The organism is Dactylosporangium sp. NPDC005555, assembly GCF_040605635.1.
Lineage (GTDB): Bacteria > Actinomycetota > Actinomycetes > Mycobacteriales > Micromonosporaceae > Dactylosporangium.
The window spans coordinates 115,343-156,302 of the sequence record NZ_JBEXDG010000022.1 but is presented as its reverse complement, the minus strand read 5'-3'; the positions used below and the strand labels follow the sequence as shown (position 1 = coordinate 156,302).

Genomic DNA, 40,960 nt, shown 5'->3' with positions numbered 1-40,960 from the left:
CCTTTGAGCATCCAGACGCAGAGCGGGAGGGTGAAGGTGGTGAAGGACAGGATCAGCGCGAGGTAGGAGTTGATCAGTCCGACCTGGCTGAAGACCAGGTACAGGGTGATGAGCAGCAACGCCTGCGGGAACATCTGGCTCGCGAGGACGAGGTACATCAGCGACCGGCGGCCCCGGTAGCGGAACTTCGCGAACGAGTAGCCCGTGTAGGCCGCCACGATCACCGTCAGCACCGCGGTCAGGCTCGACACGATGAGACTGTTGCCGAGGTACCGCAGCAGGACGGGATTGTCGGCCAGCCCGATGAAGTGCTCGAATGTGACGTGCTCCGGGAAGAGCCGCGGCGGGAACCGGAACACCTCGTGCGTGGGGGTCAGCGCGGTGACGAGCACCCAGTAGACCGGGCCGAACGCGAAGATCCCGATGAGTGCGACCGTCGTAGCCGCTTTTTTCATAATTTTTCGCCTCGTTCCGTGACACGGACGTAGACGACGGTCAGGCCGAGGATCAGCACCAGCCACAGGGCGCCGAGCGCGCTCGCGGTGCCCAGGTCGAAGGCCTTGAACGCGGTGTCGTAGACGGCGACGGCGAACGTCGTGGTCGAGCCGGCCGGGCCGCCGTGGGTGAGGACGTAGATCATGTCGAAGTGCTGCAGGTTCCAGATCACTTCCAGCAGCACGACGATGCCGAGGATGCCGCGCAGGTGCGGCAGCGTCACGTGCCGGAACCGGCTGACCGAGCCGGCCCCGTCGAGCGCGGCGGCCTCGTGCAGCGCGTGCGGCACCGTCTGCAGCCCGGCGAGCAGCATGACCATGATCCAGGGGAAGCTCGCCCAGGTCTTCGCGACGATGACCGACGCCATCGCCGTGCCAGGACCACCGAGCCAGACGACCGGCTCGTCGATCAGGTGCAGCTGCACGAGGAGGCCGTTGAGCAGCCCGTAGTTGGCGTTGAAGATCCACAGCCAGACGAACGACACGACGACCCCGGGGATCACCCACGGCATCAGGAACAGCCCGCGCAGCACCGCCCGGCCGGGCAGTTTGGTGTTGAGCGCCAGGGCGAGGGCGAAGCCGACCACGACCGGCGCGATCGTCGCCCCGACGGTGAAGACCACCGTGTTGCGCAGCGTCGGCCAGAACTGCCGGTCGAACACCGCCTCGAAGTTGGCCAGGCCGACGAACTTCCGGCCCGGCAGCACCAGGCTCTGGTCGAACAGGCTGGTGGTGAGCGCAGCGACCAGCGGATAGAGCACCACGGCGCCGAGCAGCGCCATGGCGGGCAGGGTCAGCAGCAGGCCGAACTTCTCGTTGCCCTTCGGACCGGTCATGTCATCACGCTCGGGTGGTCGTCGTCGAGGTCGATGAGCTCGGGGTCGAGCTGCGCCGCGAGCTCCACGCCGAGCTGCCACTCGACGTGGTCGCGGGCGGCCCGCTCGGCGGCGTCGGGATCCCGGCGGCGCAGCGCGCCGAGGATCGCCTCGTGCTCGGTGATGACCTGCCCCCACGCCGGCTCGACACGGACGCCGACGCGGTAGTGCTGCACGCGCAGCAGGGCCAGATCGGTGAGCTCGCGCAGCGTGGCGTAGCGGGTGGCGGTGGCGATGCCGGTGTGGAACCGCCGGTTGAGCGCCGACATCGGGGTGAGCTTGCCGCGCCCGTGCTGGAACTGCATCTGCGCGTGCAGCTCCTCCAGCTCGTCGAGCTCGGCGTCGGTGATGACCGCGGCGGCGACCCTGGCACTGAGCCCTTCGAGCGCACCACGGGCGAGGTAGACGCCGCGCATCTCCCGCAGCGACAGGGGCGCGACCTGCGCACCGGCGTGCGGGTTGGGCTGCACCACGAGCCCCTGCCCGGTGAGCCGCTGGATGGCTTCGCGCAACGGGATCTTGCTGATCCCGAACTGCCGCGACAACGCGTCGATGTTGACCCGCTCGCCCGGCCGCAGCTCGCCACTGAGGATCGCGTCCCGCAGCCGCTCGTAGACGAGGTCCGCCTTGGTCTGAAACCCACCGAGCGGCCTGTCAAACGCATCAGCCATTTCCGCCGCTCCCCTGCTCAGCGTCGACCGTATACGATCGACCATCTACTAGAGAGGAGTGTTGCACGACACATGAACGACTTTCAAGGCCTCTGATGCCGGGATGCGCACCGCCCGGACCGACCAAGTCCGGCAGGCGCTGGAGGGCAGCGACATGGGGGTCCTCGCGGCGTCCGAGGCGACCCGCCCGGCGCAGCCGCACTTCGGTGCGCCGCACCGCGGCAACGGCACGGTGCTTGGGGGGCGACGGGGGCGGGGGTCGTCCACGATGCCGGCGAGGTGCGGGTCGTGGTGGACTCCGCGCGGCAGGCCGGGGGGTCGGCCGTTGCCTGGTTCCGTGAGGACGATCCGCTGCGGGAGCGGGCGATCGCCGAGACCCCTGCCGTCCTGCACTGGGCTGAGCGACACCGTCCCCAGCCGTCCCGCGCAGATCGCCTGGCGGCGGCTACGGGAGAGCACCGAACAGCTCCCAGCGGTCCACGTCGCCGCCCACCGAAGGTCGATATGGCCGGCCGCGCTGCCGCCTGGCCGGAAACGGAAGATGCCCTCCACCTGGGGTGGAGGGCGTCCGCGTTGCCGAGCCGCCTAACGGAATCGAACCGTTGACCTATTCATTACGAGTGAATCGCTCTGCCGACTGAGCTAAGGCGGCAACGATGACCAAGTGTACGGCACGCCCAGGGGGCGCGCGCGAGGGGTTTCCCGAGTAACGTTCGGCCGCGTGATCCCCGACGATCTGCCGGCCGCCCCCGGCGACCTCACGGCGCAGCCCGGCGACCCGATCCTGCCGTTGCCCGAGGCCGGGCCGCCGGTCGCTCAGGTCGGTGACCGGCCCAATGCCCTGGACCCGGACCAGATGGGGTTCACGCCGCGGCGGGCCGTGCCGTGGCTGAGCCCGGTGCTGCTCAGCGGGACGGCGGTGCGGGTCGTGCTGGCCGATCTGTTCGGGGCGTATCTGGACAAGCGCGAGCTGCAGGACTCGATGCCCGACCGGATCATGCGTGAGGCACCCGGATACACGGGCTTCTCCAGTGCGGACACCGCCGACGACTTCCCGGACGGCGAGCTGTGGGTCGACTACTGCGCCGACACGGGCGACGGGTTCAACGCCACCTATTCCGTGGCGTATCTGCTGGCCCAGCCGGAGCTGACGGTCGAGGGGCACGAACTGCCGCGTGGCGAGGTGCTCGTCCTCGGCGGTGACCAGGTCTATCCGACGGCGAGCGGGCAGCAGTACGAGGACCGGTTCAAGGGGCCGTTCCGCGCCGCGCTGCCCGAGCCGCCTTCGGAGGGTCCACCGCCGCGCATGTACGCGGTGCCCGGCAACCACGACTGGTACGACGGTCTGACGGCCTTCCTCCGGCTGTTCGTGCGCGGCGGCGAGGGCAAGATCGGCGGCTGGCAGACCAGGCAGTCCCGGTCCTACTTCGCGATCGAGCTGCCCAACCGGTGGTGGCTCCTCGGCACGGACGTGCAGGCCGGCGCCTACATCGACGATCCGCAGCTGCGGTACTTCAACCGGGTCGCGGCCCGCCTCGGTCCCGGCGACAAGGTCATCATCTGCCCGCCGGCGCCGAGCTGGGTGGAGGCGCAGGAGGACCGCAAGGCCTACGACAGCCTCGACTACTTCGTGCGGACCGTCATCACGCCGACGGGCGCCGACGTGAAGCTGATGCTCTCCGGTGACCTGCATCACTATGCCCGCTACGAGGGTGCCGACCGGCAGCTGATCACCTGCGGGGGCGGCGGCGCGTACCTGTACCCGACGCACGAACTGCCCGCCCGGCTGGAGGTGCCGCCGCGCCGCTCCCTGGTGCGCAACGCCAGCCCGTCGCAGCAGTTCGACTTCAAGGCGGCCTATCCGAGCAGGGCCCGGTCGCGCCGGCTCTCGTTCGGCGTTTTCTGGCGCGTACCGTGGCGCAATCCCATGTTCCTCGGGCTGCTCGGTGTCCTGCAGACCCTGACGATGCTGGCCTTCGTCAACGCCGCCGACCGCGTCATGTCGGGTGCGGAGCAGCGCCTCGTCACGATCCCGGCGTTCCTGATGGTGGCGGTCGACGTGGTCAGCGCGTATTTCCTCGCGATGCCCGGCGTCGCCGGGAAACGCAGACCCAGGCACTGGCTCCTGGGGCTGGGCCACGGCGCCGCGTTCGTCGGCATCGCCGTGCTCGGCACCTGGGCGTGGCTCAACCTGCCGTTCGTCGACCAGGCGTGGCCGTTGCCGCTGCTCATCGCGATCGTCCTGTACTTCCCGCTGTCGTGCGTCGCGGCCGGCGAGCTGTTCGCGCTGTACCTGCTGGTCGCCTCGGCCTTCGGCGTCAACGTCAACGAGCTCTTCGCCGGGCAGGGCATCACCGGCTACAAGGGCTTCCTGCGGATGCGCTTCGGCGCCGACGGCACCCTGACGATCTACCCGATCGGCGTGGACCGCACGGCCCGCCGCTGGAACGCGCAGTCGGCGGGCTCATGGTTCGCCCCGCGCAAGCCGATGCGCCTGCGCTTGATGGAGCCGCCGATCTCGCTCAGGTGAGGTACGCGATCAGGCCCACTTCCTCAGCGGTGGCACCGGGCTGCCCGAGCGCGCGGAGCTCCTCGGCGACGGCGGCCCGGTCCAGCACACCCGCGCGGGCCGCCTGATACCGCACGATCGAGTAGAGGAACACGTCGAGGTTGTCGAACTGGGTGCCGGCCTCGATGACCTCCTCCTCGTGAAACCACACGGCGATCTTGCCGTTGGTCAGCATCACGTAGAGGTTGCCGCCCCCGTCGGCCGCGACCGACCACACGTCGTCGTCGGAGAGCTCGGTCTCGTAGTCGGAGTCGAGGATCTGGCAGTCGTTGCCGGCGAAGTCGAACCCGTACGAGTCCTCGGTCACGTCCACCACCCACGGCATCGTCCCGCTCCGCACCAACCGGTCGAACGCCGCCAGCGCCGTGGCCGCCTCCTGCGGCAGCCTGGCCAGGAACGGCTCCACTGACCTGGTGTCCTCGGCGACCCGCGCCGTCTCCCGATCCGGAAACCACCGCGCGAGGTCACCGGCGAAGTCACGATCGCCGTATCCGGCAAGCTGCTCAACTGACATCCGGCGATCGTAGTGCCGCCTCGTGCACCGCCCTGTGCGGCTACAGGGCGACCCGGGTCGTCGGGGTGCCGGCGCCGGTCGCCCCGGTGGTGGGCTCGGTATACCGCAGCTCGACCAGCTCCGGAGACCAGCGCGCCAGCAGGTCCTGCGCCACACCGAACGCGTCCGCGACCGGCTGCAGCACCCGGACCCCGATCCGCGCGGCCGCTTCGATCACGGCGGCGGACGGCAGCCCTTCCCCGACCGGCTCGCCCCGCATGGTGACCGCCTCGGCCGAGGTCGCCACCCGCGCCACCGCCTCGGCGAGCTCCCCCCGCAGCCCTTCGGACCAGTCAGCGAGCGCGTCGGCATAAGCAGCGGTGGCCCGCAGCCTGCCCGTGATGCTCTCCGGTTCGCCGCCGCCGCCGATGTACGCCGAAAGCGCCCCCCACCGCGCGGCGAAAGCCTCCGCCCCCGACCCCTCCCACACACCACTCAGGTCCGCGGCAAGCCACTCCCTCCGCCGGGCGAACCTGTCCGCATCGCCCCGCAGCTGCGTCGCCGCCACCCGCAGCGGCGCAGGGTCGAGCTTCAACCCGAACTCCAGCGCATCCCCGGGCAACGCCCCGACAGCCCGCGACAACGCCCAGATCGGATCCCCGACCGGCGCGCCGCCCGCAACGAGCACGGCATCGGCCCGGTGCAGCACCTCGATCCCGATCCCGCTCAACCGCTCGAGCGCATCCATCACACGCCCTCCCGCCCGGACCGGCCGGGGCAGCCCTCAACCCTGCCGGCCACGGCGTCGGTGTCGCCGCACAGCGGCTGCCCTCCCGGCACGGCACGAGCACCATGTCGCGACAGCCCGCCGCCGCGGATCCCCGCCCGACCCACAGCACGGCCGGCATGGCGCAACGAGCCGCCGCGCACACCCCGGCTCACGCGATGCGCCGGCCAGACACCGGACTCGGCACCGGACCCAGCGCGGAAGCTCCGGCCCGGCAGGGCGGCGGTTTCGGGCGACAGCTGGGCGGAGCGGGACGGGAGGCGGGCGGCGGAGTGGGGTGGGGAGCAGGCGGCGGGCCCGGGGAGGGTGGCCATCAGGTGCCCTCGTGCTGTTGGTGGTGGCGACGCGCGTCGTCGTCGGTGGTGCGGTAGTTCTGGGCGGCTCGGCGCAGAGACTCGGCGGTTTCGGCGAGCCGGCCGCCGTGGGTGGCGGCTTCTTGGCCGCGCGCGGTCAGGGCGGTGGTCAGGGTGCGGTGCAGGACACGGCCCAGTGCGCCGGGGCCACCTGGGGCGTCGCCGCCGAGGACCCGGGATCCTGGGTCGATGAGAGCTGTCGTGGTGCTCGCCGCGGCCAGCTCGTCGCCGGCGGCGTCGAGGCGGCCGGCCAGGTCGTCGAGTCGCATGTCAGTCCCCCGATGCACTGTCGAAGACGATCCACGGTCAAAGCACTGCACGTCCAACGCGGCCCACGTCCAACGCGATCCACGTCCGACGTGCGGTGTTGTGCAAGGTCAGGCGGGGCTAGGTCAGGGAGCGGTAGTCACCGAAGGTTTCGGCGTGGAGCTTCTTTCGGGCCCAGGCGGCGGCCTCGGTGGCGCCGGTGACGGCTGCCCGGACCGAGCGGGACAGCTCGTCGCCGGTCTGGCCGCGCAGGTGGTCGATCCGCACGTCGCGGATCGTGCCGTCGGCGGTGACCACCACCTCGACCAGGCCGTCAGGAGAGCGCACGCTCACCTCGACGGTCGTGACCGCCTTGTCGAACTCGGCGAGCAGCGCGTCGATGCGGCGGTAGCGCTCCACCGCTTCCTCGATCCACGTCTCGTCGATCTCGCGCCCCATGTCGGCCCCTCCCCCGGGTGACCGTACGGCACCAGCGAGTGACACGAAACCCCGGACCGCGGCCTGTGGATAACTTCAGCCGCGCCAGAGGGCGAGCATCATCGCTTCGACGGCGATGCGGGGTTTGACGTTGGTTTCGATGGCGGTGCGGCACTGCAGGACCGACTCGAGGCGGCGCAGAGTGCTCTCCGGTGCCCACTTCTCGGCGGCGGCGCCGGCGAGCTCGTCGGTGTCGCCGTGGACGGGCTCGACGGCTGCGTCGAAGGTGTGGACCAGCACGTCGCGGTAGAAGCCGGCGAGGTCGACGAGGGCACGGTCGAGGGCGTCGCGCTGGGCTCGGGTGGCGCGGGACTTCTGCCGGCGCTCGAGGTCCTTGAGCTGGCCGGCCGAGCCCCGGGACGCCCCGGCCGCGCCCTTGCCGGTGCCGCCGGCGCCGAGCGCGGTCTCCAGTGCGGATCGCTCGGCCGCGTCGGTCTCCGTGACCGACGCGGCGGCCTCGGCCTCGGCGGCCTCGATGAGTGCGGCGGCGGCGTCGAACGCGGCGCCGATGCCGGTCAGCCGGCGGGGCACGGCGAGGACCGCCTCGCGGCGGGCGCGGGCCTGGGGGTCGCGGGCGAGGCGGCGGGCCCGGCCGACGTGCCCCTGCGCGGCGGCGGCCGCCCACGCGGCGGTCTGCTCGTCGAGGCCGTCGCGGCGGCGCAGCAGGGCGGCGATCGCGTCGGCGGGCGGCTGGCGCAGCGGGACGACCCGGCACCTGGAGCGGATCGTGACGGAGATGTCGTCGGGGTGGGTGCTGGGCGTGCACAGCAGGAAGACGGTGCGTGGCGGTGGCTCCTCGATGGCCTTGAGCAGCGCGTTGCCGGCGGCCTCGGTGAGGCGGTCGGCGTCCTCGACGAGCAGGACCTGCCACCGGCCCTGGGTCGGCGAGCTGGCCGCGCGCAGGACCAGGGCGCGCATCTCGCCGACGGCGATCGAGAGCCCTTCCGGCACCACGAAGCGGACGTCGGCATGGGTGCCGCCGAGGGTCGTGTGGCAGGCGGTGCACACGCCGCAGCCACCATCGGGGCACTGCAACGCAGCGGCGAAGATGCGGGCGGCGACGGAGCGGCCCGAGCCGGGTGGGCCGGTGAAGAGCCATGCGTGGGTCATGCCGGCCTCGGGGACGTCGCCGCGGACGATCGCGCCCGCGGAGGCGACGGCGCGGGTCAGCGTCGCGACCGCGTCGTCCTGCCCCACGAGCTCGGCGAAGATCGGCGGCGCCGCGTTCATACCCGCGTCTCCCGCCCGTCGTCGGAGCGGTCCGGCAGGTGGTCGCGGGGCAGCTGATGGGTCAGCTCGTCGCCGGTCAGCGCGGTGACCGTCTCAGCGGCGTCCTCCAGGGCCTCCTCGACCGCTTCCTCGAGGTCGAACTCCTCCTCGGCGGGCATCAGGTGCCGGACCCGCTGCAGCACCCCGACGGCGAGCGCCTCGACCGGGCTGGACGCGTCGAGGACCAGGTAGCGGCTGGGGTCGGCGGACGCCAGGTCGAGGAACGCGTAGCGGACCCGCTCGTGGAACGCGAGCGACTCGCTCTCCAGGCGGTCGGCCGTGCCCCGGCCCTCGGCCCGGGCCAGCCCGACGGACGGGTCGAGGTCGAGCAGGACGACCAGGTCGGGCTTGAGGCCGCCGGTCGCCCACTTCGACAGCCAGGACACCTCGTCGACGGGGAGGGTCCGGCCGGCGCCCTGATAGGCGAGGGACGAGTCGACATAGCGGTCGCTGACGACGACCGCGCCGCGGGTGAGGGCGGGCCGGACGACGGAGGCGACGTGGTGGGCCCGGTCCGCGGCGTAGAGCAGCGCCTCCGCGCGGGGGGTGACGACCTCGCCGGTGACCTCGGGCGGGTCGAGCACCAGGCTGCGGATCCGGGCACCGAGCGGCGTGGCGCCGGGCTCGCGGGTGACGACGACTTCGCGGCCGAGCCGCTGCAGCGCGGCGGCGAGCTGCTTGACCTGGGTGGACTTCCCGGCGCCCTCGCCGCCCTCGAAGACGATGAAGAGCCCGCGGGCAGCCTTCGGCTCGTCGGCGCTGAGCGGGCGGCCACGGACCGAGCCGAGCACGTCGGCCAGCAGCGGCACGCCCTTCTTGTCGTCCATCTGGCGCAGCGCCACGACACCGGCGAAGACGCCGAAGAGGCCGGCGATGGCCAGCAGCGGCCGGGTGCTGGAGACCTCCACGTCGGTGAAGCCGATGCTGAGGTGCCGTGACCCGCCGACGCCGACGAGGACGCTGGACAGCGAGATGGTGAGCATGAGCACCACACGGGTGCCGGTCTGCACGAAGGCGAACGCCCGGCCGCGCATGTCGTCGGCGACCTCGCCGCCGAGCAGCGTGGTGCCGGACAGGAAGGCCATCCCGGCGCCGACACCGACGAGCAGCGCGCCGCCGACGGCGAGGGCCAGGTGGGTGGCGAAGGCCAGGATCAGCACGGAGCCCGCGGCCAGGATGATCGACAGGCCGAACCAGCGGCGCCGGGACAGCGCGCCGACGATCCGCGGCCCGGCGGCGATGCCGATCCCGAGACCGAGGAAGAGCGTGGCGAAGAGCAGCGCGAAACCCGCGTCGCCGGCGCTGAGGGAGACGGCGTAGAACTTCGCGGTGCCGACGACCACGCCGCCGCCGGCGAAGGCGCCGAAGATGCCGAGCACCAGGCCGCGGACCAGCGGGGTCCGCCGGACGAACGCCCAGCCCTGCGCGAACTCCTTGAGCATGCCCGGCTTGCGCTCGACGTCGGCGGTGCGCCGGCCGCTGATCTCCTTGATGCCGAAGAACACGGTGACAGCGGTGGCGAGGAACGTCAGCGAGTTGAACCAGAGCGCGACGTTACTCGGCTCGGCGCCCCTCGGGCGGCCCTCGGCGCCGAACACGACCACGACGAGCTGCTCCAGGCCGATCAGCACGAGACCGGCGAGCACGGGCGTGATGCCATAGGTCGTGGCGAGCGTCAGCTGATTGGCCGTCTCCAGGCGGGCGCGGGGCAGCAGGTTGGGCACCGCCGCCTCCTTCGCCGGCGCCCAGATCATCGCGGTGGTCTCGATGATGAACGTGGCGATCGCGGTCCAGGCGATGATCAGCGTGCTGTCGTCGAGGATCAGCGCGGACGCCGGGATCGAGGCGAAGAACAGGAACCGGACCAGGTCGCAGGCGACCATCGTGAGGCGTCGGTCGAACCGGTCGGCGAAGACCCCGGCCACCGGCCCGAGGATCAGGGCGGGCAGGAGGCGCACGGCGATGACCGAGCCGAACGCCGCACCCTGCGCCGCGGAGTTGGTCACCTGCGAGGCGGCGAACGTCGCGGCGGCGAGCAGGCCGAGCCAGTCGCCGAGGGACGAGAGCCCCAGAACGGCCCACAACCGGCGGAACGCCCGGATGCGCAGGACCGCCTTCAGCTCCCCGAAGCCGGACAGGTCACTGCTGGCGATGACGGCACCTCCCCTGATGAGCGTCCACCGGACGATGCTGAGCGTCCCCACCGGACGGTGCTGAGCGTCCCACCGGACGGTGTCGAACGCCTACTGTAACCACGCTACCGGCCTCCGGGTGTCGCCCAGGTGTCGGCCGACGCGCCGGACGCGAGGTTCTTTCATATTCAATGGCGACTGGGTACGGTGAGTCGTGTCCAGCTCACGTGCCGCCCAACGGGTCCGCTACGACCGGGCCACCGCCGATCTCGATCCGCCGTTCGCGATCGTCGACCTCGATGCCTTCGACGCCAACAGCACCGCGATGCTCGGCCGCGCCGCCGGCAAACCGCTGCGGATGCCCAGCAAGTCGGTGCGGGTCCGCGCGCTGATGGACCGGGCCCTGGCCCAGCCGGGCTGGCACGGCGTCATGGCGTTCACGCTTCCGGAGGCGATCTGGCTCGCGGAGCAGGGCACGTCCGGCGACATCCTGGTGGCCTACCCGACCGCCGACCGCGCCGCGCTGCACCGCCTCGCCACCGACGAGAAGCTCGCCGCGACCGTCACCGTCATGGTGGACAGCACCGCCCAGCTCGACCTGATCGACTCGGTCGTACCCGCCGGCGAGCGGGCCGGCGCCGTGCGGGTGTGCATCGACCTGGACGCCTCCTGGCGCCCCGCCCGCGGCGTGCACATCGGGGTCCGCCGCTCGCCCGTGCACAGCGCCCGGCAGGCCGGCGACCTCGCCGCCGCCGTCGCCGGCAGAGCCGGATTCCGCCTGGTGGGGCTCATGTCGTACGAGGCGCAGATCGCCGGGCTGGGCGACGCTCCCCCCGGCCGCCCGGTGCGCGGGGTGCTCATCCGCATGATCCAGTCCCGCTCGTTCCCGGAGCTGCTCGCGCGCCGGGCGGCGGTCGTGGCCGAGGTGCGCCGCCACGCCGATCTCGAGTTCGTCAACGGTGGCGGCACGGGCAGCGTCCAGGCCACCGCGCAGGACCCCGCGGTCACCGAGGTCGCCGCCGGCTCCGGGCTCTTCGGGCCGTGGCTCTTCGACTCGTACCGACGCTGGCGCCCGCAACCGGCGGCGTTCTTCGCCATGTCGGTCGTGCGCCGCCCGGACCCGCGGGTCGCGACCGTCCTCGGCGGCGGCTGGATCGCCTCCGGGGAGACCTCGCCCACCCGCCAGCCGCTGCCGTGGCTGCCGGAAGGCCTGAAGCTGATCGGCACCGAGGGCGCCGGCGAGGTGCAGACGCCGCTCGTCGGCCCCGGCGCGGCCGGGCTGCGCCTCGGCGAGCGCGTCTACTTCCGCCACGCCAAGGCCGGCGAGCTGTGCGAACACGTCAACGAGGTGCACCTCGTGTCCGGCGACACGATCGTGGACGTGGTGCCGACCTACCGGGGAGAAGGCAAAGTGTTCCTGTGAGCGTGCGGTGGCGGGCGGCGATGGAGCGGGCGCTCTACGGTGACGACGGCTTCTTCCGCCGCCCCGGCGGTGGCCCCGCCGCCCACTTCCGGACCAGCGCGCACGCGTCGCCGCTGTTCGCCGGGGCGATCGCGGCGCTGCTGGAGCGCCTCGACGAGGCCCTGGGCTCGCCCGGGCGGCTCGACCTCGTCGACGTCGGCGCCGGCCGCGGTGAGCTGCTGCGCGGCGTCCTGGCCGCCCTGCCGCCCGCCGTGGCCGCCAGGGTCGCCGCCGTCGGGGTCGAGGTCGCGCCCCGCCCGGACGACCTGCCCGGCCCGATCGGGTGGACCACGGCGATCCCGTCCGGCATCACCGGGCTGCTGGTGGCCACCGAGTGGCTCGACAACATCCCGGTCGACATCGTCGAGCTCGATTCGTCGCTGCGGCCACGGTACGTGCTGGGCTCGCCGCCGTTCGCGCTGGACGCGTCGCCGCTGGATCCTCGCGACGCCGCCTGGCTCGCGGACTGGTGGCCCCTGGACGGACTCCCCGAAGGGGCGCGGGCCGAGCTGGGCGCCCCGCGCGACGAGGCCTGGGCCGCGGCGGTCGGCAGCGTGGCGCGCGGGCTGGCGCTCGCCGTCGACTACGGGCACCTCGCGGGCGGGCGGCCGCTCTTCGGCACCCTGACCGGGTTCAAGGACGGCAAGGAGACCGCGCCGCTGCCGGACGGCTCCTGTGATCTGACGATCGCCGTGGCGTTGGACTCGCTGGGCGTACACCACCTGCTGCTGACACAGCGGGAAGCCCTGCGGCTGCTCGGGGTCGACGGCAGGCGCCCGCCGCTGGCGCTGGCCTCGACCGACCCGGCAGGCTATGTGCGCGCTCTGTCGCGGGCCGGCGCCGCCGCCGAGCTGACGGATGCGTCGGGTCTCGGCGGCCACTATTGGGTCATGCGCTGGGTGTGACGATCAGTCATACTGTTCATATGACGGCCAAGGTGACGTTGTCGTTCTCCGACCAGACCATCGCCGACGCCCGGCACTGGGCCGAGCGCGACGGCGTGTCGCTCAGCGCGTGGATCGACCGCGCCGCGCAGGAGCGCGCCCTGCGTGAGATCTTCACCGCGCACGCCGAGGCGGTGCGCCGCGCCAAGCCCGACCTGGAGCGCGCCGCGCTCGCCGACGAGGAGGAGATCGCCCTGGTCGACGCGGAGCTGTTCAGCGGGCGCCGTGCGGCGCGGTGAGGTCTGGCTGATCAAGGGCGCCCGCGAGCGTCTCGGCCTCATCATCAGCTCCGACGTCTTCAACAGCACCGACGTGCCGGTCGTGATCGTCGCCGAGGTCACCGACTCCGAGGAGCTGCGCGACTCGCCGCTCGCCGTCGAGCTCGACGACCTGGTCGTCATGCCCGACCGGCTCTCCTCGCCGCTGAAGCGCTGGTTCTTCGAGCGGGTCGCGGTCGCGGACACCGCCACGATGCACAACGTCTCGCGCGCGCTGCGGATCCTGCAGGACCTCTAGGCTGTCCTCATGACCTCCGAGCTGACGGTCGGCACCGGTGCTGGGCTCGACACCGCCGACATGGTGCTCAACATCGGCCCGCAGCACCCGTCCACCCACGGCGTGCTGCGACTGAAGCTCGTCCTCGACGGCGAGCGGGTCCTGAGCGCCGAGCCGATCATCGGCTACATGCACCGCGGCGCGGAGAAGCTCTTCGAGGTCCGCGACTACCGGCAGATCATCATGCTGGCCAACCGGCACGACTGGCTCTCGGCGTTCTGCAACGAGCTCGGCGTGGCCCTCGCCGTCGAGCGCCTCATGGGCATCGAGGTCCCCGACCGCGCCGTGTGGCTGCGCACCGCCCTCGCCGAGCTCAACCGGATCCTCAACCATCTGATGTTCCTCGGCTCCTACCCCTTGGAGATCGGCGCGATCACGCCCGTCTTCTACGCCTTCCGCGAGCGCGAGACGATCCAGGCGGTGCTCGAGGAGGCGTCCGGTGGGCGGATGCATTACATGTACAACCGCGTCGGCGGCCTCAAGGAGGAGGTCCCGGCCGGCTGGACCACCCGGGCCCGCGCCGCGATCGACGAGGTCCGCAGGCGCATGCCCGACCTGGACAACCTGATCCGCCGCAACGAGATCTTCCTCGCCCGCACCGTCGGCGTCGGCGTCCTCTCGGCGGCCGACGCGGCGGCCTTCGGCGCGTCCGGCCCGGTCGCCCGCGCCTCCGGCCTGGACTTCGACCTGCGTCGCGACGAGCCTTACCTGGCTTACGGTTCGCTTTCCGTGCCGGTCGTCACCCGCACCACCGGCGACTGCCACGCCCGCTTCGAGGTGCTGCTGGACCAGGTGTATGCCTCACTGGACATCGCGCAGGCCTGCCTCGACGAGGTCGACAAGCTGACCGGCCCGGTCAACGTGCGCCTGCCGAAGGTGGTGAAGGCGCCGGAGGGCCACACGTATGCCTGGACCGAGAATCCGCTCGGCATCAACGGCTACTACCTGGTGTCCCGCGGCGAGAAGACCCCGTGGCGCCTGAAGCTGCGCACCGCGTCCTACTCGAACGTCCAGGCCCTGTCGAAGCTGCTCCCGGGCACCCTGGTCCCCGACCTGATCGCCATCCTCGGCTCGATGTTCTTCGTCGTGGGCGACGTCGACAAGTAACCAGGGCTTGCCGGCGTTCAGCGCCAGCGGTCGTCGTTGCCTTCGAAGTCGACGATCTGGCGGGGGGCCGGGCGGGTGCGGGGGTCCTCGCGGGAGCCGTTCCAGCCGTAGTCCTCGTCGTCGTCGTTGCGGGCACGGCGGGAGACGCGTTCCTCGTCGCGGGACGGGGCGGCGGGCTCCTGCCAGCGGGAGGCAGGGGCGGCGGGCAGCGCGGCCTGGGCGGAGCCGAGAGCCGGCTGGCGGCGGACCTCGGACCAGCGGGTGGTGCCGGTGTCGTCGCGGCGGGCTTCCTCGTAGCTGCTCTCGGACCAGTGTTCACCGGTCTCGCGCTGGCGTTCACGCTCGCGGCGGGCCTCCGACCTGCGGGGGCTCTCGCGGCGGGGCTCGTCGTCGGAGGCAGCCGGGGCGACGGCGGGCACGTACTCCTCGTGCCGCACGGACGCCCACCGGTCCTCGATCCGCACGTGGGTGCCGGTCTCGTCGGCGTGCACGGCGGCTCGGCGTTCGCCCATGCGGAGCTCGCGGCCGCCGCGCTCGTCGCTGTGCATCGAGGCCCACCGGTCGGTGGTGCGCACGCCGGTCACGCTGCCCGCGTCGTCGTCCGGGTCGTAGGCGCGGCGGCGGCCACCGGAGCGCTCGACCTCCTGCGACTCCTCGGCCCGGGCCATCCGCTCGCGCAGCAGTTGCTCGGTCCAGGACGGTTCGTCGCGGGATGCCTCGGTACGTTCGATCCACTCCGACCGCTCGCTGCGCTCGGTCCATTCGGAGCGTTCGGAGCGTTCGGTGCGCTCGGACCGGCTGATGCGCTCGGCGCCCCACCCCCGGTCGGTGCGGTCGGGCTGCTCCCCGCGGTCGGTGTGCTCACCACGTCCGCCGCGGTCGGCGTGGTCCCCCCGGCTTCGTTCGCCCCGGTCGGCCTTGTCGTCCCGGTCGCCGCGCCCCCGGTCGCCGCGGTCCCTGTCGGAGGCGTCGCGGTCGCTCCACTCGCCGCGCCTGCCCCGGCCCGCCTCGCCGCCGCCGTCCCAGTCGCCGCGCCCACGGTCGGCGCGGCCGGTGTCGGCGTCCCGGTCGCGGGCGCCACGGTCCGCCCGGCCGCCGTCCCCGTCGCTCCACTCGCCGCGACCTGAACGTCCACCGTCGCCATCGGCCCACTCGCCGCGACCTGAACGTCCGGCGTCCCCGTCGCTCCACTCGCCGCGGCCCGGACGACCGCCGTCGCTATCGGCCCACTCGCCGCGGCCCGGACGACCGGCGTCGCCGTCGGCCCACTCGCCGCGGACAGTGCGTCCGGTCGCCTCGCCCCGGTCGGACCAGTCGCGACCTTCGCCACGGTGGTCGCCGCGCACGTCGGCGCGCCCGGTGCGATCGGCCCGCCCGGCGTCCCCGTCCCGATCGGACCAGTCGCCGCGAACGTCGCCACGGGCGTCGCCGCGACCGTCGGATCGACCGCGGTCGTGCGCGCCCGCGCGTCCCCCGCGCTCGGCCGGCTCGGCGTCGTCGTCCCAGCCCTGGCGGCGGGGCTCGCTCCAGTGGCCGCTGCCGTCGACGACCCGGCCGGTCTCGTGCCAGTCGGCGTCACGGTCGGAGACGCGCTCCCCGACCGGCCGGCGCTGCTGCGGGATCTCGGGCCGGGCGCCGTAGACGGTGCCGTCGCGACGCTGGTCGGTCGGGTCGACGACCATGGTCTTGGTGGTGACCTGCACGGTTTCGGTGTGCCGGAGGACGCCCTGCGGCACGGACGCGGAGCCGGTGGGCTGCGGTCCGGCGTGCTGCGCGGCGGCCGCCTGCTGCGCGGCCCGGGTCGTGCGCTCCAGCTGGCCGCGCATCATGTCGACCTGGTTACGCAGGGCGTCGACGGTCTCGTGCAGGACGCCGATGCGCTCGACGAGCTGACCGTGCGTGGCGCGGGCCGCGTGGGTGATGTCGCCGCGGATCTCGTCGCGGAGCGTGTCGAGCTCCTCGAACATCGTCTCCTCGACCTCGCCGCGCACGTTGTCGTTGTCACCGCGCAGCGCGATGGACAGGCCGATGAGCACGACGACGCCGACTGCGAGGACCGCGGCGAGCTGCAGGACGAACCCTCCGCCGAACAGCAGCAGCAGCGCGGCCAGCGGAGCAAGGCCGACACCAGCCCAGAAGAGGATCTGGAGCACCTTCGCGCTCGGCCGTCCTCCGGTGGTTTCCGCGGCTGGCATGAGCAGAGACCTTACCTAGTCTTCAGAACAAGTGAAATGCCCGTCCTCGACAGCCACGTGGCGTTGAGGACGGGCATTTGGCAACTACCGTGCGTATCGGCAGAGCTAGCCGAGCGAGCCGTCCGAGGAGAAGACGAGCGCGATCGTGGCCGTGCCCTTCTTCAGCGCGTCCAGGCTCTGCGGGCCGCCCGCGTCGAGGCTGACGAACTTGCCGAACTGGATGCTGTAGGTCTTCTCCAGACCGGGCTGGCAGAACGGCCGCTGCGGGCACTCGGCCGGGCCACCGAGGACGGTGTCCTTGCCGGAGCACTTCGTGGCGAAGTCGCTGAGCGTCTTCACGCCGTTCTTGTCGGCGAACGCGGTGGTGACCGCGAACGCGTTCTGGTCGGCCGCCTTCGACGCCTTGCCGAAGGTCAGGCCGGCCTTGCCGCCGATGTCCTTGAGCGCGGTGACCGTCTTGTCGACGTCACCGGACGCCAGTGTCGTGGCGTCCTTGCCGTTGACCTGGCCGTTGATGAACTCGGTCAGGGTGCCGGCGTACTCCGGGACGACCTGCAGGTCGCCCTTGGTGAGCTGGCCGTAGTAGACCTCGCGCTTGCCGATGGTCTGGACGGAAGCGTCGTAGCCGGCGGCGTCGAGGACGATCTCGTAGAGCGCGCCGAGCGTGGCGCTCTCCGCGAAGTCGGCCGCGCCGACCTTGATCGCGCCGCCCTTGCCCTTCTCGATGCCGGTCGTGAGGTTCTCGGTCTTGGCGAAGTCCTCCGCCACGACCTTGGAGGTCTTGCGGTCCACGACGACCGCCTTGTTGAGCTGGATCAGCTTCTCCGTGGTGAGCGCGTCGGAGACCTTGTCCAGTGCCGCGACGAGGGCCGGGTCGGCGGCCTTCGTGTTGATCGCGGCGATGATGTTGTCTGCCGTCTGGAGCTGCTTGTCGTCGGTGAGGACGACGAGTTTGTCCCCAGCGACCGGGGCACAGCCGGCCCCGCTCACACTCGCCGGCGCCTTGGTGCCCGAGGAGCCCTCATCGCCGCAGGCCGCGAGGCCTACGGTGGCGAGGCCCAGAAGGACCCCGAGCGTGGCGCGCATGGCAGTTCGCAAAATGGCCCGCCTTCCGTGTCCCGGCGCGATCACTGTGACCGGCCGCGTGTCCGACGGACGGCGCATCGGCTTGAGGCCCGCCCGCTATTGAATAGGCAACTCTGCCCATGGGAAATCAGCAACCGCAGCCAGGCACGGTTTCGTAACGACCTGTCACACCGACACGTTCGGTGGTGCTCCTACGCCGCCCTGGCCCGGCACTGCGCCCCTGGTGACGGTCGCCCCGGACCGGTCATGCGCGGCCCGCCGCCTGCCGCAGCACCTTCGGTGTGATCTTGCGCTCCACCAGCGCCATCAGCCCGTCGATCAGCAGCGCGAGCACGGCGACCAGGACCGCGCCGGCGAGGATCTGGGCGTCGCCGCGGCCCGGTCCGAGCCCGAAACCGGCGGAGATGATGTTGCCGAGGCCGCCGCCGTTGACGAGGGTGGCGAGGGTGGCCGTGGCGACGACCTGGGTGGTCGCGATGCGCAGGCCCGTCGCGAGGTAGGGCACGGCGAGCGGCAGCTCGACCCGCAACAGCATCTCCTCCGACCGCAGGCCCATGCCCCGGCCCGCGTCGCGGACCTCCTCGTCGATCGCGCGCATGCCGGTGTACGCGTTGGCCAGCAGCGGCGGCAGCGAGAACACGGTCAGCGCGACGACCACGGCCGGCATGCCGATGCCGAGCGGGCTCAGCGACAGGATCGTCAGCAGCGCGATGACGGGCATCGCCTGCGTGATGTTGGACAGGGTGACGACGACACCGGAGCCGGAGCCGCGCCGGCCGAGCCAGATCCCGATGGGCCACGCGACGAGGCAGCCGAAGAACACCGCCAGGAACGAGATCTCGAGGTGCTCCCGCAGCCGGGCGAGCACCCCGTCGGGATTCGTCCAGTTCAACGGATCGTTGAACCACAGGAACATGTCGCTGATGGCGCTCATGCCGTCGCCTCCGCTTCGCTCCAGCGCCGACCTGAGCCAAAACTGCGCCCACGATTCGCGGCCACTCCGCTCCGCTCCAGGCCACTCACGCCTTGGCCCTCCTCATCCACGGCGTGAGCGCCCGGGTCAGCGCGACCAGCAGCAGGTCCAGCACCAGGGCGAGCAGGACGCAGATGAGCGCCGCGGTGGCGATCTGCGCCTTGTAGAAGTTGTTGCGGAAGCCGCTGAGGATCAGCGCGCCGAGACCGCCCTGGGAGCCGACGGCCGCGCCGACAGTGACCAACGCCACTGTCGAAACCGTCGCCAGCCGCAGCCCGGTGAGGATCGAGGGCAGGGCCAGCGGCAGTTCGACGCGCCACAGGCGGGCGGCCCTGCCGTAGCCCATCGCGGTGGCGGCCTCCCGCACGTCGCCGGGCACCTGCTGCAGGCCGGTGAGGGAGTTGCGGATGATGACGATCAACGCGTACATCACCAGCGCCACGACGACCGGGGTGCGGCCGGTGCCCAGGAAGGGCGCCAGGAAGGCCAGCAGCGCGAGCGACGGAATCGTGTAAAGCACGCCGGCTGATGTCAGAATCGGCGTGGCGAGCGGGCGCACCCAGTACGCCAGCACCGCCAGCGGCACCGCGATGGCCACCGCGATCGCGACCGACCAGACGGTGATGGCCACATGATCCACCAGCGCGTCCCGGATCGTGTCGGCGTTATCCCGGATATAGCTCCAGGAAAACCAGGGATTGCCCGCCTCACCGCGAGCCAGGAAGGACATGTGTGGACCGTACCGCGAAGGCCGACGGCGCGCCGATCACCCTCGATCGGCTGGGCAAGACGTACCCGAACAGCACCACGGCGGTCGAGGAGCTGAGCCTGGACGTCGCGGGTGGCGACGTGACCGTGCTCATCGGCCCTTCCGGCTGCGGCAAGTCGACCGTGCTGCGCATGGTCAACCGGCTCATCGAGCCCACGCGCGGCCGGGTGCTGGTCGACGGCGAGGACGTGACGAGGGTCGATCCGGTGCGGCTGCGGCGGACCATCGGCTACGTCATCCAGAATGTGGGACTGTTCCCGCATCAAACGGTGCGCACCAATGTCGGCACCGTCCCGCGGATGCTGGCCTGGGACAGATCCCGCATCCAGAAGCGCACCGACGAGCTGCTGGACCTGGTAGGGCTCGATCCCGCCGAGTACGCGGACCGCTACCCGCACGAGCTGTCCGGCGGGCAGCGGCAGCGGGTCGGGTTCGCCCGCGCGCTCGCCGCGGACCCGGTGGTGCTGCTGATGGACGAGCCGTTCTCCGCCGTCGACCCGATCAACCGGGGGCGGCTGCAGGACGAGTTCCTGCGGCTGCGGCAGAGCGTGCGCAAGACGACGATCGTGGTCACCCACGACCTCCAGGAGGCGATCAAGCTCGGCGACAAGATCGCGGTGCTGTCCGACCACGGCCACCTGGAGCAGTACGCGACGCCCGCCGAGCTCCTGGCCAACCCCGCGAACGCGTTCGTCGAGCAGTTCATCGGCGAAGATCGCGGTCTGATGCGCCTGTCGGTGACGCCGATCCCCCGCGACCGGCTCCACCCGCTCGACGGCGCGCCCGGTGACCTGCCCAGGGTGTCCGCGGACGCGACGCTCCGGGTCGCCTTCGGCGCGATGCTGGCGGCGGGGGTGGGCTCGGTGGTGGTCCAGGACGCCGATCGGCCGCTCGGTCTTCTTTCGGCCGCTGATGTACAGGTGGCGCTCGCCGACGTGGACACCGCAAAGCGTTGACGCAGCGAGACCGGCGACGGGGTGGCCGTCGCCGGTCTCCGCGGTGCGCTCGTTGCTTACGTGCGCTGGCCCGCCATGGAGGCGATGCCGACGATCCAGCCGACGATGAGGCCGTAACCGGCGCCACCGGCGGCGTTGACGACCGCGGTCCCGAACGAGGCGTTCGCCAGCAGGAACGCGGTGATGAGGGCCGCGAGGGCGGCCGCGAAGATGAAGGCGGCCCAACCGGTCAGGATCGCCGAGATGGTGCCGCGCGCGCTGGAGAGCTGCGCGCCGGCGAGCAGTGAGACGAACACGGCCGTGAAGACCACCAGCAGGATCGCCTTCAGGTCAGCGGCCAGCAGCTCACGGAACGACTGGTCGCTGTCGATGTTCCATTGGGGCCACGCGAGGGTCTCCAGGAAGACCCCCCGGTCGCCCTCGTTGACCCAGTCGACGTACCAGGGGCTGCCGAAGATCAGCACCAGGAGGAACGCCACCAGGGCTGCCGCGCCGGACGCGGAGCGGTAGCGCGAACGAGTAACTGCCATGCCCCGGATGAGTCCCGGGAAACACATTTTATAAACGGATACCGATAGTTACTTGTCGGGAGACATGATGTAGTCGATGAACGCGGCGCGGACCAGCGGCTCGGACTCGCCATAGGTGTGGTCGGTGACCTCGCGCCAGAGGGCCACGACGTCATCGATGGTGGCGTCGAGCGAGCCGAGCCAGCCGTCCTGCGTCTCGTCGTTGCTGCTGGTGACGTGCTTGAAGAGGTCCCAGAAGAACTTCACGTCGCGACGCTGCCGGGCGAGGGCGAAGGCGCGTTCGCGCAGCTCCTCGGTGGGCAGCGCGTCAAGCTCCGCAAGGGTGGCGTCGGTCATGACACCAGCTTAGCGATGCGCTCACCACGGTCAGCGGCTGCTGCCCCATCGCTCCTCGACGCCCCAGTCCTCGTCGGTCGTGCGGGCCGGCAGCTGGCTCGTCCAGCCGCCGGTGCGCGACGCCGACCAGGCGTTGTCGGGCTCGGCCTGACTTGTGGCGGAGCCGGAGCCGAAGGCGCCGGGGGTCCAGACCTCCTCCTCCTCGACCTCGGTCTCGGCGAGGGTCCGCGGCCGGCCGAAGGTCTCGATCAGTCGGGTCACGATCAGGCCGATCACGATCGCGCCGCCGGCGACGGCCAGGGGCGCGATGTTCCACTTCTCCGCGGCGGAGTAGTGGAAGAGCAGCGTGATCGCGGCGACGGCGAGGACCGTGCCGAGCACGCCACCGCGGCGGCCGTAGGCGGAGGTGCCGCCGACCAGGGCCGCGCCGAGGGCGAGGGCGGTGGTGGCGAGGCCGGCCGCGGCCATGCCGTTCTCGGTGGTGGTGACCTGGCGGACGTCGAGGGCGGTGAGGATGCCGGCGGCCGAGGCGAGCAGGGCCGAGCCGGCGATCGCGAGGCCGGTGATGGTGGCCGCGCCGCCACCGCGCCGGCGGGCCGGGTCGGCGACCGGGCGGAAGCGGCCGACCGCGCGGCGGACCGGCCGGATCAGGCCGACGGCGCTGCCGACGACCGCGACGAGGACCACCCCGAGCAGCCAGAACAGCGCCCGGTCGTGCGGGTCGTAGGCACCGGCGACGACCTGCTCCGCGCTCTGGTCGGCGATCCACGCCATGAGCGCGAGCGCGACGCCGAGGCTGGCCGCCCAGCCGGGCACGTGGAAGCCGACGACCAGCACCGCGATGACCACGCCGACGCCGAGCGCGACGAGGGCGGTGATGCCGGCGGTCATCGCCAGGCCGCGGTGGGAGTTGTCGGCGAAGAACAGCGCGGAGGCGTAGGCGATCGGGCCGAGGGCCAGGTTGACGGCGCCGGCCCGCAGGGTGAGCCCCATGGCGACCGCGACGAGTCCCAGCTCCGCGCCGGCGAGCATCAGCGACTCGAGCTCGGCACCGCGCAGGGCCTCCGGTCTGGCGTCGCGCAGCAGGTACAGCAGCGCGGCGGCGGCGAGCAGGAGCACCATCTCCCACAGCGCGTGCACCGCCAGCCGGTCGCGGCCGGGCTCACCGTGCTCCGGGTCGTCGAAGACGTCGCCGAGCTGGGCGGGGCTGGGCGTGGCCCGCCTGGCGGCGAGACCCAGCGTGCTCTCGGTCGGCGGCACGCTGTAGTCCGCGCCCGCCGAGTAGGCACCCGGCGTGTAGACGGACTGGTTCGAGCCGCCGAGCGTCGGCGCGTCCTCGGGCACGCCGCCCGAGCGGAAGTCGGGCTCCTCACGGAACCCGGGCTCACCGCGGAACCGCGAGTCGTCGTACGCCATCGCGCGCGCCTCCTGCCAGCCGACGACCGGTACGGGTCGCACAGTAACCGCGGATTGTGACCTGCGACAGTCTTTAGGCGAGGAAGACGACAGTGTTTATGCCAGAAGTCTATCGATCGAGGCTTTCGTCCTCGCTGCGATCGCCCTCGTGGCGGCTGTCCATGCGGCCCTGCCTGGGAAGATCCTTGTCGCGGGGGCTGGTCGGCACCCGGCAGGAGCGCTCCAGCCACAGCGCGGCCGCAAGCAGGACGATCGATGCCGCGACGCCGAGCAGCGCCTGCGGCAGGTTCTCCGACACCTTGGCCAGCACCCCGCGCTGGGTCAGCAGCCACGAGGACATGCCCAGGTAGAGGCCGCCGAACAGGGCCGCGACGAGCGCGGACGCCTTACCGAGGACCGCATACCGCGCGACCACCAGCGGCACCAGCGGCCCGGCGCCCTCCTTGCGGAGGATCCGGTTGCGGGTCGAATACGCCTCGAAGCCCTCGAAGATCGCCAGGCCGATGAGGGTCAGCGGCGGCAGCCACGGCAGCGTCGGCAGGCTGTTCCACAAACTGCTGATGCCGATCCAGGCCAGCGCGGTGGTCGCGAGCGCCGCGATGACGAGGGTGGCTGGACTGGTCGGCTCCATCCGGCCCTTGGGCCCGGTCGCGTTCGGTTCGTCGGGTGACGGCGTGGCCATCGGCTCGGCTCCAGATCACGATTCGAGGTGGATGTCTTCCCGCGGGCGCAGGTCGGCGAGGTCGGCGGCGACCGGGGCGGACCGGACCAGCTCATAGAGCCATCCGTGACCCGGCAACTGCCCATAGGGCTGGATGTCGAGCCACGGCCGGAGGACGAACGCCCGGAGATGTGCCCGCGGGTGGGGCAGGGTCAGCTCCGGATCGTCGGTCGTGACCGGCCGGTCGGCGTCGTCCCAGACGGCGATGACGTCTACGTCAAGCGTACGCGGGCCGAAGCGACGCTCCGGATCGCGCACGCGACCGGCGGCCTCCTCCAGGCGGTGGGCCCGGTCCAGCCAGTCACGGGCGGTCGCGTCCGGGTCGACGGCGAGCAGGACCGCGTTGAGATAGTGCGGCTGGTCGGCATCGCCCCACGGGGGTGTCTCGTAGACCCCGGAGACGGCCATCACCGTGTCGCCGAGACCGTCGACGGCGCCGCGCAGGTTGGCCTCGCGGTCGTCGAGGTTGCTGCCCAGTGACAGCACCGCTCTGGTCACGCCCGCTCCCGGCGGATGGTCACGGCGACGTCGGCGAACTCGTGGGGGATCGGCGCCTGCGGCTTGTGGACGGTGACGGTCGCCGCTCGTACACGAGCGTCCGGCAGACAAGCGTCCGCGAGGCGCTGCGCGAGGGTCTCGATCAGGTTGACGGGCTCGCCCGCGACGATCTCGGCGAGGCGGCCGGCCAGCTCGCCGTAGTGGACGGTGTCGGTGACGTCGTCGGACCGCGCGGCGGGCGCGAGGTCGAGCTCCAGGACCACGTCGATCACGAAGTCCTGGCCGTCGGCGCGCTCGAAGTCGAACACGCCGTGGTTGCCGCGCACGCGCAGCCCGGTCAGGGTGATGCGGTCGGCCGTCATGTCATCACCTTCGCTCATCGTGCCGCCTGCACGGCCTGCCACACCTTGATCGCGTCCACGTTGCCACGGACCTCGTGGACCCGCACACCCCAGGCCCCCGCGGCGACGGACAGCACGGTGGTGGCGATGGTCGCCGCCTCCCGGTCCCCGGTCGCCCGTGGCGTGCCGTCGGCGTCGTGCAGGAGCCGGCCGAGGTGCGACTTGCGGCTCGAGCCGACGAGGACGGGATGGCCGAGGGCGACGAACTCCGGCAGGTGCGCGGCGAGCCGCCAGGTGTGCTCGGCATGCTTCGCGAAGCCCAGGCCGGGGTCGAGGATCAGCCGTTCGGGTGCGACGCCGGCGGCGACGGCCTCGTCGACCCGCTCCAGGAGTTCGGCACGCACCTCTTTGACGACATCGTCGTAAACCGCCAGATCGGCCATTTTGCGCGAATGCCCCCGCCAGTGCATCAGCACCCAGGGGCAGCCGGCCTCGGCGACCACCCGGGCCATGTCGGGGTCGGCGAGCCCGCCGGACACGTCGTTGACCAGGGCGACCCCGGCGGCGACGGCCTCGGCGGCGACCGCCGCGCGGGTGGTGTCGATGCTCATGGCGACCCCCGCCGCGGCAAGCTCGCGGATGACCGGCAGGACCCGGTCCAGCTCGGTGCGCGCGTCGACCCGCTCCGCGCCCGGCCTGGTGCTCTCGCCGCCGATGTCGATGACGTCGGCGCCCTCGTCGACCATCCGCATGGCGTGGTCGACCGCGGCGCCCAGGCCGGCGTAGCGGCCACCGTCGGAGAAGCTGTCGGGGGTCACGTTGAGCACCCCCATGACCACGGGGGCAGGACGGCGAAGGAGCGTCACTTGAATGAAGGTACTCACCTTCGGTCAGTCACCTGCCCCCCACCAGGGGTAACCGCTCAGACGCCTCATCAGCAACACTGATCACGGACCGGTCAGCTTGTCGGTAAGGGGGCTGCAACGTACTCTCTGCAAGTGAACGTTATTCGGACCGTTAAACCCGACAATGGGCATTTAGCAGGGCAAACGCCCGGATAAGGTTCCGCTGGGGGGCGACACAGCAGCCGGGGTCGTATGACCGGGTCGTCTTATCAGCGAGGCTTAACGCGCGGCGTGCACCTCGCCCGTCGCGCCTCCGGGGAGGTCTGATGATGTTGTTGGAGATCGGCCAGGCGCTGTGGGGGGAGACCGCCCGCGTGGCGGACGCGATAGCCCTGGCGCCGACACCGTCCCCGGCGCCGAAGACGATCAACACCGACGGCATTCTGAACTTCTTCATCGAGAAGATCGTGCCGATCCTGCTGGCCGTGCTCGGCGTCATCTTCATCGGCCGGGCCAGCAAGGGCGAGGTCTCGCGGGTGCTGACCAGCTCCGCCATCGCCATCATCGGGCTGGCCTTCGTCGCCGGCGCCGCGTCGCTCTTCTTCTTCGGGGACTCGCTCGTCCGACTGCTCTTCGGAAACTAGAGCTGCCTTGCCTTCCTGGCCTCACTGCTGAGACGAGTGAACGAGAATGCGGCTGCGCACCGACGACGACATCTACCGGGCCCGCCTGGTCTACCTCGGGCCGCCCGGCTACACCCTGCCCATCCAGCTGCCGTATGCGCAGTACGGGGTGTTCGCGCTCCTGGTGCCCTTGTTCATGTTCATCCGATACATGATCACGCTGCAGGTCGACTTCTTCCCCGCCTACGAGATCGCCCTCGCGATCGTGGCGACGTCGCTGATCTTCCGCTACGTCGACCCCGACCGTCCCGCCCGGATGGTGGTCCGCACAGCCCTGACCGACTGGCGCCACACCCGGGAGCCGAGCCGCGAGCAGCGTGACGCGCGACTCGTGGCCACCAGGGTGCGTATCCGCCCGGAACTCACCGGTGATCTCGCATGACCAACCCGCCTCCCCGTCGTACTGGGGGCTATTCCAACAACCCGGACACCGATGACGACGCTGCGCACACGTCTGACTACGACGGCGGTCTGAGGGCCGCCGCCGAGGGCGGTCGCGTGGCGATGTTCCGCGGCCCGGCCCGTGGCCCGGCAGCCGACCGGCCGGCGAGCGCGCCGCCCGCGGCGGACGTCGACTCGCCGTTCCTCGGCCTGTTCGACGACCCGCCGCGCGACCGCGTGAAGGCCATCGGCGCCGGCAGCAACCGGCCGATCTCCGGCATCCCGGTGTCCGCGGCCCCGACGTCCGGCGCGGGCCGGGCACCCGAGGATCTGCGCGCCCCCAAGCGGGTGGTCCCGCGGACCGAGGCGCTACCGGCCACCGCCTATGAGCGACGGCAGCCCGCTGCGCCCCAGGCGCTGCCCGCGGGTCCGTCGCCGGCCGCCGACCGGCTCGAGCGCAGCGGTGAGCACACCTTCGACTGGAGTGGCGAGCACCCCCGCCTTCCCGGGCGGCCGGCCGACCTTGCCGGACGGCCCGACGTCTCTGGGCGGGCCGACGTCACTGGACGGCCCGGCGTTCCCGGGCGGGCCGACCTTCCTGGGCGGCCCGACGTTCCCGGGCGGGCGACCGACGTTTCCGGGCGGGCGGGCACTGCCGAGCGCCGGTCCCAGCAGCCGGCGCAGCGGCAGGCGCCGGACCGCTCCACCCGCTTGCCGAGCAGGCCGTCGGTCGGGAGCGCCAGTCGTACACCCGCGAAACCGGCGAACGGGAAGGTCGTGCCGGCACGCAGGACGACCCCGCCGCCCGGCCAGGCGTCCCGGCCCGCGGCGGGGAAGAAGACGCCGCTGGACCGCACCCCGAAGCCCCGGCCAAAGGACCGGCAGGCGTCGATCGACCTGGCGATCACCGAGATCGCGGGGCACCTGACGTTCACGCCGAACACCGTCACCGCCTGGTACTGGCTGCCCGAGGTCCGCTGGGCGTTCCGCCCCGACGCCGAGCGTGAGGCGCTGCTGTCGGCGATCTCGGAGCAGTACGCGGGCCTCGCCGGCTTCCGCCTGCACCTGCGCCGCACCACCCGGCCGTTCCCGGCCGACCAGTGGGCGCGCGTCGTGGACAGCAACACGCCGTTTCCGCTGCCGTCCGCCGGCGCCGGACCGTCGTGGGCCGACCACCTCGTCGCCGCGCAGAAGCACCTCCTGGCGATCAACCACGCCGAGGGCCAGACCTACCTGGGCATCTCCTTCGCCCGGCGCACCCTCGGCGACACCTTCGCCGAGCGCATCGGCTCCCTCTTCCGCCGCGGTGTGGCCGACGCCGAGCGGCGCAGGATGGCCCGCACCGTCGAGCAGTTCGACGAGGTCCTGGGCGCGTTCGGCATGCGCGGCCGCCGGGTCACCGCCTATGAGCTGGAATGGCTGCTGTACCGCTCCGTCGCGCTGTGCATGTCACCGCCCGGACAGGTCGCGTCACTGGACGGTGGCTGGGAGCGCGGCGACCTGCTCGCCCTCACCGAGCAGGTCGAGCGCTACCGCACGCCCTACGGGTCCACGGTCAAACTGGTCAACCGGGTCAGCGGCGAGGAGCGCCACGTCGCCGTCCTCACCGTCGGCCGGATGGAGCCGCTGGAGATCCCCGAGCGGCACGAGCCGTGGCTGCACTTCCACGAGCGGCTGCCGTGGCCGATGGAGCTCTCCTCACGCATCGACATCCTCGGCCCCAACGACTCGTTCCGGAACCTGGAGCACCGGCTCCGGCTGATCCGCTCCCAGCAGGCCGACTACAGCGAGCACGGCATCGACGCGCCACCGGAGCTGGAGCGCCTCGCGAAGCGCGCCCTCACCATCGGCGACGAGATCAGCACCGGCCTGCCCGTCGACTCCTCCCGCGCGCACGGCTGGCACCGCATCGCCGTCGGCGGCCGCACCCGCGAGGAATGCCTGGAGCGGGCCCGCCGGATCACCCAGATGTACTCCCGGGAGATGCGGGTCGCGCTGCAGCACCCGAAGCAGCAGGACTGGCTGGCCCGCGAGTTCATCCCCGGCGAGCCCCTGGCCAACACCGGCTACCTGCGCCGCATGCCGGTCAAGCTCTTCGCCGCCGCCCTGCCGCAGGCCGCCTCCACCGTCGGCGACCGCCGCGGCGACCTCATCGGCCGCACCGCCGGCACCTCCCGCCGCCCGGTCTTCCTCGACCTGCACTTCCCGATGGAGGTCCGCGAGCGCTCGGGCCTCGCCGTCTTCGTCGCCGAGCCGGGCGGCGGCAAGTCCACCCTCATGGGCGCGCTGGGCTATCTGAATGCCCGGCGTGGTGTTCAGGTGACGCTGCTCGACCCCTCGGGGCCGCTCGCCCGCCTGTGCGCGATGCCGGAGCTCGCCCCCTACTCGCGCGTGCTCAACCTCACCGGCTCCGAGCAGGGCACCCTTGCGCCGTACTCCCTGATCCCCACCCCGCAGCGCGGCCACTACGTCCCGGGCCCCCCCGGCGACCGCGAGTTCGAGATCGCCGTCTCCAACGCGCGCGCCGAGCGTCGCATGCTCGTGCAGGACATCTGCATGATGCTCGTCCCGCCGCAGGTCGCCCGCGAGGCCTCGACCGCCACGATGCTGCGCCACGCCGTGCGCCAGGTGCCGGCCGAGGAGTCCTCCACCCTCGAGGACGTCATCCGCTCCCTGCGCGACACCGGCGACCACGACGCCCTCGAGCTCGGCAACCTGCTCCTGGACACCGCCGAGATGCCCCTCGCCATGCTCTTCTTCGGCACCCCGCCGCCCGGCCTGCTCGGCGCCGACGCGACCCTCACCGTCATCACCATGGCCGGCCTGCGCCTGCCGGACCTCAAGATCGAGCGCGAGTACTGGTCCGCCGAGGAGTCCCTCGCCCTGCCCATGCTGCACACGGCCCACCGCCTCGCGGTCCGCCGCTGCTACGGCGGCGACATGACCCAGCGCAAGCTGGTCGGCCTGGACGAGGCCCACTTCATGGAAGGCTGGCGCTCCGGCCGCTCCTTCCTGGTCCGCCTCGCCCGCGACTCCCGCAAGTGGAACCTGGCCGCGCTGGTAGCCTCGCAGAACCCCCGGGACATCCTCGGCCTGGACGTGCAGAACCTCGTCTCCACCGTCTTCGTCGGCCGCATCGCCGAAGACTCGGAGATCGCCGCCGAAGCGCTGCGCTTGCTGCGGGTCCCGACGGATGTCGGCTACGAACAGACCCTCGCCGCCCTCTCCCAGGTCGACACGTCGTCTTCCTCGCGTCTCGGCTTCCGCGAGTTCGTGATGCGCGACGTCGACGGCCGCGTCCAGAAGATCCGCGTCGACGTGTCCTACGTCCGCGACCTCCTGCGCTACCTGGACACCACCCCAGGCGGCATCCAAGCCAGCAACACCGTCGGCGGCGAGGTCGTGGACGTCCACGACGACGACCCGGAGGTCGACAGGTGAGCCGCCTGCCCGTGCACGCAGCCGTGGTCATCGTCGCCGCGGTGGCCACGCTCTTCGCCGGCCCCGCAAACCCAGCCGCCGCCACCCCGGGCGCCCCCACCCAGGCCCCCGACGACAACCTGTGCACGGTGCAAGAGTGGCGCAACCCCACCAACTTCCAGAGTTGCGCCGACAGGCTGCAGAGCAAGATCGCCGAGCGCGCGAGTTGCCTCGACGCCCCTGCGCCGAGTTCGCCCGATTCCGGCATGGCAGGCTGGTTCGCCCAGCGTCTTCCATCATCCAAAGAAATCGGCATCCAAGGTCGCTACAGCTTGTACGGCTACGCCGGCTACGACTTCAGTACATACGACCTTAAATGCGCATCAGTGGTCACGAACCCGAGTGCCGAGTTCGAGAATACGATCGCAAACGGCGAGTTTCTGATTGCGACCTCGATAACCGGAGCATCCAACGCTCTTCGCGAGCGCGCCTGGGATCCCACATATATGTGGGGATGGGCAGAGCCGCTTGTAGAACAGGGCACGAAGGCCGTCTACGACAAAGTGTTCACCGCATTCGGCGCCGTAACGATCGCTATCGTGGGAATGTACCTGTTGTGGCGGTCACGCCAATCAGATCTGTCGAGCGCCGTGACCACAGCAGGCTGGGCAGTGTTCGTCATGGTCCTGATAACGGGCATCGCCGCTTGGCCGAGCCGTGCGGCAAGCCTCGCCGACAAGACTCTCATCTCCAGCCTGGACATCATCCATAACGCCGTAGGCCCAGCTGAAGAGTCAAACGACGAACCATGCCCTCTCATCAACCCGGAAGCCTGTAAAGATCACCGTCCACCTGCAGTTCGCGCCAGCGACACGGTGGTGGACGGCCTTCTTTATAAGAACTGGCTCCGAGGCACTCTCGGCTCCGCCGACAGCCTCACCGCACAGAAGTACGGCCCTGCACTGTACGACGCGAAGGCGTTCAGCTGGAACGAGATCGAGGAGATCCGCGCCGACGAAGAGCGTGTGCGCAAAATTAACGAAGAGCGCACCAATTCCAAGAGCACACTTCCAGCGGAGACGTCCACGCTCCGCAACGTGAAACTCGAGCAGAAGAGCACTCGATGGAAGAAGATCGCCGAACAGATCCGGGCGGACGACCCTGAGGCATACAGCCACCTGCAGGGCGGCAACGGCATGGATCGCATCGGTGCCGGATTCATGGCGATCCTTTCGGCTCTATTCTTTGCGCTTTTCGACCTCACATCCTCAGTGCTGGTCATCCTGGGCTTTCTGATTTTCCGGTGGGCGGTGATCGCGTCACCACTCCTTGGAACGATCGGTCTGCTCCGACCAGCCAACGCGGGGCTGAGGCGGCTCGGCAACGCGGTCATTGCGGCGATGTTCAACATCGTCATATTTGGAGCGGGCTCTGCGATCTATTTGTTTGCAGTCAGTTTGATTCTCAAAACCGATTCTTTGGCAGGGTGGTTGCAGGTCCTGCTGATCTGGCTGACCGGAGTCGTCGGCTGGCTGCTCTTGCGACCGTATCGCCGGATAACACAGCTCGGCGGGAAGGATTCGACCCGAGCGATCACCTCAGCCGGCAGCTGGCACCGGCTGTTCCTGCGTGACGTCCGCCAAGCAGCCGCGCTGAAGGTCGTCGACGCTGGGGGAACGAACGAGCCGCGGCGACACGTCGAGGACGGTCCGGTCCGGCAGCGGCCGGAATCCAGGGACGAAGATTCGTCGACGGCGCGTACCGGCGAGCGGCAGACGGGCGAGCGGCAGACAGGTACCGAAGAACGGGACGCGCGGCCTGAGGAGCGCCCGACGCGAGAAGGCAGTCCGGAGCGTAGACGTCGAGAGCCGACGTGGGAAGAGCCGGACTCGCCGGCGGAGACTGCACCGTCGTATTCGATTTATCGACCCGACTCGGAACGGTCCACTACGGACCGGCAGCCAGCGCGACGGCCGGAGTCGGCAAACCTGCCGGGGTGATCATCCATGCGTACGGTTCTGCGTCTGCTTGGCACGCGGTACGGCATCGCGCTGGTGCTCACCGTTGTGGTGCTCGTGGTCGTGGGGTTCGGCCGGATCATCGTCACCAAAATCGACCCAACAGACAACGACGCGCTGGGACCGACTGTTGCTCCGGCGACGACAACACCAGATCCATACAGCTCCCTCGGCGACGACGGAGTTATCGAAGGTCAAAGTTCGCCGGCGCCGTCGTTGAGCAAGGGCGCCGCCGATGTGAGCACCGTTGCCACGCGGTTCGCAGATGCCTGGTTGCGCAAACCCGGAGTTTCCGGCGAGCAGTGGCGGGCCGGGCTGAAGCCGGACGCTTCGGGTGACCTCATGGAAGCCCTCGCCGAGACCGACCCGAGCGACGTCCCGGCAACCACGATCACTGGGCAGCCGACCCTGAAGGAGGAAGGTCAGGCGGTAGAGGCCAAGCTGCCCGCAGACGGCGGGACGATCGTCCTCCACCTCGAAATCATCGGCGGACGCTGGCTGGTCACCGCGCTGGGCTGGGAGACGGCGTGACCGCGTTCGACATACCCGGCGGCCAAGGTGAGGTCGGCCGGCGAAGACTCCGCCCAGCGCTGCTGATCGCGCTGGCAGCAGTGCTGGTGCTGCTGTGTTGCGGAGGTGGGGTGGTCTCGTTTTTCCTCGACGCGGCAACCAGGACCACGAACTATGACTCCGGCTGCGGCAACGGCAAGCTGATCGACGTGTCCGCGGAAATGCCGAAGCACCGCACTCTCGGTCCTGAGCAGGTTCGCAACGCGGCGATCATCGTGCGAGTGGGGCAAGACCTCAACGTGCCGCCGCGGGGCTGGGTCATCGCTGTCGCGACAGCGATGCAGGAGTCGTGGCTGCGCAATCTGCCGAATCTCGGCAAACGAAACGACCATGATTCGCTGGGGCTGTTTCAGCAGCGGCCCAGCACTGGGTGGGGAACCCCCGTGCAGATCATGGATCCGATGTACGCATCGCGGAAGTTCTACGAAAAGCTTGTGACGATCCCCGGCTGGCAGACGATGAGCCTGACCCGTGCCGCACAGAAAGTCCAGCGCAGTGCGTATCCCGATGCCTACGCCAAGCATGAGGAACTCGCGTCGACGGTGGTCAACTCCCTGACCGGCGGTGCGGCACGGGCCGTTGGTGATCAAACCAACCTGCAATGCGTTAGCGCTGGTCAGATCTCCGCATCCGGGTGGACAACTCCGGTCAAAGGGAAAGTGGGATCGGGCTACAGGACCGCATCCCGCCCGACCCATCAGGGCGTCGACCTTATCGTCCCGCGGGGGACCCTTATCCGCGCCGCCGCCGCGGGCAGCGTCATCAAAGTCCGTTGCGACGCGATCGGACCGAATGGCAAGCCATGGGGTTGCGACCGGGACGGCTCGCCGTCGGTTCGTGGGTGCGGCTGGTTCGTGGACATCTTGCACGCCAACGACATCATCACCCGGTACTGCCACATGGTGAGGCAGCCCAGCGTCGTGGTCGGCCAGAAGGTCGCGCCTGGTCAGGAGATCGGATTCTCGGGCACAACGGGGCACTCCTCAGGTCCGCACCTGCATTTCGAGACACACATCAACGGTGACTCGAGTAAGAACGGCGCGGTCGACCCGGTTCAGTTCATGCAGCATGTCGGCGCGCCACTCGGGGGAGAGCCGTGAGCGATTTTCCAGGCAGTGGCGACCTTCCCGACTGGGAGCTGCTGGCCGGCGATGTCGAACGAATCCCGGCAGGCATCGAAATGGTGTCCGCCGCCTCCGTCCGCGATTTGCGCGGCCGACGCGCGATGGTGGGCCTGCCCGGCCTGGGCTGGCGTGGCGACCTACGCGTTGACGACTCGGTCGTTCAGGCCAGCCGGACCTATGTGCCGGTGCTGCCCGAACAAGAATGGTACCGGGCCGAATCGGAACAGACAGAGGTCTTCGCACCACTGGTGCCGATCGAGCGGGTCTGGGCGGAACGGATCTCGTCGGCAGTAGTGCCGGCAGACAAGGGCACGGATCTGGTGGGACGACTGGTTTCGCTGGACGCGCCGCCAGTTCGGCCACCGCGGCGGATACGCGATACCGGAGTCGTTACAGGGCTGCGCGTGATCCGACTGCCGGGACCAAATGACAAAGCTGGGAAAGATGAGCGAGATCTCCGAGCGGTGACGGAACCGTACAACAGCTCGGAGGGAGACATCTGCGTTCGGGTGTGCACGGAGCTGGACTGGTATCGCTGGGCCTGGAGTGGTCAAGCACCGAAAACTCTTGAGTTGCCGATCCACCTCCTGTGGATTGAATGACCGCTACGAGTCGATACGTCGGGCAGAACAGACCCGCCAACCACCTTCGTCGGCCAATTCGAAATGCCAACGCTGCTGGTCTTGTCGAGCCGAGTCTTTGACAAAACTCATGACAATGTTCGTTTCAATTGTCGCACGCCCGCCGGCGGATTCGTTGATCTGCGTATCAACGACGTTGATCTGGATATCGGTGCCGAATTCTTTCTCACGCGCTTCGATCGTTGCAACCAAGCTGTCGAAGTCTCGCAGGTTGGTCGAACGGCAGACGAGCAGATTGAAACGCTCAGGCGTGCTCCCGTTGACTCGAGCGTCAAGATACTGCTCGAACGCGGCGCGTGGCGTGCTGCGGTCGGGGGTGGTGGCCTTGTCGTACAGGACATAGGCGGTAATCGAGCCGCCCAGGCATAGGCCGAGTGCTGTCACTGCTATGACCAGGAGCAAGGTCTTGCGGAAGCCGAGGCCTCGCTTCGGAGGCTTGGGAGGTGGGCCGGGAGCGGGGTCAGGGCGGCGCAGAGGCTCGTCCTTGCCGATGATCTCGCCTTCGAGGACATCGTCGTCGCTGGGCCGGGATCGGGGGATCGACCTGCCCTGATCGATGTTCGGCTCGTTCGGCTTCGATGGGTCCACGTTCAGAGGCTATCCGGCCGCGGTGAGGGTGGCACCCTCCCGCGCCGCGGGTGGCACGGCGGACCGCGCCGGACCGTGACAAAAGCCCAGCGCCGCCGAAACCCAGCACCGCCAAAGCCCAGCACCGCCGAAACCCAGCACCGCCGAAGCACGGCGATGAAAGAAGCCCCAGCACCGCCGAAGGGGCGCGGTGAGGAGTGAGCGGGGTGCGCAAGGACGTACAGCAGGAGGTGCAAGATCAGGAGGGCTGGAGGACAAAGCTCGCACCTGCGGGAACGTAAGACTCCCAGTGCGCCTACTGACTGGTTCTGCGGTCTGCGTTACCGTTCCGGCATCTGCTGGATCGGAGAGGGCGGAAAGGGGCACGGTGGCACGCCTGCGGGCACGGATCGAGCGAGCGGCGGCGCTGCACCGGCACACCGCTGCGCTGGTCGCCGCCGCCGGGCCGATCCTCGATGGTTACTCGCCGAACGCGGCGCCCGCGGATCAGTATGCGGAACAGCACGACCTCACCGCTGAGCTGCGGGCGGACGCGAATCTGCTGGCGCCGGGGTGGTTGGGGGCGCAGCTGGACGCGTTGGCGCCGAGCACTCCGCTCGGGGGGCCGCTGCCGCCGACGTTCGTGAGGGTCGGGCAGGCGCATCCGCTGGACGACGCGCGGTTCCCGGTCGTGGTGCCGCTGCTGCGGGCGGGGCACATCGCCATCGACGCCGATGCCAGGGACAGCCGGGTCGCGGGGTTGTTGCGCAGTCTGGTGCTGCGGCTGCTCGCGTCGTCGCCGCCGGGGTCGGTGCGGATCCGGGCGGTCGACTCGGTCGACTCGGGGTCCACGTTCGGGTGGTTCACCGGGATCGAGCCGGTCATGCCGCCGCCGGTGACCGATGTGGAGGGTCTCCGCGCCGTACTGGACGACGGAGAGCGCTGGCTCGCGGCCCGCACGGACGGTGCCGGTCCGACGCTGCTCATCGTGATCGCGTCGCTGCCGGAGCTGACGGAGGGCCGGGACCTGGCCAGGATCGCGGGGCTGGCGCACGCGGGTCCGGCGGGCAGGTTGCATCTCATCGCGGCCGGCTGGCCGCCGCCCCCGTTGACCGCGGAGACCACTCAGGCGCCGCTGCCGCACGCGACGCAGATCGCGATCCGCAACCCGCACGCGTGGGTGGGCGACCCGCCCGGGGCCACGTTCTCCGGCACCGGCGTCACGCCCGGAAGGCTCAACGCTCCCGTATATCTTGACCCTGATCCACCCGCTGATCTGGTACGCCGTGTGTGCGCCCAGCTCGCCGGCCCCTGGAGCACGCCACCGGCGCCGGTTGGCGAGCCGAGCAGGACGGCGTGGCTGAACTACGTGGCCGCCGGGCAGCGGCTCGACGCGGTCCGGCGGGAGGTCATCGCGCTCGTCGCGGAGCACAAGGCGGCGCTGAAGGCCGCGCGCGACGACCTGTCGGCGATCCGGGCGAAGCTGGCCCACCACCAGGCGTACCTGGCGGAGGTCTCCCGCGAGATCGGCGGCCGGCCGTTCGAGATGCTGCCGAGCTGGCAGGAGACGCAGACGGCGGCCTCGGTGCTGACCGGCGCCGCGCAGCCCGCGGGCCGCCGCCGCGGCGCTACGCAGGCCCCGCACCAGGGTCCGCGCACGGCGACCGTTCCGGTGAGCGCTCCCCCGACGCCGCCGGCGACCGGCAACCTGTACATGGGCAGCACCGCGGGCAACACGGGCGCGATTATGGGCCCGTACCAGAGCAACGCGTTGAGCGGCCCGACGGGCGCACAGCCGACCTATCGCCCCCCGGTCAGCGGTGTCCCCGCCCGTCCGCAGAGCCCCGGCCAGGCGCACGCGCCGAGCCCCGGTCTCGCGAAGAGCCCCGCTCAGGTCAGCGGCGGTCCCATCCGGCCGATGGCCGTCAGCGGCGTGCCTGCCCCCGTGTCCACCGGCGCCACCGGGACGGGTGCCGTGCGCCCTGTGAGCCCTCCAGCGCCCGACTCGCTACCCGGGAGGGTGTCCCATGCCCTCCGCGTGGCGGCGGCGGGCCTGAAGCAGTCTGAGGCTGCGCTCGCCGTTCCCGGCCGGTCGGACACCGCCTCCAGCACCCGGGTCTGGATGAACGCCGCGATCTACTTCACGTTCGCGGTGCTCGCAGCGGTCGTTCAGGTGCCGACCCTGCTGGCGGGCGAACGTTTCGACGAGATCAGCCTCCTTGCGCTGCCTTGTGCGCTGGTACTGCCGGCGCTGGCCTTCGGCCTGGGCTGGCTGACGATCGGCGCGACCACCCGACGGCCGACGTCCAGGACCCCGGTGATGGGCCTGACGATCAGCCTCCTGGCCCTGGTCCCCCTCATGGTTTTCGTCGCGGTGTTGGTACTGCGCTGACGCAGGCCACCTGGCCACGACGGACAAGAGTGACCCGGGGCGCAGCACGTCCGACGCCCGGCTGATCAGAGCACTTGCGCAGCTGGCCGCACGCGGAGACCCGGCACGGTCAGCTGCACGAAGAGGACCGGCGCCGGGATCGAAGCGAGCGATGCGAACGGCTGGCGACACGGCGAAAGCCCGGCCGGATGGTCGTCGACCATCGGCCGGGCTCGGCAGCTGCGAAACCCTGGCGGGCTAGCCGCGCAGGATCAGGGACATCGCCTCGGCGCGGGACTTGGCGTCGTCGCGGAGCAGACCGCGGACCGCGGACGTGATCGTGCGCGAGCCGCCCTTCTGAATGCCGCGCATCGACATGCACATGTGCTCGCACTCGATGACCACGATGACGCCGCGCGGGTTGAGCTCGTTCATCAGCAGGTCGGCGATCTGCGAGTTGAGCCGCTCCTGCACCTGCGGCCGCCGCGCGTAGACCTCGACGAGCCGCGCCAGCTTCGACAGGCCCGTGATGCGGCCGTCGTGGCCGGGGATGTAGCCGATGTGCGCGACGCCGTGGAACGGCAGCAGGTGGTGCTCGCACATCGACATGACCTCGATGTCGCGGACGAGGACGAGCTCCTCGTGGTCCGCCTCGAAGGTCGTGGACAGGACCTGGGCCGGGTCGACGCGCAGGCCGGCGAAGAGCTCGGCATATGCGCGGGCGACCCGGGCGGGCGTCTTGCGCAGCCCGTCGCGGTCGGGGTCCTCGCCGACGGCGAGCAGGATCTCGCGGACGGCCACCTCGATGCGCTTCAGGTCGACGTTGCGCTCGACCTCCACGCCACCGAGCTTCCCGCTGACGAGCCGGGCGGCGACGTGGTCGAGCTCGGTCTCGACTGATGCACCGAGCCCGGCGCCGTTGTCTTCGGCGTCGGGCTCGGTGCTACTGATCTCGCTCAGTTCTTGCCGTCCGTGGTCTCGCCGCCGCTGGTGATCCGCACGTGGTCACCGTCGCCGTTCAGCCCGACCGGCTGGCCGACCTCGGCACCGTTGGCGCCGGCCTCGAGGGCCCGCCGCCGGCGGCCGTTGCCGCTGAACGGCGCCATCGGCGGCCGCTTGACCACGCGGGCGCAGATGCGGGCCATGTCGGTCTGGGAGATGGTTTCCTTCTCGAACAGCTCCTCGACGATCTGGTCCAGCACGTCGCGGTATTCGACCAGGATCTCCCACGCCTCGTCGTGCGCGATCTCGATGAGGGCGCGCATCTCGCCGTCGATCTCGGCAGCGACCTTCTCCGAGTAGTCCCGCTCGTGGCCCATCGTGCGGCCGAGGAACGGCTCGCCCTCGCCGGTGCCGTACTTCACGGCGCCGAGCTTGGCGCTCATGCCGTACTCCGTGATCATCGAACGGGCGAGCGCGGTCGCCTTCTCGATGTCGTTGCCGGCGCCGGTGGTCGGCTCGTGGAAGATGAGCTCCTCGGCGGCGCGGCCACCCAGCGCATACGCCAGGGTGTCGATCATCTCGGAGCGGGTCTGCGTGTACTTGTCCTCGGTCGGCAGGACCAGCGTGTGGCCCAGCGAACGGCCGCGGGACAGGATGGTCACCTTGTGCACCGGCGCGGAGTGCGGCAGTGCCCAGGCGACCAGCGCGTGGCCGCCCTCGTGATACGCGGTGACCTTCTTCTCGTGGTCGCTCATGATGCGGGTGCGCCGCTCGGGGCCGGCGACAACCCGGTCGATCGCCTCTTCGAGGTAGTCGTTGGTGATCGCACGCTTCTCGTGGCGGGCGGTCAGCAGCGCCGACTCGTTGATGACGTTGGCCAGGTCCGCGCCCGTGAAGCCGGGCGTGCGGCGGGCGACCGCGTCGAGGTCGACGTCGGGCGTGAACGGCTTGCCCTTCGCGTGGACCCGCAGGATCGCCTTGCGGCCCTCCATGTCGGGCCGGTCGACGGGGATCTGCCGGTCGAAGCGGCCCGGGCGCAGCAGCGCCGGGTCGAGGATGTCGGGCCGGTTGGTGGCCGCGATCAGGATCACGCCGCCCTTGGTGTCGAAGCCGTCCATCTCGACGAGGAGCTGGTTGAGCGTCTGCTCGCGCTCGTCGTGCCCGCCGCCCATGCCGGCGCCGCGGTGACGGCCGACGGCGTCGATCTCGTCGACGAAGACGATGGCGGGCGCGTTGGCCTTGGCCTGCTCGAACAGGTCACGGACCCGGGAGGCGCCGACACCGACGAACATCTCGACGAAGTCCGAGCCGGAGATCGAGTAGAACGGCACGCCGGCCTCGCCGGCGACGGCGCGGGCCAGCAGCGTCTTACCGGTGCCGGGCGGGCCGTAGAGCAGGACGCCCTTCGGGATCTTGGCGCCGAGGGCCTGGTATTTGGCCGGGGCCTGCAGGAAGTCCTTGATCTCGTGCAGCTCTTCGACGGCCTCGTCGGAGCCGGCCACGTCGGCGAAGGTCGTCTTCGGCGTGTCCTTGGAGATCAGCTTGGCCTTCGACTTGCCGAAGTTGAGCACCCGCGAGCCGCCGCCCTGCATCTGCGACATGAAGAGCAGCAGAAGGACGACCAGCACCGCGATCGGCAGAAGGTTGATCAGCAGGCTGACGAAGATGTTGTCCTGCGTGACATTGACGTTGTACTGGTCGATCTTCTTGGCGGCCTGCAGCTCGGCGAGCTCGTTCTGCAGCTCGTCGGCGGACCGCGCGGTGAAGGAGGTCTCGACCTTGTCCGTCTTGGAGCCCTTGATGGTCTCCTTGGTCTTCAGGTCAAGTTTGAGCGTCTGCTCCTTGTCCTGAATGACCGCCTTCTTGGCTTTGCCCTCACGCAACAGGGCAAGCACCTGCGAAGTGTCCGCCTTGGTGTAGCTGGGGCCGGACGTGAAGAAGGAACTGAGGATGATCGCACCGATGATCACCAGGAGGATCCAGACCACCGGCCGGCGGAACAAACGGGTACGTTCCATGTTGTCGTCGAGCGCACGCGGCGCCCGGCCCCTCCATCCGTAAGACCGCTGACCGCGCCGGACCCACTGTGCCGACGCGATGTCGAAAGCGTCGACAGAATGGCTTGGTTGACGCTCGCGACCATTTGACGGTACACCGTGGCACCGACAGTCGCGGATCGGCGTGGGCCGGGGAGGAGATGCTCCCAGCAGACTCCCAGGAAGTGCGGGGTCAGCCCTGCCCGTAGACCGAGGGCTTGAGCACCCCGACAAAGGGCAGGTCACGGTAGCGCTCGGCATAGTCGAGCCCGTATCCGACGACGAACTCGCTGGGGATGTCGAAGCCGACATACCGCACCGGCACGTTCACTCTCAGCGCATCGGGCTTGCGCAGCAGCGCCACCACGTCGACCTGGGCCGCGGAGCGGCTCTGCAGGTACTTCAGCAGCCATGACAGCGTGAGACCCGAGTCGACGATGTCCTCGACGACGATCACGTGCCGACCGGCGATGTCGCGGTCCAGGTCCTTGAGGATGCGCACGACCCCGGAGGACGTCGTGCCCTGCCCGTACGACGAGACCGCCATGAACTCGAGCTCCACCGGCGGACCGACCCGGCCCAGCGCGCGGGCGAAGTCCGCCATGAACATCACGGCGCCCTTGAGCACCCCGACCAGGAGGATCGAGTCGACGTCGGCGTGGTCCGCCGCCACCTGCTTGGCGAGCTCCGCCGTTTTGTCCCGGATCTGCTCCTCGCTGATGATCACGTGGTCGATGTCGGACGCGTGCCAGGTGGTGCCGTCGGCCATGCGCCTAGCCTGCCGTATCGGCCCTCCCGGATCGACGGCGGGTCACCCCCGGGAGACGTCCGCCATTAATAGCCCAGCGCGGCGCCGTCGGCCCGCGGCTCGGAGCCCGCGACATAGCCGGACGGTGTCCGCCAGATCGCCTGCCCGTAGCCGAACGCGCCCTGCTCGTCGACGATCCGCACCTGGTGACCGCGCCGCCGCAGGTCGCCGGCGGCGTCGGCGAGGCCGGGCTCCAGCCGGACGTCCAGCCCCGTGTGCCAGTACCAACGCGAACGGTCCAGAGCCGCCTGCGGATCCAGCAGGTCGTCCACCGTCGA

The 40,960-nt window shown here is 70.7% G+C and carries 40 protein-coding genes and 1 tRNA gene (1 of these 41 only partly in view); 15 read left to right on the top strand and 26 right to left on the bottom strand.

Features of this window, described 5'->3' with window-relative positions:
- The 4 genes from ABZS58_RS25215 to ABZS58_RS25200 all read right to left on the bottom strand — a co-directional run.
- Positions 1-455: carbohydrate ABC transporter permease (locus tag ABZS58_RS25215; protein ID WP_354785393.1), on the bottom strand; the 455-nt coding region annotated here is incomplete at its 3' end.
- Entirely contained in the window at positions 452-1,330 is an 879-nt protein-coding gene (locus tag ABZS58_RS25210) for a sugar ABC transporter permease (RefSeq protein WP_354785391.1), read from the bottom strand. The genes ABZS58_RS25215 and ABZS58_RS25210, both read right to left, overlap by 4 nt.
- The gene (locus tag ABZS58_RS25205) at positions 1,327-2,040 is read right to left on the bottom strand and encodes a GntR family transcriptional regulator (protein WP_354785389.1); all 714 of its coding nucleotides are present in this window, start codon (positions 2,038-2,040) and stop codon (positions 1,327-1,329) included. Before ABZS58_RS25205 ends, ABZS58_RS25210 begins: the two co-directional genes overlap by 4 nt.
- A gap of 579 nt (positions 2,041-2,619) precedes the next feature.
- A tRNA-Thr gene (locus ABZS58_RS25200) sits at positions 2,620-2,692 on the bottom strand.
- A 69-nt stretch (positions 2,693-2,761) separates the two neighbouring features.
- On the opposite strand from ABZS58_RS25200, the gene ABZS58_RS25195 reads away from it, so the two are divergent.
- Positions 2,762-4,570 (top strand): metallophosphoesterase, encoded by a 1,809-nt coding sequence (locus tag ABZS58_RS25195; protein ID WP_354785387.1) that lies wholly within the window; start codon positions 2,762-2,764, stop codon positions 4,568-4,570.
- On the opposite strand, the gene ABZS58_RS25190 is transcribed toward ABZS58_RS25195, so the two are convergent.
- The 6 genes from ABZS58_RS25190 to tmk all read right to left on the bottom strand — a co-directional run bounded on the left by ABZS58_RS25190 (position 4,563) and on the right by tmk (position 10,357).
- Positions 4,563-5,123 carry a hypothetical protein gene (locus ABZS58_RS25190; RefSeq protein WP_354785385.1) on the bottom strand — a complete coding sequence of 187 codons (561 nt, stop codon included), beginning with the start codon at positions 5,121-5,123 and terminating at the stop codon, positions 4,563-4,565. The two genes, ABZS58_RS25195 and ABZS58_RS25190, sit on opposite strands and share 8 nt — an antisense overlap.
- 40 nt (positions 5,124-5,163) lie before the next feature.
- Positions 5,164-5,850, bottom strand: coding sequence for a hypothetical protein (locus tag ABZS58_RS25185; RefSeq protein WP_354785383.1), 687 nt, complete (start codon positions 5,848-5,850; stop codon positions 5,164-5,166).
- A 352-nt stretch (positions 5,851-6,202) separates the two neighbouring features.
- The gene (locus ABZS58_RS25180) at positions 6,203-6,511 is read right to left on the bottom strand and encodes a hypothetical protein (RefSeq protein ID WP_354785381.1); all 309 of its coding nucleotides are present in this window, start codon (positions 6,509-6,511) and stop codon (positions 6,203-6,205) included.
- A gap of 118 nt (positions 6,512-6,629) precedes the next feature.
- Positions 6,630-6,947, bottom strand: coding sequence for a YbaB/EbfC family nucleoid-associated protein (locus tag ABZS58_RS25175; protein ID WP_354785379.1), 318 nt, complete (start codon positions 6,945-6,947; stop codon positions 6,630-6,632).
- Between the two features lie 75 nt (positions 6,948-7,022).
- Entirely contained in the window at positions 7,023-8,216 is a 1,194-nt protein-coding gene (locus ABZS58_RS25170) for a DNA polymerase III subunit delta' (protein WP_354785377.1), read from the bottom strand.
- Positions 8,213-10,357 (bottom strand): dTMP kinase, encoded by a 2,145-nt coding sequence (gene tmk, locus ABZS58_RS25165; RefSeq protein ID WP_354785405.1) that lies wholly within the window; start codon positions 10,355-10,357, stop codon positions 8,213-8,215. The genes ABZS58_RS25170 and tmk overlap by 4 nt, the downstream gene beginning before the upstream one ends.
- A gap of 244 nt (positions 10,358-10,601) precedes the next feature.
- Here tmk and ABZS58_RS25160 point away from each other — a divergent pair, with 244 nt between their 5' ends.
- From ABZS58_RS25160 to ABZS58_RS25140, 5 genes are read left to right on the top strand one after another with little or no spacing between them, the layout of a single operon-like run.
- Positions 10,602-11,810, top strand: a complete 1,209-nt coding sequence (locus tag ABZS58_RS25160; RefSeq protein WP_354785375.1) for an amino acid deaminase/aldolase — start codon at positions 10,602-10,604, stop codon at positions 11,808-11,810.
- Positions 11,807-12,754 carry an SAM-dependent methyltransferase gene (locus tag ABZS58_RS25155; RefSeq protein WP_354785373.1) on the top strand — a complete coding sequence of 316 codons (948 nt, stop codon included), beginning with the start codon at positions 11,807-11,809 and terminating at the stop codon, positions 12,752-12,754. Before ABZS58_RS25160 ends, ABZS58_RS25155 begins: the two co-directional genes overlap by 4 nt.
- Positions 12,755-12,774: 20 nt before the next feature.
- Entirely contained in the window at positions 12,775-13,032 is a 258-nt protein-coding gene (locus ABZS58_RS25150) for a DUF6364 family protein (protein WP_033363510.1), read from the top strand.
- Complete coding sequence (locus tag ABZS58_RS25145) at positions 13,019-13,309, top strand: type II toxin-antitoxin system PemK/MazF family toxin (RefSeq protein ID WP_354785371.1); 291 nt, start codon at positions 13,019-13,021, stop codon at positions 13,307-13,309. The genes ABZS58_RS25150 and ABZS58_RS25145 overlap by 14 nt, the downstream gene beginning before the upstream one ends.
- Before the next feature lie 9 nt (positions 13,310-13,318).
- The gene (locus ABZS58_RS25140) at positions 13,319-14,455 is read left to right on the top strand and encodes an NADH-quinone oxidoreductase subunit D (RefSeq protein WP_354785369.1); all 1,137 of its coding nucleotides are present in this window, start codon (positions 13,319-13,321) and stop codon (positions 14,453-14,455) included.
- A 17-nt stretch (positions 14,456-14,472) separates the two neighbouring features.
- Here the strand turns inward: ABZS58_RS25140 and ABZS58_RS25135 are convergent, their stop codons facing one another.
- From ABZS58_RS25135 to ABZS58_RS25120, 4 genes are all read right to left on the bottom strand, one after another.
- Positions 14,473-16,650: a hypothetical protein gene (locus ABZS58_RS25135; RefSeq protein ID WP_354785367.1), complete on the bottom strand. Its 2,178-nt coding sequence runs from the start codon at positions 16,648-16,650 to the stop codon at positions 14,473-14,475.
- 105 nt (positions 16,651-16,755) lie between these two features.
- A complete protein-coding gene (locus ABZS58_RS25130; protein WP_354785365.1) occupies positions 16,756-17,814 on the bottom strand; it encodes a glycine betaine ABC transporter substrate-binding protein in 1,059 nt (352 codons plus the stop codon).
- Between the two features lie 166 nt (positions 17,815-17,980).
- Positions 17,981-18,670, bottom strand: a complete 690-nt coding sequence (locus ABZS58_RS25125) for an ABC transporter permease (protein ID WP_354785363.1) — start codon at positions 18,668-18,670, stop codon at positions 17,981-17,983.
- Between the two features lie 85 nt (positions 18,671-18,755).
- Complete coding sequence (locus tag ABZS58_RS25120; protein WP_354785361.1) at positions 18,756-19,439, bottom strand: ABC transporter permease; 684 nt, start codon at positions 19,437-19,439, stop codon at positions 18,756-18,758.
- 2 nt (positions 19,440-19,441) lie between these two features.
- Here ABZS58_RS25120 and ABZS58_RS25115 point away from each other — a divergent pair, with 2 nt between their 5' ends.
- The gene (locus tag ABZS58_RS25115; protein ID WP_354785359.1) at positions 19,442-20,434 is read left to right on the top strand and encodes an ABC transporter ATP-binding protein; all 993 of its coding nucleotides are present in this window, start codon (positions 19,442-19,444) and stop codon (positions 20,432-20,434) included.
- A gap of 56 nt (positions 20,435-20,490) precedes the next feature.
- Here ABZS58_RS25115 and ABZS58_RS25110 read toward each other — a convergent pair whose 3' ends face one another.
- From ABZS58_RS25110 to folP, 7 genes are all read right to left on the bottom strand, one after another.
- A complete protein-coding gene (locus tag ABZS58_RS25110) occupies positions 20,491-20,964 on the bottom strand; it encodes a hypothetical protein (protein WP_354785357.1) in 474 nt (157 codons plus the stop codon).
- Positions 20,965-21,012: 48 nt separating this feature from the next.
- Positions 21,013-21,300 (bottom strand): hypothetical protein, encoded by a 288-nt coding sequence (locus ABZS58_RS25105; protein ID WP_354785355.1) that lies wholly within the window; start codon positions 21,298-21,300, stop codon positions 21,013-21,015.
- A 30-nt stretch (positions 21,301-21,330) separates the two neighbouring features.
- Complete coding sequence (locus ABZS58_RS25100) at positions 21,331-22,716, bottom strand: ABC transporter permease (RefSeq protein ID WP_354785353.1); 1,386 nt, start codon at positions 22,714-22,716, stop codon at positions 21,331-21,333.
- Positions 22,717-22,825: 109 nt separating this feature from the next.
- On the bottom strand, positions 22,826-23,398 hold the full coding sequence (locus ABZS58_RS25095) for a DUF3180 domain-containing protein (RefSeq protein ID WP_354785351.1): 573 nt from the start codon (positions 23,396-23,398) through the stop codon (positions 22,826-22,828).
- 15 nt (positions 23,399-23,413) lie between these two features.
- Complete coding sequence (gene folK, locus ABZS58_RS25090) at positions 23,414-23,935, bottom strand: 2-amino-4-hydroxy-6-hydroxymethyldihydropteridine diphosphokinase (protein ID WP_354785349.1); 522 nt, start codon at positions 23,933-23,935, stop codon at positions 23,414-23,416.
- Positions 23,932-24,297, bottom strand: coding sequence for a dihydroneopterin aldolase (folB, locus tag ABZS58_RS25085; RefSeq protein WP_354785347.1), 366 nt, complete (start codon positions 24,295-24,297; stop codon positions 23,932-23,934). The genes folK and folB overlap by 4 nt, the downstream gene beginning before the upstream one ends.
- Before the next feature lie 14 nt (positions 24,298-24,311).
- Complete coding sequence (gene folP, locus ABZS58_RS25080) at positions 24,312-25,109, bottom strand: dihydropteroate synthase (RefSeq protein WP_354785403.1); 798 nt, start codon at positions 25,107-25,109, stop codon at positions 24,312-24,314.
- A gap of 338 nt (positions 25,110-25,447) precedes the next feature.
- Here folP and ABZS58_RS25075 point away from each other — a divergent pair, with 338 nt between their 5' ends.
- The 7 genes from ABZS58_RS25075 to ABZS58_RS25045 all read left to right on the top strand — a co-directional run bounded on the left by ABZS58_RS25075 (position 25,448) and on the right by ABZS58_RS25045 (position 33,919).
- Complete coding sequence (locus ABZS58_RS25075; protein ID WP_354785346.1) at positions 25,448-25,765, top strand: hypothetical protein; 318 nt, start codon at positions 25,448-25,450, stop codon at positions 25,763-25,765.
- 46 nt (positions 25,766-25,811) lie between these two features.
- Entirely contained in the window at positions 25,812-26,186 is a 375-nt protein-coding gene (locus tag ABZS58_RS25070) for a hypothetical protein (protein WP_354785344.1), read from the top strand.
- Positions 26,183-29,626 carry an ATP-binding protein gene (locus ABZS58_RS25065; RefSeq protein WP_354785342.1) on the top strand — a complete coding sequence of 1,148 codons (3,444 nt, stop codon included), beginning with the start codon at positions 26,183-26,185 and terminating at the stop codon, positions 29,624-29,626. Before ABZS58_RS25070 ends, ABZS58_RS25065 begins: the two co-directional genes overlap by 4 nt.
- A complete protein-coding gene (locus ABZS58_RS25060) occupies positions 29,623-31,605 on the top strand; it encodes an MFS transporter (protein WP_354785340.1) in 1,983 nt (660 codons plus the stop codon). Before ABZS58_RS25065 ends, ABZS58_RS25060 begins: the two co-directional genes overlap by 4 nt.
- A gap of 6 nt (positions 31,606-31,611) precedes the next feature.
- The gene (locus tag ABZS58_RS25055; protein WP_354785338.1) at positions 31,612-32,154 is read left to right on the top strand and encodes a hypothetical protein; all 543 of its coding nucleotides are present in this window, start codon (positions 31,612-31,614) and stop codon (positions 32,152-32,154) included.
- Between the two features lie 11 nt (positions 32,155-32,165).
- A complete protein-coding gene (locus tag ABZS58_RS25050) occupies positions 32,166-33,293 on the top strand; it encodes a M23 family metallopeptidase (RefSeq protein WP_354785401.1) in 1,128 nt (375 codons plus the stop codon).
- Between the two features lie 80 nt (positions 33,294-33,373).
- Positions 33,374-33,919, top strand: coding sequence for a hypothetical protein (locus tag ABZS58_RS25045; protein ID WP_354785399.1), 546 nt, complete (start codon positions 33,374-33,376; stop codon positions 33,917-33,919).
- A 3-nt stretch (positions 33,920-33,922) separates the two neighbouring features.
- On the opposite strand, the gene ABZS58_RS25040 is transcribed toward ABZS58_RS25045, so the two are convergent.
- On the bottom strand, positions 33,923-34,546 hold the full coding sequence (locus tag ABZS58_RS25040; RefSeq protein WP_354785336.1) for a hypothetical protein: 624 nt from the start codon (positions 34,544-34,546) through the stop codon (positions 33,923-33,925).
- A gap of 367 nt (positions 34,547-34,913) precedes the next feature.
- Between ABZS58_RS25040 and ABZS58_RS25035 the strand changes: the two genes are divergently transcribed.
- Positions 34,914-36,917, top strand: a complete 2,004-nt coding sequence (locus ABZS58_RS25035) for a hypothetical protein (RefSeq protein ID WP_354785334.1) — start codon at positions 34,914-34,916, stop codon at positions 36,915-36,917.
- Positions 36,918-37,154: 237 nt separating this feature from the next.
- Here ABZS58_RS25035 and folE read toward each other — a convergent pair whose 3' ends face one another.
- The 4 genes from folE to ABZS58_RS25015 all read right to left on the bottom strand — a co-directional run.
- Positions 37,155-37,736, bottom strand: a complete 582-nt coding sequence (gene folE, locus ABZS58_RS25030) for a GTP cyclohydrolase I FolE (RefSeq protein WP_354785332.1) — start codon at positions 37,734-37,736, stop codon at positions 37,155-37,157.
- 116 nt (positions 37,737-37,852) lie between these two features.
- Positions 37,853-39,856 carry an ATP-dependent zinc metalloprotease FtsH gene (gene ftsH, locus ABZS58_RS25025; protein WP_354785330.1) on the bottom strand — a complete coding sequence of 668 codons (2,004 nt, stop codon included), beginning with the start codon at positions 39,854-39,856 and terminating at the stop codon, positions 37,853-37,855.
- A gap of 211 nt (positions 39,857-40,067) precedes the next feature.
- Entirely contained in the window at positions 40,068-40,643 is a 576-nt protein-coding gene (gene hpt, locus ABZS58_RS25020) for a hypoxanthine phosphoribosyltransferase (RefSeq protein ID WP_354785328.1), read from the bottom strand.
- 65 nt (positions 40,644-40,708) lie between these two features.
- Positions 40,709-40,960: the end of a gamma-glutamyltransferase family protein gene (locus tag ABZS58_RS25015; protein WP_354785326.1), read on the bottom strand. 1,368 nt of this gene lie beyond the right edge of the window; the window shows 252 of its 1,620 coding nt (coding positions 1,369-1,620); its start codon lies off the right edge, out of view; the stop codon is at positions 40,709-40,711.

Bases quoted from the DNA above. Each gene is read 5' to 3' on its own strand.
- ABZS58_RS25210 (WP_354785391.1), bottom strand. From the start codon at position 1,330: ATGACCGGTCCGAAGGGCAACGAGAAGTTCGGCCTGCTGCTGACCCTG.
- ABZS58_RS25205 (WP_354785389.1), bottom strand. From the start codon at position 2,040: ATGGCTGATGCGTTTGACAGGCCGCTCGGTGGGTTTCAGACCAAGGCG.
- ABZS58_RS25190 (WP_354785385.1), bottom strand. From the start codon at position 5,123: ATGTCAGTTGAGCAGCTTGCCGGATACGGCGATCGTGACTTCGCCGGT.
- ABZS58_RS25185 (WP_354785383.1), bottom strand. From the start codon at position 5,850: ATGGATGCGCTCGAGCGGTTGAGCGGGATCGGGATCGAGGTGCTGCAC.
- ABZS58_RS25180 (WP_354785381.1), bottom strand. From the start codon at position 6,511: ATGCGACTCGACGACCTGGCCGGCCGCCTCGACGCCGCCGGCGACGAG.
- ABZS58_RS25175 (WP_354785379.1), bottom strand. From the start codon at position 6,947: ATGGGGCGCGAGATCGACGAGACGTGGATCGAGGAAGCGGTGGAGCGC.
- ABZS58_RS25170 (WP_354785377.1), bottom strand. From the start codon at position 8,216: ATGAACGCGGCGCCGCCGATCTTCGCCGAGCTCGTGGGGCAGGACGAC.
- ABZS58_RS25150 (WP_033363510.1), top strand. From the start codon at position 12,775: ATGACGGCCAAGGTGACGTTGTCGTTCTCCGACCAGACCATCGCCGAC.
- ABZS58_RS25140 (WP_354785369.1), top strand. From the start codon at position 13,319: ATGACCTCCGAGCTGACGGTCGGCACCGGTGCTGGGCTCGACACCGCC.
- ABZS58_RS25135 (WP_354785367.1), bottom strand. From the start codon at position 16,650: ATGCCAGCCGCGGAAACCACCGGAGGACGGCCGAGCGCGAAGGTGCTC.
- ABZS58_RS25130 (WP_354785365.1), bottom strand. From the start codon at position 17,814: ATGCGCCGTCCGTCGGACACGCGGCCGGTCACAGTGATCGCGCCGGGA.
- ABZS58_RS25125 (WP_354785363.1), bottom strand. From the start codon at position 18,670: ATGAGCGCCATCAGCGACATGTTCCTGTGGTTCAACGATCCGTTGAAC.
- ABZS58_RS25120 (WP_354785361.1), bottom strand. From the start codon at position 19,439: ATGTCCTTCCTGGCTCGCGGTGAGGCGGGCAATCCCTGGTTTTCCTGG.
- ABZS58_RS25110 (WP_354785357.1), bottom strand. From the start codon at position 20,964: ATGGCAGTTACTCGTTCGCGCTACCGCTCCGCGTCCGGCGCGGCAGCC.
- ABZS58_RS25105 (WP_354785355.1), bottom strand. From the start codon at position 21,300: ATGACCGACGCCACCCTTGCGGAGCTTGACGCGCTGCCCACCGAGGAG.
- ABZS58_RS25100 (WP_354785353.1), bottom strand. From the start codon at position 22,716: ATGGCGTACGACGACTCGCGGTTCCGCGGTGAGCCCGGGTTCCGTGAG.
- ABZS58_RS25095 (WP_354785351.1), bottom strand. From the start codon at position 23,398: ATGGCCACGCCGTCACCCGACGAACCGAACGCGACCGGGCCCAAGGGC.
- folB (WP_354785347.1), bottom strand. From the start codon at position 24,297: ATGACGGCCGACCGCATCACCCTGACCGGGCTGCGCGTGCGCGGCAAC.
- folP (WP_354785403.1), bottom strand. From the start codon at position 25,109: ATGGGGGTGCTCAACGTGACCCCCGACAGCTTCTCCGACGGTGGCCGC.
- ABZS58_RS25075 (WP_354785346.1), top strand. From the start codon at position 25,448: ATGATGTTGTTGGAGATCGGCCAGGCGCTGTGGGGGGAGACCGCCCGC.
- ABZS58_RS25070 (WP_354785344.1), top strand. From the start codon at position 25,812: ATGCGGCTGCGCACCGACGACGACATCTACCGGGCCCGCCTGGTCTAC.
- ABZS58_RS25065 (WP_354785342.1), top strand. From the start codon at position 26,183: ATGACCAACCCGCCTCCCCGTCGTACTGGGGGCTATTCCAACAACCCG.
- ABZS58_RS25055 (WP_354785338.1), top strand. From the start codon at position 31,612: ATGCGTACGGTTCTGCGTCTGCTTGGCACGCGGTACGGCATCGCGCTG.
- ABZS58_RS25045 (WP_354785399.1), top strand. From the start codon at position 33,374: ATGGTGTCCGCCGCCTCCGTCCGCGATTTGCGCGGCCGACGCGCGATG.
- ftsH (WP_354785330.1), bottom strand. From the start codon at position 39,856: ATGGAACGTACCCGTTTGTTCCGCCGGCCGGTGGTCTGGATCCTCCTG.
- hpt (WP_354785328.1), bottom strand. From the start codon at position 40,643: ATGGCCGACGGCACCACCTGGCACGCGTCCGACATCGACCACGTGATC.